At 27.5% G+C, this 57,671-nt stretch carries 37 protein-coding genes (2 of these 37 running past the window's edge); 23 read left to right on the top strand and 14 right to left on the bottom strand.

Translation table 4 applies throughout. The features are described from left to right. The 4 genes in view from infB to ACWXVO_RS00580 are tightly spaced (at most 10 nt apart) and all read left to right on the top strand, a layout consistent with a single transcriptional unit that may run on beyond the window. A protein-coding gene (infB, locus tag ACWXVO_RS00595) for a translation initiation factor IF-2 (protein WP_438340441.1) crosses the window boundary here: on the top strand, positions 1-19 show its end. The gene continues 1,787 nt to the left of window position 1, outside the view; only the last 19 of its 1,806 coding nucleotides appear in the window; its start codon lies beyond the left edge, outside the window; its stop codon occupies positions 17-19. A gap of 1 nt (position 20) precedes the next feature. After that, positions 21-350, top strand: a complete 330-nt coding sequence (rbfA, locus tag ACWXVO_RS00590) for a 30S ribosome-binding factor RbfA (protein WP_438340442.1) — start codon at positions 21-23, stop codon at positions 348-350. Positions 351-360: 10 nt separating this feature from the next. Beyond that, entirely contained in the window at positions 361-2,184 is a 1,824-nt protein-coding gene (mnmG, locus tag ACWXVO_RS00585) for a tRNA uridine-5-carboxymethylaminomethyl(34) synthesis enzyme MnmG (RefSeq protein WP_456001870.1), read from the top strand. Between the two features lie 8 nt (positions 2,185-2,192). Next, positions 2,193-2,624 carry a 23S rRNA (pseudouridine(1915)-N(3))-methyltransferase RlmH gene (locus ACWXVO_RS00580; protein ID WP_455993771.1) on the top strand — a complete coding sequence of 144 codons (432 nt, stop codon included), beginning with the start codon at positions 2,193-2,195 and terminating at the stop codon, positions 2,622-2,624. A gap of 129 nt (positions 2,625-2,753) precedes the next feature. Here the strand turns inward: ACWXVO_RS00580 and ACWXVO_RS00575 are convergent, their stop codons facing one another. Genes ACWXVO_RS00575 through ACWXVO_RS00565 form a run of 3 tightly spaced genes read right to left on the bottom strand, consistent with a single transcriptional unit; the run spans position 2,754 to position 20,745 of the window. Beyond that, entirely contained in the window at positions 2,754-11,597 is an 8,844-nt protein-coding gene (locus ACWXVO_RS00575; protein ID WP_456001867.1) for a hypothetical protein, read from the bottom strand. Next, positions 11,597-20,503 carry a hypothetical protein gene (locus ACWXVO_RS00570; protein ID WP_456001854.1) on the bottom strand — a complete coding sequence of 2,969 codons (8,907 nt, stop codon included), beginning with the start codon at positions 20,501-20,503 and terminating at the stop codon, positions 11,597-11,599. Before ACWXVO_RS00570 ends, ACWXVO_RS00575 begins: the two co-directional genes overlap by 1 nt. A gap of 17 nt (positions 20,504-20,520) precedes the next feature. Continuing rightward, entirely contained in the window at positions 20,521-20,745 is a 225-nt protein-coding gene (locus tag ACWXVO_RS00565; protein WP_456001848.1) for a hypothetical protein, read from the bottom strand. A gap of 493 nt (positions 20,746-21,238) precedes the next feature. Between ACWXVO_RS00565 and gap the strand changes: the two genes are divergently transcribed. Next, a complete protein-coding gene (gene gap, locus ACWXVO_RS00560) occupies positions 21,239-22,240 on the top strand; it encodes a type I glyceraldehyde-3-phosphate dehydrogenase (protein ID WP_444704865.1) in 1,002 nt (333 codons plus the stop codon). A 39-nt stretch (positions 22,241-22,279) separates the two neighbouring features. Here the strand turns inward: gap and lon are convergent, their stop codons facing one another. The 5 genes from lon to ACWXVO_RS00535 all read right to left on the bottom strand — a co-directional run bounded on the left by lon (position 22,280) and on the right by ACWXVO_RS00535 (position 29,109). Further along, positions 22,280-24,790 carry an endopeptidase La gene (gene lon / locus ACWXVO_RS00555; RefSeq protein WP_456001845.1) on the bottom strand — a complete coding sequence of 837 codons (2,511 nt, stop codon included), beginning with the start codon at positions 24,788-24,790 and terminating at the stop codon, positions 22,280-22,282. Positions 24,791-24,854: 64 nt separating this feature from the next. Further along, positions 24,855-25,673 carry a nucleotide exchange factor GrpE gene (locus ACWXVO_RS00550; RefSeq protein ID WP_456001842.1) on the bottom strand — a complete coding sequence of 273 codons (819 nt, stop codon included), beginning with the start codon at positions 25,671-25,673 and terminating at the stop codon, positions 24,855-24,857. Beyond that, a complete protein-coding gene (hrcA, locus tag ACWXVO_RS00545; RefSeq protein ID WP_438340469.1) occupies positions 25,673-26,665 on the bottom strand; it encodes a heat-inducible transcriptional repressor HrcA in 993 nt (330 codons plus the stop codon). Before hrcA ends, ACWXVO_RS00550 begins: the two co-directional genes overlap by 1 nt. 67 nt (positions 26,666-26,732) lie before the next feature. Beyond that, entirely contained in the window at positions 26,733-27,410 is a 678-nt protein-coding gene (gene plsY, locus ACWXVO_RS00540) for a glycerol-3-phosphate 1-O-acyltransferase PlsY (RefSeq protein ID WP_456001839.1), read from the bottom strand. A gap of 130 nt (positions 27,411-27,540) precedes the next feature. Continuing rightward, complete coding sequence (locus ACWXVO_RS00535) at positions 27,541-29,109, bottom strand: M28 family metallopeptidase (protein ID WP_456001836.1); 1,569 nt, start codon at positions 29,107-29,109, stop codon at positions 27,541-27,543. A gap of 393 nt (positions 29,110-29,502) precedes the next feature. Here ACWXVO_RS00535 and ACWXVO_RS00530 point away from each other — a divergent pair, with 393 nt between their 5' ends. Genes ACWXVO_RS00530 through ACWXVO_RS00520 form a run of 3 tightly spaced genes read left to right on the top strand, consistent with a single transcriptional unit; the run spans position 29,503 to position 32,684 of the window. After that, positions 29,503-30,093 carry a hypothetical protein gene (locus ACWXVO_RS00530; protein ID WP_456001833.1) on the top strand — a complete coding sequence of 197 codons (591 nt, stop codon included), beginning with the start codon at positions 29,503-29,505 and terminating at the stop codon, positions 30,091-30,093. Position 30,094: 1 nt separating this feature from the next. Further along, the gene (locus tag ACWXVO_RS00525; protein ID WP_456001830.1) at positions 30,095-31,912 is read left to right on the top strand and encodes an MAG3240 family lipoprotein; all 1,818 of its coding nucleotides are present in this window, start codon (positions 30,095-30,097) and stop codon (positions 31,910-31,912) included. Continuing rightward, entirely contained in the window at positions 31,899-32,684 is a 786-nt protein-coding gene (locus tag ACWXVO_RS00520) for a hypothetical protein (RefSeq protein WP_456001827.1), read from the top strand. Before ACWXVO_RS00525 ends, ACWXVO_RS00520 begins: the two co-directional genes overlap by 14 nt. A 94-nt stretch (positions 32,685-32,778) precedes the next feature. On the opposite strand, the gene ACWXVO_RS00515 is transcribed toward ACWXVO_RS00520, so the two are convergent. After that, entirely contained in the window at positions 32,779-33,294 is a 516-nt protein-coding gene (locus tag ACWXVO_RS00515) for a hypothetical protein (protein ID WP_456001825.1), read from the bottom strand. Between the two features lie 213 nt (positions 33,295-33,507). Here ACWXVO_RS00515 and ACWXVO_RS00510 point away from each other — a divergent pair, with 213 nt between their 5' ends. Beyond that, on the top strand, positions 33,508-35,247 hold the full coding sequence (locus ACWXVO_RS00510; protein ID WP_456001822.1) for an MIP family Ig-specific serine endopeptidase: 1,740 nt from the start codon (positions 33,508-33,510) through the stop codon (positions 35,245-35,247). Between the two features lie 71 nt (positions 35,248-35,318). Here the strand turns inward: ACWXVO_RS00510 and ACWXVO_RS00505 are convergent, their stop codons facing one another. From ACWXVO_RS00505 to ACWXVO_RS00485, 5 genes are all read right to left on the bottom strand, one after another. Further along, complete coding sequence (locus tag ACWXVO_RS00505; RefSeq protein WP_455994471.1) at positions 35,319-36,242, bottom strand: DpnII family type II restriction endonuclease; 924 nt, start codon at positions 36,240-36,242, stop codon at positions 35,319-35,321. A 51-nt stretch (positions 36,243-36,293) separates the two neighbouring features. Next, positions 36,294-37,118, bottom strand: coding sequence for a DNA adenine methylase (locus tag ACWXVO_RS00500; protein WP_444704876.1), 825 nt, complete (start codon positions 37,116-37,118; stop codon positions 36,294-36,296). Positions 37,119-37,264: 146 nt separating this feature from the next. Further along, complete coding sequence (locus ACWXVO_RS00495) at positions 37,265-37,663, bottom strand: hypothetical protein (protein WP_456001819.1); 399 nt, start codon at positions 37,661-37,663, stop codon at positions 37,265-37,267. After that, a complete protein-coding gene (gene gltX, locus ACWXVO_RS00490; RefSeq protein ID WP_455993746.1) occupies positions 37,654-39,045 on the bottom strand; it encodes a glutamate--tRNA ligase in 1,392 nt (463 codons plus the stop codon). Before gltX ends, ACWXVO_RS00495 begins: the two co-directional genes overlap by 10 nt. 2 nt (positions 39,046-39,047) lie before the next feature. Further along, on the bottom strand, positions 39,048-39,725 hold the full coding sequence (locus ACWXVO_RS00485) for a hypothetical protein (RefSeq protein WP_456001816.1): 678 nt from the start codon (positions 39,723-39,725) through the stop codon (positions 39,048-39,050). 112 nt (positions 39,726-39,837) lie between these two features. Here ACWXVO_RS00485 and ACWXVO_RS00480 point away from each other — a divergent pair, with 112 nt between their 5' ends. The 14 genes from ACWXVO_RS00480 to ACWXVO_RS00415 all read left to right on the top strand — a co-directional run. Continuing rightward, a complete protein-coding gene (locus ACWXVO_RS00480) occupies positions 39,838-41,853 on the top strand; it encodes an Mbov_0121 family peptidase domain-containing ABC transporter (RefSeq protein WP_456001813.1) in 2,016 nt (671 codons plus the stop codon). 46 nt (positions 41,854-41,899) lie between these two features. Then, positions 41,900-42,352 carry an rRNA maturation RNase YbeY gene (gene ybeY, locus ACWXVO_RS00475; protein ID WP_456001810.1) on the top strand — a complete coding sequence of 151 codons (453 nt, stop codon included), beginning with the start codon at positions 41,900-41,902 and terminating at the stop codon, positions 42,350-42,352. Between the two features lie 23 nt (positions 42,353-42,375). Beyond that, entirely contained in the window at positions 42,376-43,263 is an 888-nt protein-coding gene (gene era, locus ACWXVO_RS00470) for a GTPase Era (RefSeq protein ID WP_456001807.1), read from the top strand. 1 nt (position 43,264) lies between these two features. Then, on the top strand, positions 43,265-44,908 hold the full coding sequence (locus tag ACWXVO_RS00465; protein ID WP_456001804.1) for a hypothetical protein: 1,644 nt from the start codon (positions 43,265-43,267) through the stop codon (positions 44,906-44,908). Between the two features lie 17 nt (positions 44,909-44,925). After that, the gene (locus tag ACWXVO_RS00460) at positions 44,926-46,308 is read left to right on the top strand and encodes an ABC transporter ATP-binding protein (protein WP_444704882.1); all 1,383 of its coding nucleotides are present in this window, start codon (positions 44,926-44,928) and stop codon (positions 46,306-46,308) included. After that, the gene (locus tag ACWXVO_RS00455; protein ID WP_444704883.1) at positions 46,298-47,161 is read left to right on the top strand and encodes an ABC transporter permease; all 864 of its coding nucleotides are present in this window, start codon (positions 46,298-46,300) and stop codon (positions 47,159-47,161) included. Before ACWXVO_RS00460 ends, ACWXVO_RS00455 begins: the two co-directional genes overlap by 11 nt. Beyond that, positions 47,154-48,017 carry an ABC transporter permease subunit gene (locus tag ACWXVO_RS00450; protein ID WP_438340486.1) on the top strand — a complete coding sequence of 288 codons (864 nt, stop codon included), beginning with the start codon at positions 47,154-47,156 and terminating at the stop codon, positions 48,015-48,017. Before ACWXVO_RS00455 ends, ACWXVO_RS00450 begins: the two co-directional genes overlap by 8 nt. Before the next feature lies 1 nt (position 48,018). Continuing rightward, positions 48,019-49,773 (top strand): hypothetical protein, encoded by a 1,755-nt coding sequence (locus ACWXVO_RS00445; RefSeq protein ID WP_456001801.1) that lies wholly within the window; start codon positions 48,019-48,021, stop codon positions 49,771-49,773. Positions 49,774-49,918: 145 nt separating this feature from the next. Next, on the top strand, positions 49,919-51,262 hold the full coding sequence (gene asnS / locus ACWXVO_RS00440) for an asparagine--tRNA ligase (RefSeq protein ID WP_438340488.1): 1,344 nt from the start codon (positions 49,919-49,921) through the stop codon (positions 51,260-51,262). Between the two features lie 11 nt (positions 51,263-51,273). Beyond that, a complete protein-coding gene (locus ACWXVO_RS00435; RefSeq protein WP_456001798.1) occupies positions 51,274-52,278 on the top strand; it encodes a hypothetical protein in 1,005 nt (334 codons plus the stop codon). Further along, complete coding sequence (locus tag ACWXVO_RS00430) at positions 52,269-52,928, top strand: RDD family protein (protein WP_444704887.1); 660 nt, start codon at positions 52,269-52,271, stop codon at positions 52,926-52,928. Before ACWXVO_RS00435 ends, ACWXVO_RS00430 begins: the two co-directional genes overlap by 10 nt. Positions 52,929-53,017: 89 nt before the next feature. Further along, a complete protein-coding gene (locus ACWXVO_RS00425) occupies positions 53,018-55,231 on the top strand; it encodes an ATP-dependent helicase (protein ID WP_456001795.1) in 2,214 nt (737 codons plus the stop codon). A gap of 14 nt (positions 55,232-55,245) precedes the next feature. Then, positions 55,246-56,784: an MHO_4530 family protein gene (locus tag ACWXVO_RS00420; protein WP_456001792.1), complete on the top strand. Its 1,539-nt coding sequence runs from the start codon at positions 55,246-55,248 to the stop codon at positions 56,782-56,784. A 22-nt stretch (positions 56,785-56,806) separates the two neighbouring features. After that, positions 56,807-57,671 carry the 5' portion of a M13 family metallopeptidase gene (locus ACWXVO_RS00415; protein WP_456001789.1) on the top strand. 1,046 nt of this gene lie beyond the right edge of the window, so the window shows 865 of its 1,911 coding nt (coding positions 1-865); the start codon lies at positions 56,807-56,809; its stop codon lies beyond the right edge, outside the window.

Genomic DNA, 57,671 nt, shown 5'->3' with positions numbered 1-57,671 from the left:
TGAGGATGTATTAGTATAATATGAACGCAATTATGCATGAAAGAAAAACTCAATTATTATTAGAATTAATTGGAAATAGTTTTTTTGAATTAAAAGATTTTGATGTAACAAACATCTCAATTAACGACGTAATTTTATCAAACGATGGATCACATGCTAAAGTATATATAACCTTATTTAAAGACAAGGAAAGATACTTTGACAAAGTGACTTCAATGGCGCCATTTATTCGTTCAGTTGTAGCTAAAAGTTGAAAATATAAAAAATTACCAGAACTAGTATTTTTAATTGATAAAGTTGAGCCTGAAGCTGCAAGAATTGAAAAAATACTTAAAGATATTAAAGAATAGTACTTAATAAATGAACAATCAGTATGATGCTATCGTAATAGGTGGTGGTCATGCCGGAATCGAAGCAACTTTTGCACTAGCAAAAAGAAATCTAAAAGTAGCCTTAATAACTCTAAATACTAACCGCTTAGCAATGCTACCTTGTAATCCATCAATCGGTGGATCGGCAAAAGGAATTATTACTCGTGAAATCGATGCCCTAGGAGGAGTTCAGGGCTTTTTTGCCGACCTATCCATGATCCAAATTAAAATGTTAAATACTTCAAAAGGTCCAGCTGTTTGATCGCTTAGAGCCCAAATAGACAAAGATAAATATTCACAAATAATTCTAAATGCTGTAAAAAAAGAAAATAATATTGTTTTAATTGAAGATGAAGTTTCTGATCTAATCATAGTTGACAAAAAATGTGTTGGTGTTAAAACTTTAAAACACGGCGATATACACTCACAAGTCACAATTATGACAACCGGTGTCTATATGAACTCACGCATCCTACGAGGCACTGATATTAAAAACGATGGTCCTGACGGTGAAAAAAATAGTTCAACTCTATCCAAAAATTTAGCTAAATATGGTTTTGAAATCCAAAGATTAAAAACCGGAACTCCTTGTCGTATTTATACTGATAGTATTGATTTTACAAAAGTAGAAAGAGAAATTCTAGATAAAACTGAACTTTGTTTTTCCAAGCGAAGTAATATAAAATTAGATGAACAAACTTCTTGTTTTCTAACTCATACAACAGCCAAAACTAAAGAAATAGTGCTAAAAAACCTTGATAAAAGCTCATTATATTCTGGAATAATTATTGGTATCGGACCAAGATATTGCCCTAGCATTGAAGACAAAATTGTTAGATTTCAAGACAAGGAAACACACCACATATTTTTTGAACCAGAAACTAAAAAAGGCGACATTATGTACATTAACGGCTTATCCACTTCAATGCCTGTCGATGTCCAAGATGAAATGATTAGATCGGTACCTGGATTAGAAAATTGTAGAATCCAAAAATATGGATATGCCATTGAATATGATGCTATTAATCCGCTTAATTTATATAAATCGCTAGAATCTAAAATATTAGAAAACTTTTTTTCGGCCGGACAACCTAATGGGACAAGTGGTTACGAAGAAGCGGCGGCCCAAGGCTTAATAGCCGGAATTAATGCGGCAAATAAGATTCAAAATATGCCTTCTATGGAAATCAAAAGAAGCGATGCTTATATCGGTGTCTTAATTGATGATATCGTTACCAAAGGTACCACAGAGCCATATCGTATGTTAACAAGTCGTTCGGAATATCGATTATTATTAAGAAATGACAATGTTGATGAAAGATTATGCCAATATGCTTATGACAATAAAATGATAAATAAAGAAGAATATCAAAAAATTGTTAATAAATATAATCTTATCCAAACGACAATTGAAGAACTTAAAAATAAATATGTGTCTTCAAAGAGTGAATTAGGCATTAAATATAACGTTATCAATGGCCAATCTTACCTTAAGTTACTTGCCAATCCTGAGACAGACCCAATAGATATCTTAGGAAATGATTTTCCCTTCATTGAAGAATTAACAATTCAAGTAAGACTATTTGGATATCTTAAAAAACAAGAAACAGCTGCTGAAAAAATGATTCGCCTGGAAAATCTAAAAATCCCTGAAAATATAAATTATTCCTTGGTAGATAATCTTGCTACAGAAGCAAGACAAAAACTTGAAAAAATTAGACCCTCAACTATTGGACAAGCAACAAGAATTAGTGGAATTAACCCTTCCGACATACAAATGCTAATGTTCTATCTAAATAACCGCAAAAAATAAAAAATAAAATGAAAATAAACTTAATTGCAGTTGGTTCTTTAAATTCAGATATTAAGAAAATTTATGATTCATATTTAAAAAAAATAAACTTTTTAGCAACAATTAATTTAATTGAAATTAAAGAAATTATCAATGATAATATTGATATTAAAATTGCAAAGGAAACTGAAGCAATATTAACAAAAATACCAAAAAATTCAAAAGTTTTTTATCTTTCATTACAAGGAAAACAAATGAGTAGTGAGGAATTTTCCAATATACTTATTGAAGATAATTTAACTTTTATTATTGGTGGGTCAAATGGCGTAGATGAAACAAAATTTAAAAATAAAATTTGTTTTTCCAGAATGACCTTCCCACATCAGTTATTTAGAATTATGTTAATTGAACAAATTTACCGTGGATTAGCCATTAAGAAAAATATTAAATATCACAAATAATTACACCAAATTTTGGTGTAATTTTATTATTTGATTTTTTTCTCTAGACATTTAGGGATCTATTGACGAAGTTAAAACAAAAAACCAAAACCTTTACAGCTTATAGGTTTTGGTTTTTAAAATTAAGCATTATTTCTTTAAATCTTTAAATTCAAAATTAATAATACCAGAGTTATAAACTACTGCGAGTTTTTCGGTTTCACTATCTTGAATTATACGCTGTTGATCATTATTTGTTCATATATAAGTCCCTGATGATCTTGTATTTTTTACTCAAAGGTCGTTGCCTAACATATGATCTCATTCTTTATTTGAACCACCACTATGTCTAAATCCGTTATTAGGGTGATCTAATGGAGATTTTTTATTATCATCAGCGTCATCTGGTGTTTGTCAGCTCGTAGGATGAGTAGATAACCATTTAGCAAAGTCATAATTAGATCAAACATATGCCATGGTAGATCCCATTTTATTATTATTAAAATTAGTCATAAATGTAGAAAGTGGTGTTATTAAACTATCTTGTAATGCTTTATTTTTGGCAACATTAAAACTTTCATAACGATTAATAAATAATGAAACATCCTTACTATTTTGATCATAATCTACATCTAATCTTAATGTATATATCGCAGCAACAGGCATCGTTTTCGAAGGATCGTAGGTTTGATTACTTGCATTTGTAATTTTATTTCCTTGTGTGTCCACGATGGTATGTTGGTTTTGAGTATAATTTTGTGGTCCAACTAATATTTTTCCAGGTAATATCGCTTCCAGTTGAATTAATTTATCATTAATAACTCTTATTCTTAAAACTTGGTTTTCCGATTCTCATGTTACTGATGTAGATTGTTGATAAACATCAAATTCAGGGAATTGAAACTTAATATTAAAGTTAGCTTTATCTATTCAACCATCACGCTTAGTAACGGTGGCACTAGTTGCATTATTGGCATTCTTATAATCAAATATTTCCTTAGTTTTGTAATTAATAATTACAGCATCATTAGAATTTTCAAGGCCTAATGCTTCTTTAAATGTTTTAATAGTTTGTTTTTTAACTTCTTCAGCAGTTGTTTGCATTCAACCTAATTCATCAGCTTTACCAATAACTTGTTTAGTATTTTTACCTAGATTAGATTTATTATAATCTTTAAAGAATAATCCTGAGGTTCCCGCTTGAAGTTGTAAATCTTGCTTTGTCTTAAATGTAATATCTACATCTTTTTCAACAGAAAATCCTGAAAATTCCTTAAATACTTCTAAATTTGTTGGTTTAAATTCATAACGTAATTTAAGATTATTGGTTTTTTTGGTAATACTTGAACTACCAGGTTTAATAAATTTGCTAGTTGATGAATCCTTGACTAATTTAACCTTAAAGTTTAAGGGATTATAGATTAAATTACTATCAATTTTGGTAAATGCAAATGTATCAAATAATTCAAGAAATCCATCAAGATTTGTAATATCAAGTTCATTTGATGAATCTTTAGGCAATATTATTTCAAGTTTCTTATCAAATTCTTCCCTAGTAATTCCTGGTTTAGCAGAAATTTGGTAATATGGTTTAGTTTTATTAGCATTTTGATCATTTGGATTAGTTTCACCTAAAATAGTTTCATAAAATAGTTTGCTATTTGTATTAGTTCAATCTAATAAAACTTTTAGCTTAGATTCAATATTTTTTAATGCGGTATTAGTTTTTTCAACTAAGAATAAGTCATTAATAATATCTCCACTTTTTTCTTTAACTAAATTATCTTTTTCACTATTTAATGATTCATAATCCTGTGAATATTTAGTTTCAAGAGCAGTAAGTTTGTTGTTATTATTTTTTCACTTAACTGATGTTTTGAATAATAATTGATAAATTTCTGTTAAATCTCTACGTTTATTTAAAAGGCTACTGAATTCTGACTTAAATTCATTAATTAATTCATCATATCCAGTTATCAATTGTTTTGTATCAAATGCATAAGTTTGTAAATCGGGAGCCGATTCAGTAGTTTTTATTTTTGAAATTTTTTGTTTTAATAATTCAAATTTTTGCTTTAATTCATCAAATAATTTCTTGGAATTTTCAAACCCTGCTTTTTCAAACAGTTTAGTTAAAACAGTATCAGAAAATTGAGAATTATATTTATCAAAAGTAGTAGTTAGCTTTGAAATAATACCAGTGCCATCTTCAAGCATTTGAGAAATATCATCTTTTATTTTTTGTGTTAGATTTTGCTTTGCTTCTTTTGCAAGTTTGATATTTTCAAGGTTTAAATTTATAAAATCATTTATAAAAGAATTTTTTGAACCGATGGAAATATATTTACTATCAACTGTGTTTTTGAAGTTTTTATTTTGATTAATAAACATTTCAATAGAGGTTTTTAGATTTCTTAGATTTATTAGTTTATCTTTAGCACCTTGTGTCCATAATGTATCATTAATTATATTTGCATTGAAATCAACAAGCTTCTGAAACTCGGTATTTAAAAGTGTTTGTTGGGTATCAAAAGTAGCAACAATTTGCTTCTTATATTCATCAAGTGCTTTTCTCAAAGCGGTATTAGTTTTATTAATTGCTTCTACTGCCTCAGAATAAGTATTATCTTTGGTTTTTACATTATTAATGTTTAATGAATTAACAGCATTTGCTTCGAATGTTGATAATAATACACTACTTTGTACTTCGTTTTGACCTTGTTTTGATAATTTAGTATGAAGCTCGCTAGTTTTAGTACGAAGAGATCTTGCTGAGTTAACTTTTTCATTAACAATACCATCAATTTTATCTTGAATCTTCTTTATCTGAGCTAATTTAGCTAATTCATCATTATTAGTATTAGAGTTTAACTGCTTTGATTCTGTAATTAATGTCTGCAACTGATTATAAGCTTCCTTAACAGCATCAGAATCAAGTAATTCATTTAATCCTGTTTGTTTATAAGAAAGAATATTTTGGGCGTCTTGGTATTTGTATGCTAATGTTTTAGCATTGGCAAAAACATATTCAATTGAATCATTACCAGTTCCATTCAGTCACTTTTGTGCTAAGTTTGCAAATGTATTAGGATCAGTATTTTCATCTAATTGGACTTGTTTTAATTCATTTTCAAATTCTGTAATTTTTTTATTAATTACTGCTTTTTCGTTCGCTATAATAACAGTATCATTCTTAATTTTTAACTTAACACTTGCTAGTTGTTGATAAACTTCTAAACGTGCTTTAAGAAGTTCAAGTTTCTTGATTTTCTTATCAATTTTATTTGATGCTTCTTCAGTTTGGTCTGCTGATGAAATATTGGCTTCATACAATGTTTTAACAGTAGCTAATTCATTTTCTAACTCAGCCTTATTTGTATTCACAGTGACATCCAAAGGAACGAAAGCACTAACAAACTGTTCAATTTCCGTTGCTTTTGAGGCGAGTTCGACTAACTTAGATAAAAATGCTTTTAGGTTATTAACCTTATTTAGATTTTCATTTAACTTTTCTACGCTATTTGTTTCCTCTTTATTAGTTGATGCATCGATAATATCATCTATTTGATTATTTAATGATGTTATTAGGGGCAGATATTGTTTAGCGTTTTGATATACTGCAGAACCCTTAATGTTATTAATAGCATCAAATAAGTCTTTACGAGTTTGACGTATTTTCGTTTGTTCATTAACCTTAGTAGTTAATTCATTAATATATTTAGTAATCTGCTCTTTTTCAGGATTTTGTCCAATATTAGGCAAGGCATTTCACATAAATTGGATTAATTTATTTTCATCAAATTGCGTTGCATCGTAATTTGACGAACCTTGGCGTTCAAGTCTTCATATTCCCACTGTTTGAGATACTTGTTTTAACAATTGAACTAATTTTAATGTCTCTTCACTTTTTGATTTAACTTTTTGAATTCTTTGAGACTTTTGTAAATCCGTTGTTTCAGATAGATTGTTAGCAGCTTCGGCTAATAATGAGTTCAATCAACTGTCAATTTTGTCATTATTTCTTGTTCCACTGATTGATTCAAGATCATAAAATGTAAGATCACTATTAATATCTTTAATCTTACCGATAATCTTTTCTGTGACTTCGATAACATCTAAAATACGTTCTTTTGATACTTGAATTTTTTTAATTAAATCAACAAATTTTTGTTTATTTATTTCAGCCAATTCATCTGATGTTTTTGTATTATCTGTACTTACTGTTTTAAATAAATCTCTCGCTTGTGATAATAAAGGATTTAAATCTTGCGTTATATATGAATTAACAGTATCATTAATCGCAGAACCTGCAGCGCTAATTATTGTTTCAGCAGAACCAATAATTAAAGCGAGTATGTCATAATATTCCTTGATTTTTTCAATAGTTTCAATTCGATTTTTAACTTGTAAAAGTTGAGCCTTAGTCGTTGATTGCAAGTTTGATGATAGTATTTGATCAATAGCTTCCTTAGAATTTGTTGCTAGGCTATTATCAGCTAGATCTCCCAGTTCAATTATTTTAGTGCCAAAAATTTGCTTAGCAATTTCATTAACTAAAACACGATTTTGATTTTGGCCATTATTCAATCCAGGAAGGGCACGGAAGTTTTCAAAGTGTTGCAATAAACCAATGGCCTTTTGTTTGTTTCTTGCTCTTAGACCAGCTTCTTCTTTAATACGAGTCAATTCCTTAAGAACATATTCATTTTGTTGCTTAATTTTTAATGTTTCTAATGGTGCGTGTTCATCGCTTAATAATGCCTTAAGTTCAGCAATGGCGCGTGTTTTGACATCTGAATCTAAATCCTTTTGATATAAATCTAATTCTGTCGCTACGTCAATTTGCAACACATGGAATTTTAGCATCTCATTAATATTGACAATTAAATTTTGAGCTATAGGAAAATCGATATCAATTGATATTTGATTATTTATTCTTGCTAAAAATCTATCAGAATAAGTTTTAATAAAATTCTTTTCCGATGAAGAATGAAGGGCGTCTACATTTGTTTTTACAAAATTTTTATATTTTTCCAGAGTGATTAAAACTATATCCTTATGATAACCCGCAGCCATCATTCTTTCATTTTCTCTAATTGATTCAATGGTTGAGTTAATAGGATCATTAATATCCATTACATATTTTTGGCGGGCTTTTTCATAATTATCAAAGGTTGTTAAGGCATCGGGCTTAGCTAGATTATGATATGACTTTTTATCATACTGAATAACCTCGAGTTCAATTCTTGCTTTTTCTTCCTTATATTTATTAATGAGATCATCACGTTCGATAGCAAGTTTCTTAACTAATTCATTTAGTTCTTCAACTTTCAACGCAAGACTTTCGGGAGTATAAGCTTCACCCCCTGATGAAGAATTGACCGAAAGAATTTTTTCATATATTTCCTTAGCAGCATTAACTTTATTCTTAACAACTTCAAGGATTCTATACTTTTGTTGATCTTCACTTAAAACATTAACTAAATCATTAATTACAATCTTACGTAATTCGTGTTTTGATTGTGCAATAACAATAGCATCCTCAATAGCTTTCTTTTTCTTTCCGATTAATTCAATTGTGTCAGAATGATCAGGTAAATTTTTTTCAATTTCATCTAATAAAGCATTTGCATCCTTAGCTGATTCTGTTTCCACTAATGAAGGTGAATTTTTGATTTTATCAGCTTCTAAAATAGCACGTTTAGTAATATCAACAAGTTCAGATTGTCCTGTTAAGACTTTTACAGCATCAAGTGCAGTGACATCTGATGTTGTAGTTTCCTTGCTTTTAGCATATGCATCCAATTGTTTAATAGCATCATTTATTTTTGTTTCAATTGGTTTTAAATTAGCAGATATCGGATATGTTTTGGCTTGAATAGCTTCGTTTCGTGCACGAATTTGATCTTTATGAAAAGCGAGATCGAGGTCATCATTAATAGATTTTGATAGTCTTGCCGAATCAGCTACTTTTGCAACATCAGGTAAATTATTAATGTTAGCAATTTGTCTAATTACCAAATCAATTTCATTTTTGGTTCCTTCTGCGGAAGCGATTGTTTGAGGAACACGTGATCGTTTATCAATATGGGCATTATATTCATCTGATATTTTTTCATATCTTGCAATATTATTTTCAATACCCTTTACATAAGGAATCATTGCTTTAATTTTATTAGCCTTATCTAGAATCTCATCTTTTTCCGATTTTGTTAAACCTTGTTGACGCGACTGATTTAACAGTTCATTATAGGCATAACGTAGCGATGATTCTCCCTCGGAAACAGGCTCCGATGCATCCTGGTGTGGATAATTTTTATTAATTAATTTTTCAATACTTTTAATTTGCGATTCAAGACTACTATCTTTTCGCTTGTCTCTTAGGTTTACAAGTTTTTTATCAGCTTCCTGGCTTAATCTATTAACCAAAGCAAAATCAACTGGTGTAGCAGATAGCGCTTTTTTAATATCTGCTTTAATTTGTTCGATTTCTGCAAAATCCTGCACAAATTGATGTTTAATATCATCATCACCATTAATTTCATCAATGAGCTTATCAAGATCATTGAGAGTGGAATTAACTTTTCTGATTATTTTGGCACTTTCTTGAATATTACTTGTTATTTCAATAACATCTTCAACTGATTTAATATTACTAAATGAGTTTATTTTTTGTGTATCGACACTATTACCATTTGATAGTTCTTTTAATAAATTATTAATTTCTGTAGCTCGATCAGTAAGATCCTGTTTAGTTTTGCTTAATTTATCCAGTTGTGTTTGTTCATAATCAGTATAAATATGCGGGTGCTCATTAGTTGGGTTAAATGTTAATAATGTATAATCTTCAACATCCATACGTGATTGAGCAGCATTATTTTGCAGATACGTCGTTTCGAGGATAGCAATTAATTTATATTTTTGAATTTGATTAAGGATATCTTTTGAAATTATTGGATTGTAATTAATTGATGTAATTTTTTTAGATTCAATGTTTAATTTATCAAATATTTTAGCAAGTAAGGTAATATCAACTTTTTGCGATTTTACTTGATTCAGTTTATCACTAGTTAACTGTGTAATACTTAATAAATCATAATCCTTTAATCTTGCAATTTCAAGTGATGTCGCTTTTTGCAAATAATCTAACTGAGCCTTTTGTAGGGTTCTTAGTTGTTCTCTTATACTATATTTTTTTTCAATAATTTGTTGTGTTGTTAAATTAGCAATAATATTTTCGCTTAATATCTGATTTTTTAAATCCGTTGCTTTTTGCAATACATCTTTGCTTAAATATTTTTCTTTATTCTTACTATTAAATCCGTTGATATTAATAATAGTATCATCAATTTCTTTGGCGATATTTGCAAGTTCCAATCTAGTTTCAACTAATGTAGAAACCGAATCATTAATATTTGATATTTTATCTTGGACATCATTAATATTAGCATTATCTACCTCTGCTAATTGATTTAAAACAATATTTAATTCTTGTTCATTTAATAATCTAGGATTGTTTTTATGTACTTGTGAATATTCATTAATAATATTTGTGATATAACTATCCAAATATTGAATATGATTAATTCGATTCATGAAATCAATAACTTTATTAATAATTTCTTGTTTATTATTTTTTTCAAAGTTATTTGTATTAACTAAAACCTTATAGTCCTTTTCATTCAGAATTGCTCCAAAATGATTGCCTAAATTATTGATATTTACATTTTTTACATATTCAACAAAAAGCTTAAATTCATTAATAATTTGTTCCGATGATAATTGTTGATCATTTAAGGCTTTTTCATAAATATCAAAATTAGCTTTTGCTAATCGCAAATCAGCTATGGTTAATGAACTATCAATTTTGATTGCAACTATCTTGTTGTAATATTCAACCAAGTTAATATAATTTTTGGTTACTTGATAATTAAGTATTTCATTTAATTCTTCTTGCGAAATCATTTTATTTTTTATAACAAATGTAATCATTTGATCAAAAACATTTTTATTTTGCAAAACAGAATTAGTTAACAGTATTTTGTTACTTAATAGCTCTAACTGCTCAGATAAATCTTTGTCAGTTTGCCTATTAATAGATTTTTTAAGAATTTCAGAAGTTATAAATAAAATGTTTGCATCAATACTTTTTTCAATATCTTTAATTGTTTTTTGATAAAAATCATTGAATTCTCCATGCTTAGTTGTACTTCTTGTATCCATTATTTTATTTTCAACTAATTGTTTATTAATAGCTATATCATTAATTCTAAAATCATTAAATAGCAAGTCATTTTCAATTTGATTAATAACCTGTTCAATATCACCTCGCAATGCTTTTGTAGGAAGCATCTTTTTTAATTCAACAATATTTTCATCAAAGCTATTGCTTGGTATTAAAAGATATTTTTCGATCAAACTTCTTTGTAATTCAATTTTAATCGTTAATGTTTCACTGTATCTATTAATTCAATTAAATTGTTGTTCTTTGTTTAATTTTGCAAAAGAAGAAAGACCGATTTTTAAATCAGTAAGATCAATTGAATCAAATTGATTTTTAATGTCTATTTCCCTAATTCTTGAAGCCTGATCCTTTAATAATTCTTCAATATCTTTTATACTATATTTATTGATTTCATTATTGCTTATTAGTCTCTTAACATACTTAATGATGTAATCTTTTTGCACATTTTTTATGTCGTCTAGGGCAATAAATTTTTCAACAGCAGTTGAGTTGGGGTTAGATAATGTTAATTTTACCGCATCAATTAATTTGTCAAGTTCCTTCATTTGTTTTGGACTTGGAGAAAGTTTTTTGACAACTTTTTCAAAAAGTGAATTACTTTTTTCAAATTCTTTCAATAATCTATTATTGGTTTCTGAGGCCACAAAATCATTATGATGCTTGGTTAAAAATACTGCAGCTAATGTCGATGCCGTGGCAATTGTAGCCATAACAACGGCGGTTGTTCTTTTTTTTGTTCTTCTATTCATTATTTATCCCCTTCTTTATCCTCATGAATCCTTACCATGAAATCAAAATGATCATATGCTTTAATAATTTGTGGCTCATTTCATTCAGTACCACCACGTTTACCCTTTTTATTATTATGTTCATTATAATCTCTATAACCATGGTTTTGTATATTGTTTGCTTGTTTAGTTTTATCAGTTCATTTTGCTGCAAACATTTCAGCAAAAACATAAGCCTTAATATTCGCATTATCGGGGTTTGCCTTAACTAATGAATTCATATTAATTTGCTCTTTCTCAATATTATCTTTTGGAGGATAAAAATGCCATTTTGCAGTACCGGATAACGTCATCTTAAATGAGGCATCGGTTTGGTTTATATTATTATCAATTTTTAATTCATATCAAGTATGTAATACACCAAAGTCCATTTTTCCATTTTCCTCAAAGACAACTGGTATTGTATAACCGAATGGTATCCAGTTTCTAAAATAATTGGATGTAAAATCAAGGTCAGCACCTGTTTGTGTTCAATACGAAAACATTTTCCCATTTGGCAACATAGCATGTTTAAATTTTCTACCCGCGCCATTAGATGCAAAAGTTAATCCTTTCGAATTATCAAGTTTAATCTTATACTTGACATTAGGATGCGAATTCGAAAGATCGAAATCTGCATATTCTTTTTTCATAGCATCTTCTAATGAAAGTTTATATAAATCTAGATTTTCTGGTTTTTGTACTTTGTTAAATAATGAATCATCTCATTGTTGACCAGTAAAAGTGACATCCTCGCGAATATACTTAATATCGTGGTTAATTAAATGTTTATTCGCTCCCTCCGCAATAGCATTCATTAAGTTAACATTCATATTTCTATTATTTCATCCAGCTTTTTTGGCCTCGAATATTTTGTGGCTATTAATAAATTGTTTGTTTTGTTCTTTTGTATTAGATTCACTTCCCAAATCGTTTTTAGTAACTCTAAATAAAGATAGTGTCTTAAATGTAATTCAAACATCATTATATGTAAGCGTTCTATCTGCTACATCATTAAAGAAGTTCTGCGTTGAATGTAATGTTGGTTTTTTATATACAACTTTTAAATTGATTTTTGTCTTTTTTGTTGAAGTATCGGTTTGCAAGAATTCAGGAGCTCATGGGTTTGATGTAGCGGCTCTGGTAATATATACTCAAACGTTAGTTGTATTGTAAGGTAAATTGCTGATATTTTTTAAAATTCCAAATTTATCAAATAAATCTAATAGGCCATTATTTTGTGTTATATCAAGTTCCGTGGCACTAGAATAATTACTGATTTTATTAATTTGTTCAATAAAATCTTCATATAATGTTGTAGATTTAGGTTCTACTTCTCTAATTTTTTCTTCACCATTGCGATTGATATAATCAAATAAGAAAATATTATTTCCTTGATCATTTATTCACGTATTTAAATTATTTAAATTAGCAAAAATACCTTTTAATGCTTCTTGTTTTAAGGATATAGAGGCATTTTTATTGGTTAAAGCAGTATCAGTAATTTGCATTTGTGTCTTAGCGGAATTATGAATGGTATTGTATGAATTAATAATATTGGCAAATACAGTATTTGATGAATTATTCTGTTTAAAATGTTCTCCAGCAATTAAACTTAGCATATTTTTAAAATCTGATTTTGATACCACTTCTGTGTAAAAGTTAATTAAATTACCTTGTGAGCTCTTTGCTGTATTTAAATCACTTGAACCATAAATCAATGTATCAATAGTTTCTAATGCCTTGATTAATTTTTCAATAGCCTCATAGTATTTTTTAAAATCATCTTTTATTGTTGTATTATTTGAACTATTAATATCATTATTAAAATTAATGTTCAATTGTTGAACTGCAAGATCATTAAAGTTAGCGGGAAGTGCGCTATTTGCTTCTTCGACTTTTTTAATATTTTGTTTTATTTCATTAATGCCATTAATATTATCACTACTTAAGATACTTAATTTTTGATCTAATAATTTAACAATTCCAAAGACATTATTCGTATTTGAACTATTTTGATTCATTTCCTCGTTAAATGAGTTAATTTGCGTTTTTAATTGTTCGGATGCGCTTTTGGTTAAAGTCTTAATTGTTTGATAATCATTTTCGAGGGTATTAGTTGTATTTCTTAATTCTTGTGAAATTAGCTTATAGTTTGAAGTATCCTTGCTTAGAATTTGGCCAGCTTTTTGAACATTACGTTCAAAGCTATCAATTAGTTTATCAAGATTAAATAGAACACTAAGTTTTTTTGATTGCTCTTGGGTTAATTGCTTATTATTTGAATTATCTATCGAAACTTGTTGCGACTTAAATAATTTAACATATAAATCTAATCTATCTTTAACAAGAGTTAGATGATTTTTTTCATATTTAACAATTGCCTTAATTTGATCTTCAAGAGCTTTTTTGGCCTTTAATAATTTTTCATTAGCATCTTTAATATTGTCTAGTGTATCTAAAGTAATATCGACCGATAATGAAACAGCATCCTTTGTAAATGTATCTTGTAAAGGAGTTTTTGTTTTATCGCTACCTGCATTAGAATATGATGATGTTATAAAATTATTTGCTTCATCTATTTGCGCCTTTAATTCTCGTAATTCTTCACGTTTTTGATCTTTAAGTTTTTGAATTACACTTTCCGTTTGATTAGTAAGTTTAAATATAGAAGCTAATTTATTTTCTTCATTATGATGTTCAGCTTTTATATTACTTTTAGCTTCATCAACAGCTTGTTGCAATGCTTGATATAAATTACGCATCGCTTGCGATTCCTTAGTTTTATAATCATTATCACCGTTTGTAGGAATAAATGCTTCAGCAGCGGTGATAGCTTTTTTTAGTTCGATACTATTTTTTAAACTAATTTCAAAGCTATTTTTTCCAACATCTAAATATGTTTCTTTTAATGCTTCTAAACCACGTACATCAATAGCATCCCGGTTACCTAATTCAACCAACAAATCATCTAGAATTTTCTTTAATGGTTTTTTAGCTTCCTCACTAATTTCGCTTGTGCTATTCAATTTACTCAATTTATCAGAATAAGAAATTAAAATATCTATCTTTTTAGCATTACTTTCAATTAATTTGTGCTTTGCCTCAATTTCTAATGCAATTAAAACGCCAAAGTAAAAATTATCCTTTGATTGCGTAGCTGATGTTTTTTCCACAATATTAAACTCATGTTCCAATACTTGAATTGCCTTATTTAAAGCATCAGATTTATTTGTGGCATTTCTTCCAGTTTCTACTTGTTTTTTAGCTTGTGCAACAACAACAGCTAAATCAGCATATTTATCAAATAAAGAGTGTGATGATAAAACCTCTGATTTTATATTATCAATTGCATTAATATCAGTGGCATTCATTATTTGGGAAATGGTTAATAATCTTTCTTTAAATCTTTGCGTTCTATCTTTTTTAAGTTCATCAAATATTTTCTGATCTTGATTTTTATACTTATCAGAAGTTGTTAGCATATTATTTTCATTATCAAAAGCCTTTTTAATTTCTTCATATGCAGATTTTCTTGTATTGTAAAGTGATTGATAGGCAAGGTGTTGGCTTTCAAGTACTTTGGTTGCATTATCAATTTTTGAAGTTATAGTTATTGGAGCAAATGTATCTTGTGGTATTTCTGGAATTGATTCAATTACAATTTGACCTAGATTCTTTTGATCAATATCATAGCCATATTTTTGACTGTCAAAATTTCATTCACCAAGTGAATCATATTTTGATAAAATGTCTTTTTGTTTTGTAATTAATCTCTTGAATTTAGTAACTATTTCATCCAAAATTTGCATTTGGTTTAAATCACTATTTACCTTTGCATCTTTTGCATATGATTCTAATTTTTCTACATATCCAGTTAGCTTTTCCTTAGCAGTTACAGCACCATTAGCGTTTCTACCTTCCCTATAGGTCATTTGAGTTGATTCTGTTTTTAAGGTTTTAATATTATTATTTAATTCAATAACCTTTTCTAGTCTTACAACCAATGAAGATATATCGGCTTTCTTTTGACTTAAAATTGAATATTTTGTAGGATCATTATATGAAGCTTTGGCATCATCAATTTGCTTCTTAAACTGTTCTTTTAGGTTATCAAATACATCCTTAATCGGACCATCTGCTACTATTAATTTTGCTACCTTATCTTCATTTTCTTTTACGGATTCAGCTAATGATAAAATTGCTTTAAAATTAGTTCTTACAATCTGCAGTTTTTTATTAACTTCATTAACTTCTCCAATATATTTAGCCTTATCATCTACGTATGTAATTGCTTCAAGTTCTTCAACATATTTCGAAATTAAACCATCAGTCCCAACTAATGATTCTTTTACTTTAGCATCGTGAATTTGTGTATTAACCTTGCTTTCTACTTCCTTTTTAAATGCATCAAATCTTTCCTTTTGATTTTGTTTTAATTGTTCAAAAGGTACGGACTCAACAAAAGCATTACGCAATTCTGTTATTTTATCCTCAATTAGTGGTGTCGAGTCACTTTGTCCAGGGATTGACTTAACAAGAGCACTTACTAAACGATTGTATGCATCAGTGCTTCTATTATTTTTTAGTTCTAATAATCTTTTTGAAACAGCTAATTGTTCATCAATCAAGTTTCCTAAGGTTTCAATTCTACGAGTTTCAGATAAGACATCATTTACATCAACAGCATTAACTCTCGGTGTTACCTCATTATCAGCATGAAGAATAGTTTCATTAATATTTGAAATAAAATTCTCAATAGTTATGTTATTTTGTAGAGTTATAGTTGGCGATTCATTCATCTTATTTTTTAAATTATCTAGTTTGCTATCTACCAATGATTTAGTATGTTTAAATTCATCTTTTCTAAAACTAATATCTACTTTCGAAGATAATGCTTTTAAGTCATCAAATTTGGCTTTATCATAATTAGATTTACTTGTTTGATCTGATGGGATAGGTTTTGTTTTATTAACTAATTCATCAAATTTTAATTTTAACTTTTGAATTTCTGAACCACTATTTAGGCTAGGATTTGAAACCAAAACTGAAAATTTTTCAGTTTGTTCATCATTTAGGAACTTATTGATTTGTCTTTCTAAACGGGCCTTAGCATCTTCAAATTGACTATGAATTTCTTGTTTCTTAACAGTATGTTGATTAATTAAATATTCAATTCTTTGTTTTTGATTAGATAGATCTGCTTTGGTGGTTCGATAATTAGAAATATAGGTACTAAATTTGATAATTTCCTCTTCAATTTCTTTATCTATTTTTTCAAAAATATATCTTTGTGACTTATCATTTGCTTCATTTTTATATTGATTATCTCTTACGGCTTGCAGGCGAACAATAGCATCTTTAACTTCTTTAGAAATTTCTATTTTTGCATTTATCTCATTTAAGGCAATAATCTTATCATTAATTTCTGCTAATGTATCATTTAGCGAACCTCTATTAACATTGATAACTTGTGTAAAAGCTGTATATAGTTCCAAATATTTGTTTTTATCAACTTTTGATAATTCAATTGCTGATGATTTAGTTTTTTCGTGTAAATCATGTTGTGAAGCAATTTTTGCAACCGTTCGATTTGTATCGTTAATAATATTTTGATAAGCAAAGGTAATGCGTTGCGAAATACCTTCAATTTGGAAATTTTTTGATTCAATTTTGCTTCTAATATCTTTAACTTTTTCTTCATCTGATTCTTTAATCAAATCACTATACAATACTTTAAGTTCATCTTGAATAGATGTAATGCTTGCACTCATTTCATCAATACTTTTTTGAACCTTGTCAATGTTATTAAGTCCATCTTGACTAGCTTTTTCAAATATTTCAATATCACCATTTATTAATGCAAATGGATCATTATTAATTTTTAAATTATTAGATAATTCTGCGTCTGCAAGTTTATTGTTTGCTAATAATATTTTTTCTTTAATTAATTTATCCTTAGCAACTTCTAATTTAATCTTTTGCGTGCGACCAGCGATATCTATATTTTGTTTTGCTAATCATGTCTTATTATGTATTTCAGGGTTATATAATTCCTTATCAACAATATTGTGATATTTTTCAATTAATCCATCAGTTTCCGTATTTAAAACCCCAAGTTTATCAACAATGGTTCTAATTTGATCTTTAGCCTCCATAGTTTTAAACAAGTTATCATTAGTTAAATCGACTTTTAAAGATTGATAAACTTTCTTAGATTCTTTATTTTCAATTTCGAGTTGTTTAATAGCTAGCTCAAATGTTGCCGCAACTTCAATTGATTCACGCAAAACATCAAACTTATTAGCTAAAAGTTGACGTTTATCGCTCTTTTCTTTTTCCGATAAATTCTTTTCGTCTTTAATAGCATCTACCTCGGCTTGCAAATCAGCTAACTTGGCTAAAAATTTAGCTTCAACAGGAGTTGTTTTGCCTTCTTCGCGACGAGATGAAAATGTGTCATCAATTAACTGTGCAATAATTGAGGATTGTGTTGATGATTCTAAAATTGAACGCTTATTTTCAAAATCTTTTAATGCTATTGATAATTTGGTTTGAATATCATCCAAATCATATTCTGTCGGATTTTTTAGCGCTTCATCAGATAATCTTTTAAGTTTTTGAATTTCATTTAATTCCTTACCAAGATAAGTTTTAACTTTTTCCTTATTTTTCACAATTGTTAAAATTTGGGCAGTTTCATCTTTGGTATTTTCCAATTTTTTTGCACTTACAACCTTCTTTGCATATTCATCTTGTAACTTCTTTAATTTAGCAATTTCTGCTTCTTTTTGTTCTAATGTTAACTTATCATCTTCCATCACTAACTTAATATCGGCAGAAATGCGGGCCGTTTTAAAAGCAAGATCCTTTGCAACAGGAGAATCAGGATTATCCTTTCATTCATTTTTTATATCATCTAATAATTTATTATTGTCTTCAAAAATCGGGCTAGATTGATGCGACAGCTTTGCAACATCAAAGAAATCAAGAGCATCCTTGATTAAACCACCCGCTATCGCTTTTTGACCATTAGGTAAAATGGCTTTTTCATCTTCAAAAACAGACATTTCCTTACGTGTTGCAGTTGAATAAATTGAAGCCAATCCTAATAATTTAGTTTTTAAACTATCATATGTTTTTTTGATTGTTGGATAATATTTATTTATATTAACGATTTTTGAAACTTCGCCTTCGATTCCTTCAATAATAGTTTCAATTTCCTTCTTGTTGGCAATTCTTTCATATTCGCTATATTCCTCAAATTTACTACTTAAATCGGCAAGAGAAGTATTCTCAAAGTCAATTTCATTAATAGCTAAAAGTGCTTGTTGCACATTTAAAAGCGTAGAATCATCATTTACAAAAGTTTTGTTGTATCTATTTTTTCCAGATGTAAATTTCAACTGTTTAGATAATATGTTGAATTGTTCTTTATAGAAATTTTTAAGGGTATTATTAGTGTCAATATCACTTAATATCTGATTTATAGTTGAAACATATTCAAAGAAACCAGCACTACTTTTGAATTCTTGATTTTCAATTTTGTTAATAAGCTCTTGTTTAAAATTTGCATCTTGAATTTTATTAATTTCTTCCTTCGCATCATTAAGTAATTTATTCGCAATAGCTATTTCATTTAACGCCCTATACAAATCGGAATGAATTTTATATGCTGGAGTTTTTAATTTGTTGGTTGAAGGGTCTGCATCTTTAACCTTATTATTTGCTTGCATAATAGCAAAATCAATAGCACCAATAAACTTGCTATCAACTTGTTGTTTAATTTTATCTGCTTGTGCAATTAAGTCTTTTACCTTGTTTAAGGTAGTTTCATCACTGCCAAAATAGTCTGATGTTTTGTTGATTATTGTTGATATATAGTCACTTATAACTTGTGAAGCCGTTATTTTTTTTGAATCTTGCAGTCCTATAACTTCAAATGATAGATTTCCTTTATTTTCTATTACAAACTTCTTAATAGCATCTAGTTCATCATAAATGATTTGTTTTATTGTCTGGTCTAAATCCATTGTTGCAACTTGGTTTTTTGCCTCAACAATTTGTGAATAAATTTTTTGAATTTCACCTTCATTATTAATTGATTCATCTTTAAATAAATCATTACTTTGTGTTGTGAACAATGTATCTAAGACATCAACAACACTATCCCTAGATAAAACATTTTGTTCAAGTTTGCCGTTGATAAAATCAATTAATTTTAGAACCTTAACATTCTTAATACTGATATTAAGTCTATCTGTTTTTTGAATATTCTTTAGGACAAAAACATTCATTTTTAATTCTAGATCAAATGCTATCTTGTCTTGCTTAGCAATTATTTTTTCAACCTCATCAGCAAATTTTTGTTTATCATCATAAGTTTGCTGACTAGCATTATAGATGTCTAGTTGTTTATTAAACTCATTTTTTAAATCTGGTGACTTAACTAAATTGCCTAGTTGTTGTATAGCATCACGCGCTATTTTTGCACTGTTTGAATCAACAAGCATTAAACTGCTTACCATTCTTCTTAAAATATTTCTTTGATCAAGCATATTTCTAATGGCTGAGACAGCATCAGCTGTTTGATTGCTAATTTTATTTGCGATTAATTGATTTGCATAGTTAATTGCTGTTTGTAATTTATTTTTTGATTGCTCCGAAAGCATTTCATCATACTTATTTAAAAATATTCTAGCCTTCTTTTGCTCTTGAACCAAGTCATCATGAGCTTTTGTATCTATTGACTTATATTCAGTATTGTGAAGAAAAGGAACAATAGCAGCTAAGGTAATAGCCGGTATTGCAGTTAATAAAGAAGTTACAATAACACCTTTTTTTACTTTTCTATGCTTCTTTTCTAAATCTAAATTTCTTTCATTCATGTTTCCTCCTTTATTATTTAACCAAACAAGTTAAATAAACCTTTACTGCGTTGTGCTACGGTTCATAATAGCCCATCACTATCTGTATTCATGTAAACCAAGTAATCTGCTAAATATGCTATTGCTACACTTAACAAAGCAAGAAATAAAAGAATAAAAATTGTTCCAATGATTATTGATACCTTTATTTTTCGATTTATGGCTTTTTCGCTTGCTAAATGAACATGCTTTACATTGTCCATAATTTTGCCCTCCTCCATTATTTAAATTAAAAATTTAACTGTTATTGAATACAATAAAATTTTTGTAAATTCATTTAATAGTTTAAACTAAAAAACATATTTTTTAAATAAATACTTATTTAAGTTCGCATTTTTTTGCTTATTTTAAGCGCTTTTTTTAAAAAAATAATTAATTTTTGGGTTAAAAAATGTTTTTTTTTTTTTTTTTTTTTAGAGCTTAATTTAAGTTGAAAAATAATTATTTGTAATAATAAAATACTTAATAACAAAAAACAAAATATTTTTTTCTTTTAAAATATAGAATTTATAATTTTTAAGACAAAATTGCTAATTTTGTTAAATTTTAATGTTTAAGAATATAACACAATTTAAGGAATTATCTATATTATAAAAATCCCTAATATTTTGTTTTTTTAAGTTATTTTAGAATTATTTAGAATTATAATTATTAATATTAAATTAATTATTTTATTATTTATGGAGTATAAATAAAATGAAGGCAAAAATAGCAATTAACGGCTTTGGTAGAATAGGCCGTTTAATCTTTAGAAAAATATGAAATGATGCAGATGTTGAAATTGTTGGAATCAACGACCTAACTGATGCTAAAACATTAGCGCACTTATTAAAATACGATACAGCTCACGGCGTGTTTCCATTTAGTGTTTCAAACACTGAAAAATCAATAATTGTGGAGGGTAAAGAGTTTCCAATATTTAGTGAAAAAGATCCCGCTCAACTCCCTTGAAAACAATTGGCAGTCGATGTGGTTGTTGAAGGTACAGGTAGATTCTTAACAACTGAACTAGCCCAACTACATATTAATGCTGGAGCAAAAAAAGTTTTAATTACGGCCCCTTCAAAAAGTGCGGATGTAAAAACTATAGTTTATTCAGTTAATGAAAATATTTTAACAAAAGACGATGTTGTTGTTTCTGGGGCATCATGTACAACAAACTGTCTAGCGCCTGTTCTAAATGTTTTAGAAAATGAATTCGGTATTGAAAAAGGCTTCATGACCACTGTACACTCATTCACTGCGGACCAAAGATTACAAGATGCACCTCATTCAGATTTAAGAAGAGCGAGAGCTGCTTCCTCAAATATGATTCCAACCACAACAGGTGCGGCTAAATCGATAGGTAAGGTTATCCCAACGCTAAAGGGTAAAATGAATGGTATTGCTTTAAGAGTTCCAACTATTACAGGGTCAATTATCGATGTTACTGTTGAACTTAAAAAAGATACAACTGTTGAGGAAATTAATAAGGCAATGAAAAATGCAAGTTCAGAATCTTTTTTCTATACTGAAGATCCTATTGTTTCTAGTGATATTATTGGTTCAACCGCTGGTTCAATATTTGATGCTCAATTAACTCAAGCATTAGAAGTTGATGGCAAAAAATTATACAAAGTTTATGCATGATATGATAACGAATCGTCGTTTGTTAATCAATATATAAGAACATTAAAGCATCTAGTTAACATAAAATAAAACAATAAAAAACCTGCTTTAAAGCAGGTTTTTTTCTAATTATTTTGTCTTAAAGATATCATCAAATATTTCTTCATAATACTTCACAGGTACAAAAGTAACTTCTTTTTTAACTTCCTCTGGTACATCAACTAAATTTTTAATATTGTCATATGGAATAAATATTTTTTTAATTCCAAATTGACATGCAGCTAATGATTTTTCTTTCAGTCCACCAATTGGTAATACTTTACCTCTCAACGTTATCTCGCCAGTCATACCAATGTTTGCGGGAACCGGTTTTCTAGTTAGCGCACTAATTATAGAAGTAGTAAATGTAACACCGGCTGATGGTCCGTCTTTTGGAATAGCGCCCGCTGGTACGTGGATGTGAATTGCCTTATTATCAAAATCAAAATTAATCCCAAATTTTTCAGCATTTGCTCTCACATAGCCTAAGGCAATTTGTGCAGATTCCTTCATAACTTCCTTTAAATGACCGGTTAATTTTATCCCGTCTTTGCCCGGAAATGTAGTAACCTCAATGGCTAGTGTAGAACCACCAAAGCTTGTGTATGCAAGGCCATTAACAACACCGATTTGATCTCTATTTTCGTTTTCATCATCTTCGAATCTAATTGGTCCTAAGAAATCAACAACAACATCTTTAGAAACTCTAAATTCATCCTTAATTTCATTATCTAATATTTTCACAACTATTTTACGAGCTATATTATCTAATAAACGTTTAAGCTCACGGACACCACTTTCTCTTGTATATGAAAGAATTATAAATTTTATAATCTCATCATCAATTTGGATTTGTGATTCCTTAAGCGAATTCTGTTCTAAAACTTTGGGCATTAAGTGTGCTTTAGCTATTTCTAATTTTTCGGCAGTGGTATATGTTGACAATTCTAGTAATTCAACACGATCAACTAATGCAGGTGGGATCGAATCAAAATAGTTGGCAGTAGCTATGAATAAAACCTTTGATAAATCATATTCAAGGTCAAGATAATGATCTTGAAAATTAGCATTTTGTTCAGGGTCAAGAACCTCCAACATAGCGCTAGTTGGGTCGCCTCTAAAATCAGAAGACATTTTGTCTATTTCATCAAGAAGAATAACTGGGTTAGAAACACCTGCCTTTTTAATAGCGGAGATAATTTTCCCAGGCATTGCCCCAACATAGGTTTTTCTATGCCCTCTAATTTCACTTTCATCTTTTACACCACCAAGCGATACCTTAATAAATTTTCTTTTTAAAGCTTCTGCAATGGATTTTGCTAATGTGGTTTTTCCTGTTCCTGGAGGACCAATCAAGGTTAAAATAGGGATATTATTAACTGGATTATTCAAGGTATCACCAGTTTTATGAACGAATAATTTTGTATCAATAAAATGGTCAGAATCATTTTTAATAGGCAAATAATCACCAGTTTCTTTTTGATTTTGTTTGTGGGTAAGAACTGAAATAAATTCTAAAATTCTCTTTTTTGGTTTTTCAAGTCCAAAATGGTGTTTATTTAAAACTTCTCTAACATGATTTATATCAATTAATTCTTTGCTTACTTTTCTTCATGGTAATGCCAAAATTAAATCAATGTATGTTTTAGAGATATTTGCCTCTGGACTCGAAGCCATCATGGCAGCCAAGCGAGCTTGTTCAGTCTTTAATGCTTCGATTACATATTTAGGAAACTTGCGGCTAGTTTCTGGGTCTTTTTCCATATTTTCGGCATTATTTTGTGATTCATCATTAAGCATTTGTCTTAACTGCTTCATCTTTTCACGAAGAAGAAAATCTCTTTGTGAGCTTTCCATTTCTTCATTTAATTTCTTAGTTATTTCTATGTCAATATTTGTTGACTCTTTTTTTCAAGCTAATCTATCGGCGATATTTTTAATAAGATCGTAAATATCTAAAGACAAAAAACCTAATAGTTCATCTCGAGTAAAGGCTTCTCTAATAATTGCGAAATTTTTTCATATCAATTCATCGATTTTTTCTTCCTTGTTATATTTAACCAGTGAATTCATTTGCATTGCAAAATCTTTGACCTTTTCAAAGTTAAATACCTGTTTAGAAATTGACGAAAAATTTTTATCTGTTTGCGGTTCAAGTTTTAAAACAAAATTATTTAAGTATTCAATAGAATTTTTTATTTTTTCAATATCGACCTTTTGCCCTTTTTCGTTTTTGTATTCAAATGAAGCATATATTAGCGGTGCTTCCGGGTTGGCATCAGACGAATGAATTTCATTGATTTTAACAATTTTATCTGCATCAAGGCTTATTTTATAAACACCTTTATTTTCCGATGATTCTTTGATAAGAGCTACAATGCCATAATCTTCTAGCATTGACGAAGAGGTAATTACTTCGGCATTTATATATTGCTCCTTAATAAAAGTTATTAATATCTTATTATTAGATTCCTTACTATCCAATGCACTTTGTAAGGCAAGAACCGAATTTTTCTTTCCCACTCTTATTTCATCCATTGATTGTGGCAGTATTATCTGCTTCTTAACTGGTATAAAAGGTAATTGCATTTTTTTCCTCATTTCATTTTATTAAATTCTATTTACGTTATTATTTTTATTTGCTAATTTAGGAAAAAATAGCGAATTATTTTGAAACAATAACTAATGCCGGTTTAATAGTTCTATCATTTAGTTTATAACCAATATTTTTTACTTCTAAAATTGTATCTTTTTCTAAATCTGATGCAACCAATTCATAAACCTGATGAATATTAGAATCAAACTTATCACCAACATTTGGAATAATTTTATTCAATCCAAAATCAAACAGAATATTTTCAACCTGATTATATAACATATGAAATCCGACGATAAAATTTTTCAATGTATCATTATCAATTTTTTTAGCAGCAAGAATTGCTTTTTCAAAATTATTTATAGGTTGAATTATATTTTCCATAAAAGATTGAAGTGCATATTTCTTTGCTTCAGCAATTTGTTTTTCTTGATGATCATTATTTTTTTGTTTATGATCACTAATTAAGTCTTGGGCCTTCTTTTGAATTGCAATAACCTCATCCTTAAATTTATTAGCTTCGATTATTGATTTAACTCTTAACTCCTCTTTTTCGTTGTTAATTTTTTCGATAGTTTCTTCCAAAGATTTAATTCTATCTTTTTTTTCTGAAAGTTCATTTGTAAGAATGGCATTTTTTTCAATTACTTTTTTTGTTCAATCATCTAGACCAACGACTGAAACCAATTTAAGAACATAACTTTTTTTCTTAATCCTATAACTAAGTAAATCATCAGCTTCACTCTTACCTTTGTTTAATATTTCATTAATAATAGGATCAACATCATCATAATCTCAAACGTATGAAAGGTGTGTTATTTTTTCTTTGTGATTTTCTTTCTCACATAGCTCAAAATTTACTTTTTCGTATTTTTTAAAATCTCACATTATTTATCTCCTTTTTGCACTATTTTTGCCAATATGTCTAACGTTTCTAATGATTCATCAATATCAATATTTTTAGGCCCCATAATTGAGATTTCCTTAATATTTTTATCGTTCTCAAAGTCAATTTTTTTACTAATAATATTTAAATTTTCTCTTGAAAAATCAAGCTTAATTTTATTGTCTTCATCCAAATTATTTTCAATCATTGATCATACTGAATGTTTTTCGATGAGATCTAATAAGTCAACCAATTCCTCACGAGATATATCTTTTGATAAAATCATTGCGTTTTTGTTATAGGTTTTATTTTGAATCTTTTCTTCAAAAACGAAAATAGTTTTTACAAACTTTTCTAATATTTTTTCATAATTGCCTATTCTTTCTTTAAATAAAGGTAACAAAGCCTTAGCTCTTTCGGCCAATTCAATTAAAGGCGTATCAATTAGTCTTTCTTTAAATAGTCTCACGGCAATTCTCAAATCATTTAAAGCAATATCATCGCTAAAATCAAAAATTTTATTTTGCACATTACCACTACTGGTAACAATAACAATAACTGCTGAAGACGTATCAAGAGGTGTCAATTGAATACTTTTTAATTTTTCATCTTTATTATTGGAAGTTGCAACAACAGTAAAATGTGCCATTTTACTAATCAAATTAGCAGCTTCATCTAATGTAGAATCTACACTCAATCTTTTCTTTACAAGAATGTCACTCAAACTTTTATTAAAAAACTTTTTTGGATTATATGCAATATATTTCGTATAGTATTCAAGGCCTTTAGTTGAAGGTATTCTTCCACCGGATACATGCGGTTTTTCTAGAAAACCAATCTTTTCAAGATCAGACATAATATTTCTAATAGTTGCAGATGAAGAAGTCAAGTGTTTTGATTCAACTAATTTTTTAGATCCAACAGGTTCTCCTGTCTCAAAAAATTTTTCAACAATCATCTTAAAAATTTCTATGTGGCGTGCCTTTAATTCCATAAAACAAAAAACACCTCCTTAAAATTTAATAATATATATTTTAGCACTATTTTAGCACTTTATAAAGTTAATTGCTAATTTTACTACTAAATAAGTTAAGTTTCTTTTCTTCTTTATTTGATAATCTAATGTAATTTGGAATGTGTTTCAACAAAATTAATATAGAAGCAAAAACTAAAATGTAACTATGTGATCATAATGGAATATTATGGTTTATAAACGAAAGAATTCAAGATGTATAAAAATAAGGAATAAATGAATAAAAAGCAAAAATAATTGATATAAGCACGGATGAAATCGAAATATATCTTATGATTAAAACTAAGGTTATATAAACCAATACAAGCAATAAAAATGTTGGAAAATCAAATGCCAAAATCATTCCAAAAAATGAAGCAACACCTTTGCCACCTTTAAAATTAAAGTAACAAGGAAAAATATGTCCAATTAATGCTCCCAAACCTGCAAATAAAGGAATTATAAAATTACTATTTACTCCTTTTTTGATAGCAAAAACAATGATTGTGGGAATAAAGGACTTAAAAATATCAAAGCAAAAAACAAGTAATGCAAATTTAAAACCAAAGACTCTTAAAGCATTCGTCGCACCTGCATTTTTTGAACCAAAATTTCTAATATCACGTTTTTTTCTTTTTGAAATAATTATGCTAATATTAATCGAGCCAATTAAGTAGCCTAGTATTAAAATTATTAAATTAACTCACACGTATTTTCAATTGAACATAAATAAAATAATACATTATTTTAGTAAATCATTATTCAAAATTAAGACAAGTATACATCAAAAAAATTAAACAAAAAACATTACCTGCTTAATAATTAGGTAATGTTTTTTGAAAACAAATATTTTTAGCTTATAGCTTAATGTAACTAAAGTTATCGCCATCAATTTTATGTAATGATGTTACTGTTGCCTTTAAAGTTTGAAATACAGTATCTAGTTGTTTATAAAATTTTGGACCAATGTTATCATTAACCCATTTTAGAGTATCTAAATCACTGTGTCAAATATCTCCAAGGATCGCAAAATCTTTTTTCGTTAATCCATCAGGTCAATCATGAACAATTTGGCCATTTTCTAATTTTCTTTCTTTTAATTTTTCTATTGTTTTACCGTCTTTTAATACTCAAGCCTTAGGATTAATAGTTTGAGCATATCCATCATATTTACCTGATTTTGCCTTAATTGCAAAGTTTGTTGATTCAACATAAGCCACTGGTAATTTAGCGATTTGATAGAATGGAGCATGGTCTGATCAGTCTCCAGTTTCACCTTCTTTATATTCAGTTTTAACAAATTGCGGATGAATTTTTAATTCTTGATCAGCATCCTTTATTTTGTTAGCTCTTTCTTTTGAAAGCATGTTGATGTGGTTACGTAGTAATGGAGATAAATTTCATTCATCCTTTTTAACCTTGCCATCGTCATTCAAATCATCAACAGTATTAGGAGAGTGAATATACATATAATCACCGCCTGCAACTGTATCCATATTAATCATTCCTAAAGAATTATCACGTAATTCATTTTTTTCGCCAGTTAAGAATTGTTTTACGAATGCTTCTGAACCTAGTTTTCCAAGCTCTTCACCATCAACAAAAATTAAATGTAATCTAACACTTAGATTATCTCTATTTTTAGGATCTGAGAAATACTTTAATAAATTTAAATTAACAGTAACACCGGTAGCATTATCAGTTGCACCTCATGAAACACCTTTTGGTCCTACATTATTCATTGAGTCGTAGTGAGAAACAATGTAAAAATCTTTAATGTTTCTTTTACCATTATCAGTTAATTTGGCACTTGGGTTAATTGTTACCACAATATTATTACCCACATTATTGTATCCTCCACCACTAAATGCAAATAAAAAACCTTGTGTAAAGAAGCCATCATTCTTTAAATTTTGCTTCATTGAATCAACTATTGCTTTATCTTTGGTTTCATCATATTGCACAGTTCTTTTATGTTTATATTCAGGATATGTGATTCCATTTGGAGTGTAATTAGTATAACCCATATCTGCGATTTCTTTAACTAAATATTTATATGCATAATAGCTACCATAATTATTAACTTTTTGATCTACTTTTTCGCCAAATTTGTATAGTAAATTCTTTTCAACTATTTCTGTTGTTAATCTTTTATCTTTTTCTAACTTTATTCCATCATTTAAAGTTTTTTTAGGGGATTGTTTGTTTGGATTTGGTATTGTCGCTAATGACGCTTTTAAAAAGTTATTATCATCTCCTGCTTTTCTGCCATGAACAGTAGACAAGAAATTTGTAAATGTATTTCTTAGCCCTACTTCATCAGTGGATTTTGGATTATTTGGATTTGAACATGAGATTGCCATTATTGGTAGTGCAATGCCAGTTAGCCCCCCCATGGCAATTAGTGCCTTAATTGAACGTTTCATAAACTATTTCCTTTCTTAAATTGTTTTATATTTGTACAAAATAACATTCAGCAATTTGTAAAATATAAATATATTTTAAACTATATTATTTTTTTATACACAAAAATCGACCAGATTAAGCAAAAAAATATTTATAATAAATATATTAATAATAACAATTTTTCAATTAAAATTAAGATATCTTTTAAAAAAGCATGATACAAATTTCTTAATTAAATTAAGCAATATTCATTTGCCAATATATGATTTACATAATAAAAATATTAACAGTTTGACAAATATAATCTAGTTGCACTTTAATAAATAATGCATATTTTCCAAAATTTCAGTGTTTTATTTTTTTATATATCTTTTCTAAAAAGTTTATAATTATGTTAAAAGAGGTATTAGATTATGAAAACATTCAAAAAGAAGAAGACTATATTGAAACTTTTTTTATCTGCAACGCCCGTTATTACAGGAGCTGTTTTGCTAACTAGCTGTAGTCAAACTACAAATAAACAAGAAAAAGATAGCGGCGTTCAACAAAGCAATAGCATTGATGCTTCTATTAATCGCGATGGTTCTTTAATTGGGGAAGAATTGCGAGCTAAAGTAAATGATACAATTGCTAACGCTAACTTCACTATGACTGACAAGGCTAGGGATGAGTATAGCAGCCTTACTGACGATATTGCAAGAGATGAATATATTAATGGTTTATGAGAAAAAATTATAAAATGATTCTCTAAAAATCAAGATTCAGATGATAAAGATAGATTCTTTTTTACACCTGAAGACTTACGCAATGCAGATTTTAATGAATACATAAAAGTTTATATTCCTAATTTAGAATATTTTGCTGGAAACCATAATGTAAAATGCTACTTCGGTTATAATAGCGAAAAAAGAAATATTTTTTACTTCTTTAAAATTAAATGTTTGGATGGAAAGCAAACTGAAGGGCATGGTTTTGTAGATTTAACACTACCTATTGATAAATAATATGAAAACAAGTAAATTAATACTTGCTGGAATAATTGGAAGTTTAGCGCTTCCAATTATTTCTATATCATGCGCAAGACAACAAAAAATTCTAATTGATGAATCAAAAATTAACACTAAATACTTATCAAAACTAAACGCTCAACAACTAGCATCACTGCACAATTTTGAACCCATTTTTATTAATCAAAACCAATCTAGCAAAACTTATTTAAAATATTTGGGTCAAGTTAAAAAGGTTACAAATAACAATGAATTAGAATTTAACCCCACTCTCAAATTTAAACCAGAATTCAAATTGCAAAAATCGTGAAAACAAATAAGAACCAAATATGATAATTACAAAATAGAACGGACAAATAACTCTGCTTTTAAAAATTTTGATGACTTATTTACTCAATATGACTTTAAGGAAATAAGAAAAGCAGGAGGATATTCTAACCTTTGATTTTATTATCTTGCTAACAAAAACAAAGATACAGATTATTATCGCGTTTATGATCCGTATTTTTTTGATTTTCAAACAGTAATATTTCGTCTTGTTAACGATATAAAAACAAATAGTGGATTAATGAATAAAAATTCCCTTCTAAACAAAGCAGGTGAAGCCTTTATTACGCGTAATATTTTTAACAATGAATTCATTCAAGCCAGTTCTTGATTAAGGCCTGAAAATGAAATTTTTAGAAATACATTTATTAATTTTCTTATTTTATATTTAAATAAATTTGATCTTAATATTAAAAAAATTAACATAGATTGAACAAAGGCAAGGGTTCAGGAAAATGATTTTTCAAACCAAAGTTTTATTAGTTTTCAAATTGAAGACATTATTGATTTTGATGATAAAAGCATTGTAAATAATGCAATTAAAAATAAAACATTTTATATTAATGGTTTTAGAAATTATGCCACTGAACAAAAATTTGGTGTTGGCAATAATGGCCTTAGCGAAACACTGCCTTTATTTAATGATTATGTAAAAAATCCATTTTTAATCATAAAACAAAATGAAAACATAAACCTAGGAAAGGATATAAATTCATTTATCAAAGGCTATAATAGCATTGATTATTGAAACTCAAGAGGTTTGGTATATTTATTTTCTAATTTTAAAGATTACCTAGAATTCGATATTCCAGACATATATAAAAATATTGATGAAAAATATAAAGTAATAGATATTCAATTTACAAATTACTATGAAACTAGCCAATTAATCAAAATGATTATTAGAGTTTTTAAAAAAGATAAAACAACAAAAGACTACGTACTATTAAGTTCAAACTTTGACGACCATGGACACTTTTTAAAGGCTATATCAACTAAGCTGGCAGCTGTTGATAAATTAGAAAGTAGTGACTATGCAATATATAGAAAAGAAAAAAAACCAACCTTCAACGGCATAAAACTAGATGATTTTGTTAATAACCCCTTATTTAATTCGCTAATAAATTATGCCTTAATAAATTGAAAAAAACACATTGTTAATCCGAATAGCAATACACAGGATCAATTAAAACTCTTAACTGCTTATTTGAACAATTACCTTCTTGCATATGCTCTCGAAATTCAAAATTCAAATCTTAATACCGGAATCAAAAAGATAGAATTAGCCAAAAATGAAACCGTCGGAGATGAAACTACTTTAAAATTTTATTTTTACAAATTTAACTCAGAAAAAGATTTTCTTTACAAATACAAGGGCGAGAAACCTTTTTATTATATAGATATAAAAGTAAAAAATTTATTTGAGTTTAGTAACGAAACACCAGTTTTTACAATTGTTTCTAAAGGACACTATAATGAAAAAATATAATATTTTAGCTTCCCTATTAATTCCTTCAATCGGGTTACTAACTATCTCATACAACGCAACAAGCGGCATCGAAATAAAATCGTCAAAAAATGCACAAGGTTTTAAGGCAAATGAAGATCTCAATCCCTTAGAAATGCAATTTGATAAAAAAATAACAAAAACCGCTTTAGAAATAAAAAAAACAATGCGGACTTTTAATTATGCTTACTATACCTTTTTTGAAAACTATGATATAGTCAAGGATAAACTAAAAGAATTAATTGAAGAGCAAAGCATAAGTCAAAATAAAGATGGGCTAACAAAATATTACAATTCTTTTTGACATAACAAAAATCCTAAATTACTCAATGATTTTTCAAGACTGCTTGATGATTTTTACAATCTATTTAATTCAGCTATTAAATCTCTATCAAATCTTAATTTTTATTTGGAACAATTCAAATTTGATAATGATAACTTAAAAAAACTGACAAAAGACCAATATACTAGCAAACTAGATAATGATTTTAAACAATATATCTATAACAAGGATTTTGCTGATAACATTTACGCAGCTAAAAAAATACCAATTAAAAATTTAATGATTGCCTTAAAAGAAAAACTAGCGCAAATATCAAACATGATAAAAAAACAAGAACTTAAAAACTTCCTAAATGAATATCACAAGGCAAAAATTTTCATTTATGACAATATCAACCATGTAAATCTTGACGTTAATATTGATTTAATAATTTCTAATCTTGAAGAAAACAACCAACAAGAATTCTTTTAACTTTTACTATAGGTCTAAAAAAATTATTAAATATAGCTTGTAGCCCAATCGACTGCAAGCTATTAAAATAAATAAAAAACTTAAGAGAAAAAACTTAATCAATTTCCATTGGGATTTTTGCATTAACTTCCTCATTAACACGTAAATCAAAACAAATTACATCATAAAATAAATCGATCTGTCTCGTAATAGTATCAACCTTAAATCTAATATCAATCCGATGAGATTTGCTAACTTTTGTTATATCGGGTTTATGAAGAAAAAAATACTTTTTAAATTCAACATCATTAGCAATCTTATCACCATCATCATGTTTCTTATTATTGTATTTTTTGTTAAGATTTTCTATTACTTGAATAAATCTCGCCATTGCATTATCTTGCTCGGCATTATATTCTTTTTGTGCTTCATCAGATAACTTAAAAACAAATTCATTTCTTATGCTTGATAGTTGCGAAGCATTAAGTAACATAGGTTTTTGTCGCTGACTATCATCTATTTTATTAGAATTAGCACATGATATCAAAACAGGACTAATTGCTATGCATAACCCGATCGATAAAAAACTTAATTTTTTATTAAATAAAGATTTTCTTATTATTGATTTCATAACACATATTTTAATACAACAAAAAATTATGTTTTATTTTTTTAAAAAAGAGCATACTTATGTTTTTATTTAAATAATTTTTAAATACTAAAATATTTTTATTAATTATTGTACAAAAAACAAGATTGACCAAATTAAGGAAACCTAAATTATTTTATTAGAAAAAATAATATAAAATTATTGTAAAAAATAATAAGTAAAAATAGGAGCAATATGAAAAAGAAATTATTATTACTTAGTTGAATTCCTACATTAGCACTGTTAACCACTTCATGTATCGAAACTAAACAACCAAACCATGAACCGAAGTCTGAAGATGATAATAAAAAAGAAAATAATGATAATACAAATACTGATTCTATAAATTCAAACAAAAAATCAGAAAACCAAGACCCAATTCCGTTACCGTTGCCAACACCTAAGCAACCCGAAATTTCTAAAGAGCAATCTTCGCCGGAAAATCCATTAAATCCGCATAGTAAAAAAGACAATAGCGCCCCGCAAATACCTCAATTCCCTATAATACCGCCAAACTTCCCAGGATTGCAAAAACCAAAACCAGCAATTAATAAACCGGAGTTGGAGATAAAACAAACTGAAGCATATAGAAAAATATTAGACAGATCTTTTGCTATTTCATTTAATACCATTACACAAAGTCTTGATGATGGAAAAAGAGATAAAGATGAAATTCCTTTCTTATCAACTGGAACTGGTTGAATACTTGATTATGCTTGAAAAAATGGAGTTGAAAATTCTGAAGAACTAATGTTATATATGGCAACAAATGCTCATGTATATCAATATGCATACAATGCATTAGACAATAAATTAAAAGAAACGTTCCCGGAATATTTTACTGGCGAAGAGCAAAAAGATGCTAGAGTTGTTTCATTTGGTATTGGCATACCTCTGGGTGATGCTAATTTAGAACCTATCGAGTCAGGAAAACACGAAGGCAATGAAAATATTGTTAGCTATTTTATAAATTCAAATGATCAAAAATATAAAAAAGATGTAAGAGATGTAAAACTTGTTGGAGATCAAATTTTTTCAAATCCAAAAACTGTTTTTGTCGCAACGGACTTCTTTGATAAGAAAACAAATGAAGAAATATTAAAGAAGCATCCAAACTATCAACCTAATATCAATAAAACCCAAAGAATTGGAAAAGACTTTGCTGTATTTGCTATAAAAATTAAATTCAACAAACTTAAAAAACAAGCCGAAACAAATCAAGATTTAAAGAAATTACTAGAACATATTAATAAAGGCATCAACAGCATTAATAATGATGTAACATTATTTTCATCAAAGCAATATCCTAACCATGATAAATCAAAAGTTCCCTATATTACATATGACTACTACTCAGCCTATCTTCACAAGGAACAATATAAAAACTTTGATAGCGAAAATGAAATTTTAAGTCCAAATGCAAAAAGAATATATATAGCAGGCTTCCCTTCTGATAATGATAGTGGAAATAATCAATACTTCTGAAAAAACTATCCTAAGAACATAAAAATCGAAGATTACACTTTCACAAATAAAAGCTTCTTAAGTAGTGCGCCAGTTGAAAATCTATTATCTGAAAAAACCATATCATATGGCATCGGTGTACAGGCACAAGTTCTAAATAGCAGTTTATATTATGGGGCAAGTGGTTCTCTTGCTGTAAATGAATTTGGAATGCCTGTTGGAATATATTCATCTCTTTCAGCACTAACCCCCAACATTAAAGATACAACAAAATGAGGCGCCTTTACTTTCTTAGTTCAAAATTCAAATGATTTATTCTATGGACCAAAACATAATTTAATAGATGGAAGTAATAAAGAGTTATATCCAAACCAAGAAAAATCTTTCAGACAAAATCTTAAAATTTTATCTGAACAAGATGATTTCTTTAAAGGTTTTAATAAAACGGTTTTATTTGAAAACGGTGTATAGTTTCTTATAAAGACTAAAAAACCAATCATAGCTTTTATGTTTGGTTTTTATTTTAAAAGTTTTTATAATAATTAATCCAATTCAAAAATTTTCTTAATCATATCAATTAAATAGCCCTCACTTGCCATCTTATAATTTATTAGTTTAATATATCTAAAAGCTTTATTTAATTGACTCTTATTTTCATCTTTCCAACAGTTGCCGTCAGTAATTAATATAAAATCAATATTATTAATATTTAAATCTTTTTGCCTATTAATATAGCTATCAATAATTTCCTCGGGTTTTGAACCAGGACCATAAAAATAATTTGTTTCAATATTCAAAGCTTTTTTATCCTTGACTAATATAAAATCAGCCCTTCGATTAGCAATATCATCACCTATATTAAAACCGTATTCTTTTAATACATTAAATTGTTTTTGTAATAAAAGCGTAATACCATAATTCTTGCAAACTGAAGCAACTAACCTCTCACAAATTTTTTCAAAAGAGCTACCACTTCTATTTTTTCTGCCGTTAGAATCTAGACCAACTAAAACGCCCACAATATAATCGTTGCAACTTTTTTCAATAAAATTGTCAAATAGTTTTTTTAAACCAGTATTTACAAAAAAACTATAATATTGTTCTTTTTCCACATCACTTATTTTTTCATTATTTTCTTTAATGCAAAAAGAAAAGCTTTCAATTTTGTTTTTTAAATAATTATTTATTAATAAACTTGTTTTTCCTTTTTTTAACTTTTCCCTTTCTATTTTACTAACTGCAATAAGTAGCGGAAATGTAGTAATTATAGAAGGGACTTTATCTAGTAAATCAAAAAATCTTTCCTTAAAATTATGGCTTTTAATTAATGAATCCATTGCATGCAATTCAACTGCATATTTCTCAATTTCACTAATATTTTCTCAATCCACAAAAAAGTCATATCCTCGATTAGTAACTAGTAATCTATCAATAAAAATTTCTAATAGTTCATTTTTTACGTTCATTATATTTTTCATCCTCTTTCCACAGCAAAGCTCTAAACAAATTTTAATGATTTAATAATTAGTTATAATCACTTCTTTGCCGACTCTTTTATTACCGTTGCTATTTATATTTCGTTTTACATTAACAACCTTAATATTAAATTTAGAATATAAATCTCTAATTAAATCTGTGTCGTGGTTAGTTAACATTAGGAAACATCCTTTTTTATCTAAAATTCTAAACACCTTAGCAAGTCTAATATGACAATCTTCACCAAATTTTTCCTTTGTGTAGGATTCGAAGGAAGTTGGATTTAATGGTACATAAGGACTATCGATAAATACAAAATCCCCTTTGTTAGCTTTTTTTAAACTCTCTTCAAAATCAAGGTTTTCAATTTCCACATTCTTAAGGTATTGTGAAATCTCTAAAATATTATCCCTATTATAGGAATCACATTTAATTTTATTATTAAATGGAACATTAAAAAAACCATTTGAATTTACTCTATATAGTCCATTGAAACATCTTTTATTTAAAAAAATAAATAATGCAGCTAATTCTAGATCATACTCATTTAATTTTAATTTATTATTAAATTTGGTCCTTAACTCATAATATTCTTCTTTTTTGCATTCCTTTTGATCTAATACATTAAGAATTTCTATCATTTGTTGTGGTTTATTTTTTATCATATTATATGCATTAATAAGAACTCTATTAATATCATTTATGTGGGCCTTTTGCGGTTTAAGATAAAACAAAACCGCGCCACCGCCAACGAAAGGTTCATAATAATCGTTGAAATATTTGGGCATTCGTTTTTTAATTTCATCTATAAGTTGGCCTTTCCCTCCGACTCATTTTACAAATGGTTTAATTTCTTTTTTTTGCATATACTGGGCCTTATATAAAATTCTAAATAATAAATATTATTTTAGCAAGTTTTCAATATTTTAAAAATGTTTTTTCTTTGAAAATTAATTTAGGCAAAAAATTAAAAAAACAAAAATCTAATCGGAATTATCGATTAGATTTTTGTTTATTCAAATACTAGTTTAACAGTGTTTCTTACAAGAATTTTTTTTGATTGTAAAATGTCATACATAAATGATATTTCTTTATTAGATATTCTTGTTTCAATTAAATATATATCAATATGAATTTGCTGAATGTTATTTGTCTTATTCTTTGGATCAAATGAAACAATAAGTTTATTGGGCACAAATTCATTCTGCTTCATTTCTAAATATTGACCGGCATATGAGATTCTTACTTCATCATTTTTAATATCTAAAATACAGTCCATAACTTTTTCATCAGTAAATTCAATATGTGTAAATTCAGTGCTATTACTTTCTTTAAAATCGACAAAATCAGTCTCCACTTTGCTTAATATTTCGCCTTCTTGTTCTGAAATTAAGATATATTTTAGCTTCATTTTTTTAGTCTTTCAAATACAATGTCTTTGCCAAAAAGATAGATAGCCTTAGCTAATTCTGGTCCATGCTCCTCATATGTTGCAGCAATTCTAATAGGCATAAATAAATCCTTACCTTTTACATTTAATTCCTGCTTTGTGTGTTCAATACACATTTGAATGTTTTGAATATCAAAATCATTTTGATGCAATAATTTACTAAATGTTTTTACAACATCTATATTAGATATCACCAATGTAGTATTATCTTTTGGCTTGGTATATATTTTTAAATTATTTTTGATCTCATCGATTGTTGACGCTGATTGCTTGTAAGTTTCAACAAATAAATTGTTTCATTCGTCAGAAAATGGTGAATTAATTAATTTTATAATTTCTTGGTTTTCCACTTTTTTCATATATTGTTTTGAAAATCAATCCATCTTAACTATATCAAATTTAGAAGGTGATTTAGATAACCTTTCTGGATCAAATTTTTCAATTAATTCTTCATGACTCATTATTTCCTGGCTATCTTTTGAAGTTCAACCTAATAAAGATAAAAAGTTAAAAATTGCATGGCTGTTATATCCCTCATTCTTGTAATCTTCAATAAATTGCTTCAAAGTTTTATCTCTTTTTGAAAGTTTTTTACCTTCCATATTAGTAATAATGGTTAAATGTCCGAATACAGGAGGGGTTCAATTTAAAGACTCATATATTGCTAATTGCTTAGGCGTATTTGTTATATGCTCTTCGCCTCTTAGAACATGGCTAATTTCCATTTGGTGATCATCAACGACAACAGCAAAGTTGTATGTCGGATAACCATCGCTCTTAATAATAACAAAATCACCAATATCATCGCTATTAACTTCTATTCAACCTCTAACTAAATCGCTTCATCCATAAATAGTATTTTTTTTCAATCTTAGCCTTATTGAATATTCATTATTCTCATCCCTGCGTTTCTTTTCTTCATCAGAAATTTTCAATCAATTAGGGTCATATCTAAACGAAGCAATTTTAGCTTCTTCTTGTTCTTTATGCTGTTGCTCTAATTCCTGCGAATTATCATATGCCTTATACGCGAAACCTTTGGCAATTAACTTATTAGCAATGTCTCTATAAATTGCTAATTTTTCAGATTGTCGATAGTTGCCGTATTTTTTATTAGGTTTTAGCGGGCTTTCATCTGGTATTATACCCAGTCAAGCAAGATTTTCAAGCTGACTCTCTTCCCCACCCTCGACATTTCTAGCAACATCAGTATCTTCTAATCTAAAAATAAAAGTTCCATTAAAATGTTTTGCAAATAAATAATTAAATAGAGCGGTTCTAGCACCGCCAATATGTAAATAGCCTGTTGGACTTGGGGCGTATCTTGTTCTTATTGTTTTCATAATTATTCCTCTTCAAAAAGTAAAACTAATGGTTCAGTAACATCTTGTCAAAAACCTTTTAACGAAGGTGAAGTATTTCTAACAAAAGCTCATGGTGCTTCTTCGATTTCAGGGCGAGATTCTGGAAATCGAGATTTTGATGGACTAATAACATCATTAATAAAATTAGGTGCTGCTTCAACATTTTTTCTAATTCAATATAACATAATAAAAACTGCCTTAGGGTTATGTTTATATTGAGAATATTTGGGAATAGCAGCGCCAGGAATGTTTGCGACTAATTCATCATATCTAAATGAAAAAAGGCGATAATCATATTGACCGGATAAATTAGCAAATTTTAAAAACTGAAAATCAGGTTTAATCTTATAAACATGAGATGTATCATGTGTATTATTTAATTTCCTATCATTTGTGAATAGCCTATATTTATCATCAAACTGGCTAATTGGATTAAATAAACGTTTTGAATTTAATTCGTAAAATGAACTAGCACTACGTTTTTTAATTATTTTTTCTCCTTTTTCATTTATGCTAACAAAATTTGGATCATCAACAATTGATATAACCGGTAAATCAAACGTGCAAGCTGCTGATAAAACAGAGGGAGCTAAGACCGCGCCCAATGATCCTAATAAAGAAAAAATTAATATTTTTCTTTTAATTTTAGATTTTTTCATAATTATTAATTTTACTAAAATTTAAAATTTTAATGTTGTTAAGTAATTAGAATTTCTCTTTTTTTTCTTTATTTAGACATAGTTAAAATTAAATAATGAAACAATTGAATATATGAAAATTCGGTTCCAAGAAGATATTAAAGATTGTGGACTTTATGTATTGCAATCATTACACAAATTTTATTGAAAAAAATGAGTTGATATAAATTTTTTAAAATATGAATCAACCTATTCTGAGGATGGAATTAATATTACCAATCTTTGTTTGTTGGCTAGTAAAATTGGCCTCCATACAGAAGCATTTAAAATTGAATGAGAAGAAATATTAAAACTCAAAACCTCTTTTCCATTAATTGCCATTTCAAAGATAGATAATTTTCTACATTATGTAATTATTGAAAACATAAGTGATAATTTTGTATTTACTTTAGATTCAACAAAAGGAAAAAGAAAAATAGAGATTAAGCAATTTAAAAAACAATTTGCTGGTCCAATTATAATAGTTAAAAAACAGCAAGAATGTAATCAAAAAAATATTTATGAAAAGTTTTTTTCTTTTAAGTTTAAACTTAATTTAAAGTCATTAGTCATTGGCGTCCTATTTAGTTTCATTACTATCTTTTTAAATTTTTTACTTTCATTTATTAATAAAAATATATTTGCAAGTATTCAACAAATAAAAATATCAGAAGGACAAAAAACAATAATGTTTTTCTTTTGAATTTCAATGGTTTTGCTTGTTGTTTCCTTATTAAATAATTTTTTATTAACAAAATTAAAAAATTTAATATCAACAACAATAAAAGAACGATTTATAAATAGCGTTGAAGGAGCGGAATACAAACAAATTTTAAAAATTAGTAAGAATGAAATTCTCTTAAGATATCTATCAATTGAATCAATAGCCGGTTTTTTATCGTTTATGATTTCTTTTATCTCTTCCTTTTTATTTTCTATTATCTTAGTTATACCTTTATTATTTTTTATAAAAATAAAATTCATATTAATAGTAATACTTGTTAATATAATCAAGACCTTGGTTAGCTATTTTATAAACAATAAAATTAGCCTTTTATCAAAAAAGCTAACACAAAAAAGCGTTGAAGAAATAAATAAACTTTCGTTTATAGTAAAAAATGAAGATTCTTATGGACTAATGCTGTGAGAAAATCTTGAAAAACAAAGTTTTTTAAACAATATAAAAAGTTATAGAAATGTTGATCTTAATATCAATAAATTAAGTTCAATAAAAAATTTAATTTTAAGGTTTTTAAATTTGATGACAACAATAATAATTTATTGCTTTTTTTTATTACAAAAAACATCTGACCTAGGCCAATTATTTTTTATTTTGCAAATACAAACAATTATTTCTGAACCAAGCAATAATCTTCAAGAATTTTTTATGGGATGAAAAATCTTTAGGAATGGTTCAACTAGATTAAATTTTATAATCAATATTCCACAATCAAAATTAAGAAATTCTATTAATAATATAATAGATTTAAAAACAATTAAATTCAAAGGGCTTTGCTTTGGATTTGAACGTCGCAATATAATTAATGATTTAAATTTTATTATTGATAAAGGTGCGAAATTGCAAGGACCAAACGGTTCCGGAAAAAGTACTTTGTTTAAATTATTAAGTGGTTTTTATTTAAATTACAAAGGGTCAATTATTTTTAATAATATTGAAATCAAAGAGATAAATAAGTCTTGATTTAAGGAAAAAATTTATTTTTCAGGTAATGAATTTAATATGCCAAACATTGATTTATATACATATTTATTTTCAGATGTTAATAATAAGGAAAAAGAAAAAATATTAAAAGATACAGATTTCATCAGTGTTATAAATTCGCTAAATATAAATATATTTTCTAATCTACTTTTAAACTCAAATAAGTTTTCTATGGGGCAAAAACAAATTATAAAATTATTGCCTCTATTAATAAAAAAATATCAATTGGTTTTGCTAGATGAAAGTTTTGAATTTTTATCACAGCAAATGTTTGAACTTATATCTAGATTAATATGTAAAAAACAAGAAAATTGCATTATTATTGAAACAAGCCATAATAAAAGATTTTTACTAAAAAATTCCCCAACTATTTTTCTAAAAAAATAAAATTCAATTTTTTTCATTTTTTTTGTGTTAATTTATAATTATTTTTATGAATAAATTAACCATTAAAAATAACAGTTTTAGCACGTTTAAATTTGAGAAAGATTTTTGCAATATACTCAATGAAGCAAAGGCAGAGTTTAATAGTACAAAAGATTTGTCTGTTGACCTTCTTTTTGTTAATAGATTCAAAATGAAAAAACTTAATAATTTGCATAGAAACAAAAACTATACAACTGATATTTTAAGCTTCCCACTAGAAGCAGCTAATGAGTTAGATTTTCTCGAAAATTTAGAGCTTGGTCAAATAATTATTTCGCCATGAAAAATTAAAAAACAAGCAAAAAAATTTAATCATAGTTTAAAAAGAGAATATTGCTATATTTTTGCCCATGGAGTTGCACACCTTTTTGGTTTTGACCACCAAACAGAAGCAGAAACTTTAGTTATGAATACACATGTAGAAAACATTATGAAACGTTTAAACATCACTAGATGTTAATAAAATTTTTATGAGGTTTATAAATGAAAAAAATTTGTTATGTTGGTTTAGTAGGAAGACCAAATGTAGGAAAAAGTACGCTAATAAATAACATTTTAGATTTTGAGTTGGCAATAGTTTCCAATGTTGCCCAAACAACAAGAGATAATATTAAAGGTATATACAATGATGATGAAGTCCAAATAATTTTTATTGATACCCCTGGAGTCCATAAGGCAGAATTCTTATTATCAGAAAAGCTAAATCAAAAAAGTTATGAAACAATGAAAGCTGTTGATATTGTCTTATTTTTAACGCCAGCTAATGAAGAAATAGGAAAAGGCGATAAATTTATTATTAACAAAATTAAAGAAACTACAGATAGAGAAATAATAGCAATAATAACTAAAATTGATTTAATTGATAACAAAATAAAATTAGATGAAAAAGCTCATGAATTAAAAAGTTTAGGAATTAATACCGTTTTGGGTATTGGCAAAGATTATAAGCAATCCTATATTGATTTAATTGATGAAATTAAAAAATATTCTTATGAAGATGATTTGCCTTTTGAGGAAGATCAATTAAGTGATGTCTCTCTTAGATTTATAGCTAAAGAAATTATTAGAGAATATGCAATTAAAAATTTATATCATGAAGTGCCGCATTCAATCGCTGTGCTAATTGATGAATTTAAAGAAAATGATAGCGAAACAATTCCGTATACAATTTCAGCTACTATTTATGTAAAAAGCGAATCACAAAAAGGTATTGTAATTGGTAAAGGGGCACAAAAAATAAAAACAATTTCAATGTCTTCAAGAGAAAAAATCGCCAGTGTTTTAAAACATCCTATTAATTTGTTTTTAAGAGTTAAAGTTGATGAGGATTGAGTGGATAAAGAGGAAAAAATTAAGAAAGCTGGATATTAAAATGAAAATTCAAATAACTCATAAATTAAAGCTTTCACTCCTCTTTATTTTAATCAGCATTATTTTTGTAGTTTTTATTATTATACTTTTTTTAAAAATAAGCAACCCTTATAAAATAAGTATTTATAACTATGAATCATACCTTAATAAAAATACTATTAACAAGATCAAAAAAAACTATTCATATCATACATTTAAGAATCTTGATGAATTTACAAGAGCAATAAAAAATAAAAAAGCTGTAGCAGGGGTAAATTCTGATTATCAAATAGCTCAACTTGTCGTTGAAAACAAATTAAAAAAGATTAATTTTAAAAAAGTTTTTGATGTTAATTATGATGCAAAAAATAAAAAAGAGATCATATTAAATCTTTATACTAATGACGTAAAAAAACAATTTGATTTTTTTGATAGTTGAATAATAGAGGAAATAAAGAGAATTAATCCAAATAATAAAATTGACAAGTTAAACTTTAAACCTTTTCTTTATTATAAAGATAAGGAAGTTATTGGCTTTGAAGCAGATAATAAAGAAGGTATGGACCATTTTTATGAATTTTTAATTCCTTATTTTACTCTTGACAAAGGTATAGCCTATAATCCTGAAAATTCAGAAATTTCAAAATCTACAAGAAATAATATTAAGGAAAATGCTGATTTTAGTGATATTAAAGACGGAAAAAATTGATTCGATCTAATAAATTCATTATCAAAAAAATATAAAAATCCAAAATTTTACTGAACTGATTGATTTCTTGACAATGCCATGATTGGTCAATTTTATAAAAATCTAATTGACAATGGAAGCCAAAAAAACTCATTCGGAAAATGAAAAGATTTAAACAAAGAGAACTACAAAAATATTATTGATCACTTTGCGAAATTTGTCAATGTTTCAACTGGCAATAATATAAAAGACACAAAAAGAAATAAACTTATAACTGATGGACAGGAAATTGTATCGGGCATAATTGAGCCAGCACATGGAAAAGCTGATGTTGCAATAATGTATAATGGCGATGCACTTGATGCTTATTATGGAAAGGATAACTTTGCAAATTTAAATCAAAGTAATAATATATCGTTTGTTCGGCCTAAAAATACATATAAAAATATTGATGCATGAATCATTTCACAAGACACAGATGATAAAGAATCAGATGCTCTTCTAGAAACACTAAAAAACCTTGTTTTTGGGGATGTTAGTTTAAACTACCAACAAATATATAATAAATACATAAATAATGTTTATAAAGAAATTAAAAATAGTGGGATTTCAGAAGAAGAAATAGAAAAAAATCTTTTTAACAAAAAAGATAAAAATAAAATTGCCAAATCATTAAAAGACATTGATTTATCATTTTATAAAAAATACTATAGATTTTTTAGAAATGCCTTTTCAAACGAAAATTTACAAAATGTTGCAAACTTTGATGTAATAAATTACACACCTAGTTTTAAGACTATAAAGTTCTTTTTATTAGAAACTTATTTCATTGATAGCAATAAAAATCAAGATCAAAAAGCAATTTCTATTTTTGATATAAAAGAAAACAAAGACATAAATTTTAGACCATATCAGCCGCTCAATCCTGAATTGAGAACAAAAATGATTGATTACTATTATCAAATAACCAAATCATAATGGTGAAAGGAATAATTATGGAAAAAAAGAAAGTTAAAAAGACAAACTCAGCAATCATTGAACTTGTTGATGTTGTTAAAGAGTTTGAAGACAAACTAGTTTTAGACAATGTCAATCTTAGTATCGAAAAAGGTGAATTTATTACTCTTTTGGGACCTTCTGGATCTGGCAAAACTACTATTTTAAGAATTATTGGTGGTTTTGAATGGGTTACTCGTGGAGAAGTTAAACTTCATGGCAAAGATATTAAGGATCTTTCCCCACATAAAAGGGATGTTTCTACTATATTCCAAGACTATGCCCTATTTCCACACTTAAATGTTGAAAACAATATTAAATATGGTCTAAGACTTAAAAGAATTAACAAAGAAAATCTTCCAAAATCATTTCATAATAAATTAACACTGCAAAGAAGAAAATGAAGAAAATTTGCCGATCAAAAAATGAAAAATCTCGACAAAGAATTCGAATTATATGAAAGAGAATTAAATAATAATTCATCGCTTTCAAAAAGAAAGAAACAAAAATACCAGCAATGAATTGATGATATGGATTTTAAATATTCATATTGGGAAAACTATGTTGACTTAAAAACTGAGGCATTTGAAAAAAGATACCTAACTAGAAAAATTACTAATGAAGAAATGGACAAAGAAGTTAAACAAATTATGGATCTCGTTGGCTTAAGTGGCAACGAAAAGAAAAACGTTAACTTTTTATCAGGTGGTATGAAACAAAGAGTAGCGCTCGCAAGATCACTAGTTATTGAACCTGAAATTCTCTTATTAGACGAACCATTAAGTGCTCTTGATGCTAAAATAAGAGAAAAAATGCAAACTCTTTTAAGGGACATTCAACAAAAGCTGAAACTTACTTTTATTTTTGTAACTCATGACCGAAATGAAGCACTGCAACTGAGCGATAGAATTGCTGTTATTCGTGATGGAAAAGTAGAACAATTTACCACTCCGAAGGAACTTTATGATTTTCCAGTTAATAAATGAGTAGCAAACTTTATTGGAGATTCAAACTTTTTTAACGCTACTTTCATAAAAGCAAACAAGGTAAAATTTATGTCAAGGACTTTCGACACTATTCATGATGAATTTGAGCCCGGGGAAAGTTTGGATGCCCTAATAAGACCAGAAGATATTATTATAACAAGAGTAAAATCAAAAGCTAAGCTAACGGGAGAAATTATAAAATCAACCTACGGAGGCAGCTACTATAATTATGAGGTTCAATGTAAGGATAAAATTATTTATGTAGAAACTTCTTCAAAATACGCTGTCGGCAAAGAGGTATTTTTAGATTGGGATATTGATGCTATCCACCTAATGAAGAAAGATAAAAAACTTGAATTATTAGAAAATGAATTAGGTCAAACAAATGAAGTCTAGTACAAGAAATGTAAAAAAAATCAAAAAACTTTCTTCACCGATGTCAAAATTGCAATTTACATTTATAGTTCCATATGTTGTTTTTGCAGTTTTATTTATTATCCTACCTATGGTGTTTGTATGCATTTATGCATTTAAACCGTTAGAAGGACAAACAAAACTAGAAAATTGAGAAATTGCTCTAAAACCTTCAACATGGGTAATAATAGGAAGGTCTCTGCTGACTGGATTATTTGCTGCAACTGTATCGCTAATAATCGGTTTCCCGTATGCATATATTGTTTCAAGATCTAAATATAAGATTATTAAAATATTGGGTTTAACTCTAATTCTTAGCCCCTTAGCTATTTTTACAATATCAAAAGCTTTAGCAGTTAGAGGTTTATTCTCGGCAATTTTCGATGAAAATCAGTTAAATAACAATTTCTTTATTGTTTTTGGTATGGTTTATCTTTATCTACCATTCATGGTTCTACCATTGTACCAGGTTATTAAAGATATGCCAAATAACATTTTGGAAGCCTCGGAGGATTTAGGGTATTCAAAATTTAAAACAGTTTTTAAAGTTATAATTCCTTACACATCCAAAGCAATATTAAGTGGTTTCGGAATTGTTTTAATGATATCTGCAACCTCTATTATTATTTCAGACAAACTCCTACCAAATGGCAGTCAAAAACAACTAATTGGTAACCTAATAAACCAGTTTGCCAACACAGCCAACCCGTTTGATTTAGCAAATTCTTCAACATTAGTTATTATCACTCTTGCAGTCCTATTATCAATATATGCAATCATTTATGGAATACCATTCTTAATTAGAAAAAAAAGACAAGGAGGAAATTATGACTAAATTTAAAAACTTTTTAAAATATTCATATGTTTTTGTGATTCTTGCTTTTCTTTATATACCAATAATTTTTGGAACGATTTACAGTTTTAATTCACCTTCAGATAAAGGAATTTTTTCAGTAACAACTTGAAATAGAACTTCTTTTGATGCATACAAGGAACTGTTTTCTAAATCACATAGTCTAGCATTTGTTAACTCATTTCTTCTTGGGATCGCAACTTCTGTCCTTGTTATTAGTATCTCCTTACTAACTGTTTTCGCTCTATGAAGACACAAGAATAAAGGGGCAAGATCTTTTGTGCAAGCAACCTCAAATGTGCCTATGATAAATCCTGATGTTATTACAGGATTGACACTTGCTATTGTTCTAAACTTCTTATTTTTTGGAACCCTAAAAGCAACGAGTGAAGGTTTTTTTAGATCTATTATTGGACATACTGTTATGTGTCTTCCATACGGAATTTTAATAATGCTACCTAAAAGCGATAAATTTTCCAAAAATATTTTTGAAGCAAGTCAGGATTTAGGATATTCAAAATTTAGAACATGATTTAAAACATATTTTATTTATATGCTAGGATCTATAATTTTTACATTTGTTATGACTATGACTTTGTCATTTGATGATTTTATTATTACAAGAATTGTTTCTAATACAGAAACGTTAGGAACACAATTGTATGAAGGTCAATTTCAGGCATGATCGCTGGCTATTGGTGCAATATCGCTTCTAATAGTAATATTTATAAATACACTATATATTATTTTTAAAGGAACACAAAATAAATTAGCTAAAAAATCCCTAGTTTTAAGTAAAAAACAAGCACAAAAGGATTTTTATAAGGAGGTCTTATAAATTGAACAAAAGAATTTTTAAGGTCTTAATATTTATACTTTCCTTTTTTGTTATAACCATAATTTTTATTTTTGCAATCTCAATTAAACTTTCAAATAAGTACCGACCAAGTATTTATAATTACGAATCTTATTTAGCGCCTTCTATAAAAGAAAAACTAAAAAAAGACTACAACTATAAAGAATTCAAGGAAATCAACGAATTTACCCAAGCATTAACCCAAGACAAAGCGATTGCTGGTGTTGGAAGTGATTTTCAAACAGCACAACTCATTATAGAAAAAAAAGTCAGAAAAGTTGATTTTGCTAGATTATACGGAAAAAGTGATGCCAATGACTGAAATGTTAGAAAGTTTTTTTACACAGAAAATGTTAGAAAACACCTTGAAAACTTTGATAATCTAATATACAATAAGCTAGTAAACCTACCTAAACGCGAATTAGATTCAAAAGGTTTTATTTTAGACAAAAATAAAAAACTTTGAAAAAGTAATACTAGCACCCAATGAGAACATTTTTATGACTTCTTTATACCGTATTATGCGCAAGACAAAGGAGTTGCATATAATGTTAATAAAAATAGTAGACCTAATTTAACACTAAACAATTCCTCAATTCAAGAATTAGAAAACAAATCAATGCAACTCGATTGAAATCAAATTTTTGATACCCTAAAAGAAAATAAATATCAACACATTGGTTGAACTAATGCGTTTGTTGATAACTTAATGATTGGGGCCATTAATTATAAATCGCGAGACAACAAAAATTGAAAACAATTATTTACCTTCAATGGAGAGGGAAAACTCTTTGACTTTAACGAGAATAATTACAAGCTAGCAATTGATTCTTTCGTAGCATTTGTCAAAAATTCTTCTGGTTATGATATTAAAAACACAGCATATAATCACCTAAGTGGCGATGGATTAGAATTGCTTAACTACCTTATTGAACCAAAACAAGGTCGCTCAGATTCATCAGTTATTTATAATGGCGATGCCTTAGACGCTTATTATTCAGAAGATAATTTTGCTTCAGTTGAAGAAGGAACAATTAGATTTGTGCGCCCTAAAAACAATTATTACCTTGTCGATGGTTGAATTATATCCCATAAACTAAGTGATGAAGACACTTCCAAATTTTTAGATAGCATTAGCTCTTTGATATATAATAACAACAACGTTATTATCAGATCGGCCGAGAGCATTGAAAAAAGATTGAAATTACTAGAAAAGCGTTTCTTTGAAACATTAAAAAAATTCCTGACCAATGAAGACCTAAATAGTTCCATCGATACTTTAACGTTAATTTTCAACAGTGATAGCAGACAAGAAATTATCAAACTTCTTTCAAAATCACAAAAATTAAAAAGTATTGATTGAAACAATCTGGAAAATTGAAAAAAATTCTTAAGAAGTTTTAAAAGTGAAATTACTGAGGATAATATTGAATTTTTACGAATTATAAGAAATAATTCTGATAAGGGAACAGATATTTTTTCAGATAGTTTTGAAGAAGTTTTTACTAAAAGCGACTTAGGCGAACTAATAAACTTTGAATATATTTCATATACACCAACAGATCTTTTAACATATAAATTTTTAGATGAATGGTATTTTGGAAATGATGAAATTGCCAAATCTATTTTCAAGCAACCCTCGACAAATGAGAATTATCATTTATTCACATATCCAATTATCGAAAACAACCTGCGAACAAAGATTGCAGCCTACTATTTCGAAGCAACAAAATCATAAATAGGTTAATCCTATTTTTTCTTTTAAATTTAAGAATAAAAACATTTAAACATTTAATAATGTTATCAAAAATTAAATAGTAACAAAATTTAAGTATAATTATAAATTATAAATTAGATTAAAAGAATTGGTTAGGAGCAATGTTATGACAATTAAAAAGTTATTACAAAACATTGAAACAATAAGAGAAAATGAAAAGTTTGAGGTTAAAGGTTGATTAGTTTCTAATAGAGGAAATGAAAAAATTAGATTCTTAACTGTTAATGATGGGAGTACTGTTGCAACATTACAAATAGTAGTTAAAGGGGAAATGATTCAAAAACTCAATGTCGCGCAAATTTCACTAGGAACCTCATTAATTGCTAGAGGAATTATTCACCTCACACCAGATGCCCAACAACCGCTTGAACTTATTTTAGAAACATTAATTGTTATCAATCAAGTTGACAACGATTTTCCTATACAAAAAAAAGAAACTTCACTTGATTTTTTAAGAGAAATTCCTCACTTAAGAAATAGAACAAGCTTATTTAAAAGTATAATGTTAATAAGAAATACTCTTTCTTTTGAAATCCACAAATATTTTCAAGAACACGAATTTCTTTACATGGCATCACCGATTATCACTTCAAATGATGGTGAAGGAGCTGGCGAAACTTTGTTGGTTGATGATGAAACAAAAGAGTACTTTTTCAAGCAAAAAGCATTCCTAGGAGTTACGGGACAGCTTCATGCTGAAGCATATGCGGCTAGTTTTAAGAAGGTTTATACCTTTGGGCCTACATTTCGAGCCGAAAATTCGCACACATCACGCCATTTAGCTGAGTTTTGAATGATTGAACCTGAGGTTGCTTTTTATGAATTAAAGGATATTATTAACCTTGCAGATGATTTATTAAAAACTGTCATTAAAAACACCATAAGCAAACATTTAGATGAAATGAAGGTATTGCAATCTTACAATCCTGATCTACTGGAAACATTAAACAGATTTCTTGATAACAAACTAACAGTTATTGATTATAAAGATGTGGTTGAAAAACTTAAACCTTTTAGCGACCAATTTGAAGAAAAAAACATTTTTTTTGGTATGGATCTAGCTTCAGAACATGAAAAATTCCTTTCTGAAAAAATTGTAAATGGGCCAGTCGCTGTTACAAATTATCCAAAAGATATTAAAGCTTTTTATATGTACCAAAATGATGACAACAAAACTGTTGCAGCTTTTGATTTATTAGTTCCAGGGATAGGGGAATTAATTGGTGGTAGTCAAAGAGAATCAAGATATAGCAAACTTGTTCAAAGAATGCATGACTTAAAAATTTCACAAGAACCCTTACAATGATACATAGACTTGCGTAGATTTGGATATGCACCATCAAGTGGTTTTGGCATTGGTTTTGAAAGACTAGTGATGTATGTGACAGGTATTGCTAACATTAAGGATGTCATCCCCTTCCCAAGAGTTGCTGGACAAATTAAAATGTAACAAGGATATTAATGAAAAAAAATCTAACTATAATTATTCCTATTTACAACGTAAAAATACCTCTAAATGAAATTTTTTACAATATCTATAAACAAAAATCACAAAATTTTAATATCATTTTGACCTTTGATAGACCGAAAGAAAAGGATTATATAGAAATTGATAAACTACAATCAAAGCTAGGCGAAAGATTAAAAATTATTTTTAATTCGGGCCATCAACATTTCGATGTTGTAATAAAACAAGCTTTAGATCTTATTGAAACCCCTTATACGTTCATTCTTTACTCATATGCCAATTTAAAAAATGAGTTTATTCAAAGATTTGATAATTTTATTAAATCTTTGCCCAAAAAAGCAGATTTCATACAAGTTCCCGGATATAACCAAGTAATAAACAAATTATTATTTAAGTCAGCCCACTTATCAATGCTAGGTTTAGTCAATTTAGAAACCAATAAACTACCTTTTATATTAACTAGCCCTTTTATGTTCAATTCAATTGTTAAGACAAATATTTTAAAGAAAGTTTTTTTCTTACCTAAAACAAAGGATCTCAATCTAGAATATTCGCCCAATCCTATTTTTCAAAGCCTTCTTTATTCAAAAACATATGCTTTTTTCGAAGACACATGAATCATTAATAATAATGATAATCCATTAATTTTTAACCCTAAATCCTTGACTCGCAATTGAAATAATATATTCAATTCCTTTAATACAATAGATATTGAAACTAAAAATGCTCTTGAATTGGCTAAATGTCTAAATTATTGCTATTATATTGCTGCAATTGTCGGCTCATTAAAACATAATAAGAATCCATTAGATGAAAAAACACTAATTAGCATTAAAAACTCTCTTATTCAAGAAATTTCAATACTAAGACCTTTTTGAGTAGAGCAACTCCAAATAAATCACTTTTTTAAAGAATTTAATATTCAAAAACTTTATGATTTAACGTCTGGTTTTAGTAAAAAATGAGACCACATTATTAAAAAATTTATATGACCATAAAGCAAAATGTTAAGGCTAATTTTTGAATAAGATTATTAGCTACATTAATTGATCTTCTTATTTTCATAGTTTTAATTGTAGCGACTTCTTTTATAATATTCAATTACAAAAAAGCTGAATTTCGCACACAAAGTACCACACTAAAAGAAATATACTTTCGCCTTTGGTTATTATTGATGATTTTTTTATGTATATTTGAATACATTGTTATTCCAACAATACTAAAAGGCCAAACAATTGGAATGTTAATATGTAAAATCAAAATTCTTTCCGATGAAGAAAAAAGAAGAACTTCCAAATTTATTTTTGATCGGCAAAGACTATTTGCATTCTTATGAATTTTTGTTTTTATGAGTTTCATGTTAATGTCTACTGATGCATTTTTAAAAGCTGCTCGCGGTGGAAAATTAAATAATGTTGAAAAGCTTGTTGTTATATTACCAACAGCACTAGCTACGATTTCTATAAATCTTCAAATACTGCTAATTATTTCTGGTATTTCATCAACAAGACTAAGTTGAAATGATAAATTATCGCGAACAAAAACCGTTTGAAAAAATAGATATGAAGATATTATTGAAGATGAAAATTTAATGTTTAAAATTAAACCAAAAAAACGTGAACTTCCTAAAATCAATATCACAAAATAGCCAAAAATTAAGGCTATTTTTTATTACTAAATATTAATAGGTTTAATTAGGTTATAATTATAAAGTATATTTAATTATAAGGGGTGAAGATGATAGAACTAGAAAAACTAAATAAACAACAACGAGAAGCAGTAGAATACAATGGCGGACCACTTCGTATAATTGCTGGTGCAGGTTCAGGAAAAACAAGAGTTTTAACATATAAAATATCATATTTAATTGATGAATTGGGAATAAAACCTTCACGCGTTTTAGCTCTAACTTTTTCAAACAAAGCAGCTAATGAAATGAAACAGCGCGTTATCACAATGGTGAATAATCCTGAACAACTTCCTGTCATAAGTACTTTCCATGCTATTTGTGCAAAAATATTAAGATATGAAATTCATTTGCTAGGTTATGAAAACGATTTCCAAATTATTGACGAAATAGACCAAAAAGCAATCCTTAAATCAGTCTATAATGAATTGGAAATATCTAATAATGAATTCAGTTATAGTTCAATCATTTCATTCATTCAAAACAAAAAGAATTCATTATTTGAATTTTTAAATATTGAAAACGAAAATATTGATACATCTTTATCTCTTCAAGAAAGAAAAGCTATCGAAACAAAGGAATTGATTTACAAGCATTATCAAGAAAGATTGCAACGATCAAAAGCACTTGATTTTGACGACTTACTAGTCTTTGTTTACAAACTTTTTTATGACCCAAAATATGAGCATATAGCCAACAAATGGGCTAAACGATATGACTATTTATTAATTGATGAATTTCAAGACACAAGCATTATTCAATACAAAATACTACAAAAACTTTGTTCAACAAATAAATTAACAATTGTAGGAGATCCCGACCAAACAATCTATAGTTGAAGAAATGCTGATATCAATATAATTATTAATTTTCACAAGGATTATCCAGATGCTATCACAATTAAACTTGAAGAAAATTATCGATCAACTAAAAAAATTCTTTATTACGCAAATAAATTAATCATTAAAAATAAATTAAGACTAGAAAAAAACTTATATACAGAAAATGAAGAAGGAGAGGATGTTGAATTTTACTGTGGCCATAGCGAAGAAGCTGAAGCCCGGTGAATAGCACGAAAAATTTCAGAATTAAAACGTTCGAGAGTGCAATTAAAAAATATTGCTATTTTATTTAGAACCAATAGCTACTCAAGAGCAATTGAAGAAGCTTTGATTAGAGAAAGTACAATATACAAGCTTTTTGGCTCAATCAAATTTTATCAACGTGAAGAAATTAAAGATGCTTTAGCATACTTAAGAGTTATTCATGATGGTAGTGAAATTATGCTTCTACGTATCATAAATAAACCTTCAAGAAAAATTGGAGAGGTAACCGTTGATAAGTTAATTGAATTTGCAAGAAATAAAGGTACAACATTATTCAATGCAATTGAAGCACATATTGATGAGCTGCAAGAAACTTTAAGTATTTCAACAACTACACTTCAAAAATTAGCTTCACTAATTAATGATATTCGGTGAGCAAGAGCAGCCTTAAAAACTAATTCAATAAGCAGCACGCTCAAAGAGTTTATGTATAAAAAAATAAACTATTTTGATACATTTAAAATTTCCGAAGAAGATTATGAATCAAAACAAGAAAATTTTCAAAGTTTAATAAATGCTATTGAGTTATGGGAAAAAAACAATTCTCACGGTACTATAGATGAATATCTACAAGAAATTACACTAATAACAGATAGAGACGTCGAAAACGATGCAACAAGTTTTGTTTCATTGATGACAGTGCACAATGCTAAGGGATTAGAATTTGATTATGTTTTTATTTGTGGGCTTGCTGAAGGTTTATTCCCTCTAAAAAGAGCAATTTCTATTTCACCAAGTAAAGATTTTACATTTTTAACTAATTCAAATACACATGAAGAAAATATTGAAGGTCTTGAAGAAGAAAGACGGCTTGCATACGTTGCAATTACAAGAGCCAAGAAAAAGCTTTTCCTTTCATTTGCAATTAATAGATCTGGTTTTACTAAACGTAGCAGGTTTTTATCAGAGGCAGGTATAAAAGAACAAAATGGTTCTGTAACACTTGCAAATGATTTTTCTATTGCTGAAGAAAATCACCAAAACAACAGCCATTTAGTTGTCGGAGATTATATAATGCATAAAATCTATGGACGCGGCGAAATTATTGATATGGTTGACTCAATAATTACTGTAACCTTTCCACAACAAAAAACCACAAAACAATTTGAAAAATCGCATCACTCAATTAAAAAATGAGATGGTGACCTTAATGACTAAGGAGTTAATTTAATTTGCTAATCTGAATTATTGCATTCTCTTCCATAATATTCATTTTTTCTTTTTGATTTATTTTATTTTTAATAAGAACACAAAATAGTATTAAAAACGAAAGTGGTTTTCTCTGTTTAGAAATCGATTTGAAACAAAATAGAATTAAACATCTGAATGGTATTCCTAACATTTCAAATGAACCCACATTTATAAAAAAATTAAACCTTCTAAATAATAAATGAAGGAAATTAGATGACTTATGTGAGATTTTAGAAAAAAAATATAAACTTCTTTTTTTAAGTGCTTTAAAAAATAAAGAGAATACGATTATTAGTTTTGAAACAACACATAACAAGCATTCAACATTCAAAACAAAGGTTAGTTTTGAAATAAATTTTATAAATGATCAAAAAGCTTTTATGACAGTTAATTGAAACAGAAACGATACTATTAAAAATGAAGTTTTCGAAGCTTTAAACACCAACATTTCTTACCTTTTTTCGCCAAACAGCAAATATATAGCATGTGGTTTCATTTTAAACATAAAAAATATTAATAGTATTAATAACTTTATAAAACTTTTCCAAGATAGTTGCGTTTATAATCAAATAAAAGGCGTCAAGGTTTTTCTTGATTGAAATAAGATCTTTTTCGTCTTTCCCTCTGATAAATTTCAAAGCGGGCATTCTTACTATGCAACTAAAATCTTTGCAAACACTGCTACTCTTTACAAAAATCTTTACTCTATCTTTTTTTCATTTAACAATGAGCTTTTAAACAACAAAAATCAATTGTATTATGAAACGGTCTTTGACTTTATCAAAACACTTACACCTATGGTTGATTATTGAATTCCAAATAACATAGAAGATAACAAAGATTTTAAAATTTTTAAAGAAAAATATGAATATACACTTGACGAAATAAAACAAAGCAATAATATTGATTTTAAAACTGTGTCTATAAATAATTTTGGCGATGAAAACACTAAACTCAATTTATTATTAGTTAAAAGAAAATTTGAAATTTTAAATATAAAAGATGAAAATATCATAGCTTCCTTAGACATTTATAAAAATTTTTTTATGCAAATATATGAAAACATCAAATCACAAGATATTCATGGAAAAGTTTTAAATATACAAGATTTTATTTTTAATTATATTGATAATAAAAGTATTGAAAATTCTATTAAAATTGATCGTTCCTTTGTTCAATTAGTTTCACTTAATTCAAAAAAAAGTATGTTAAGAGTTAAGAAAAAAATAGAACAAATTAAAGAAAACTATCCAAAGGCGGCTATAGGAATAAAATTAACCGAAATCAATAATGATATTATTTCACTAATTGGTAAATGAGTGGGAATTATATGATTTGATAAGTCGCTTACCAAAATGCTTAATAACCCAGAAACAATGTTATATATTGGTCTTATACTCAAAAAGGCAGAGCATTTAAAAATCTCAATTGTTTTTGAGAATTTAGATTTCAAAAACTATAAAAAAGTTTTATTTAACAAGAAAATTAAAATGTTTTACTCAAGCGAAAGAAAAAAATAACATTAAATTTGAAAGGTAAATTATGAATAAAGCTAAAATTAAAGAAAATTTTTTTGAGGCAATTAATGGAGAATGATTAAATAAGCATAAAATTGCTGATAATAAAACCTCAGTCGGCACGTTTGAAAGATTAGATGAAAGTTTAACAAGATTAAAAACTAAACTTATAACAAAATGATCAATCGACTCATCTGAAATAACTGAAAATAAAATTCTTCTAGAAATGGTTAAATTTTATAATTTAGTTAATAATTGAAACGATAGAAAAAAACACTCAATAAAACCTATTATTCCAATACTAAAAGAAATAGAGTCATATCAATCATGAAATGATATTGAAAATAACTATACTAGCTTATGCTTAAGAAATTTTGAAGTTCCTATTCCTTTTTTTATACACACAGATTTTAAAAACCATGAAAAACAAACCCTTTTTGTTTCGACCCCTTCTGTTATCCTTCCAGAAAAAAGTTATTATAGTGATGAAGAAAAAAAGAACTCATTTTATAGAATTTGAGTTAATATGGTTAAAAAAATGCTGTTAAAAGTAAATAATGATGAAAAATGAGCAAATGATTTAGTTAACAAAGCTCTCCTATGAGATAACGAGGCATCAAAATATATTCTTTCAGCGCAAGAATGAGCAATTATAACTAACATTTATCACCCTAGAAAAGTTGATGATTTCAATAAAAAAATAAAAGAAATAAATTTATCTAATATTTTAAATTCATTAATCAATGATGGCATTAGTGAAGTTATTTGCGTTTCGAAAGATTTAGTTGACAATTATTCGAAATTATTAACAAAAGAAAATTTTGAACTTTATAAAGCTTTTCTATATATTTCATCATTAATTGAATTATCTCGCTTATTAGATTATGAAA

The sequence above is a fragment of the Mycoplasma sp. 1890 genome (genome assembly GCF_053851615.1).
Note: the sequence above shows the minus strand (reverse complement) of the source record. Positions and strands in the feature narration are given on the sequence as shown.